The 57671-nt window shown below is 69.2% G+C and carries 46 protein-coding genes (2 of these 46 cut by a window edge); 25 read left to right on the top strand and 21 right to left on the bottom strand.

Annotated elements, in window-relative coordinates; translation table 11 throughout:
• The 5 genes from ASD21_RS18205 to ASD21_RS18185 all read left to right on the top strand — a co-directional run.
• Positions 1 to 226 carry the final stretch of an MFS transporter gene (locus ASD21_RS18205; protein ID WP_200941453.1) on the top strand. Its footprint begins 1139 nt before the window's first position, so the window shows 226 of its 1365 coding nt (coding positions 1140–1365); the start codon falls outside the window, past its left edge; its stop codon occupies positions 224 to 226.
• A 215-nt stretch (positions 227 to 441) separates the two neighbouring features.
• Positions 442 to 954, top strand: coding sequence for a MarR family winged helix-turn-helix transcriptional regulator (locus ASD21_RS18200; protein WP_235524912.1), 513 nt, complete (start codon positions 442 to 444; stop codon positions 952 to 954).
• A 2-nt stretch (positions 955 to 956) separates the two neighbouring features.
• On the top strand, positions 957 to 2384 hold the full coding sequence (locus ASD21_RS18195) for an aldehyde dehydrogenase (protein ID WP_056444602.1): 1428 nt from the start codon (positions 957 to 959) through the stop codon (positions 2382 to 2384).
• A gap of 43 nt (positions 2385 to 2427) precedes the next feature.
• On the top strand, positions 2428 to 3255 hold the full coding sequence (locus tag ASD21_RS18190) for a p-hydroxycinnamoyl CoA hydratase/lyase (RefSeq protein ID WP_056444599.1): 828 nt from the start codon (positions 2428 to 2430) through the stop codon (positions 3253 to 3255).
• Positions 3256 to 3292: 37 nt separating this feature from the next.
• On the top strand, positions 3293 to 4783 hold the full coding sequence (locus ASD21_RS18185) for an AMP-binding protein (RefSeq protein WP_056444596.1): 1491 nt from the start codon (positions 3293 to 3295) through the stop codon (positions 4781 to 4783).
• Here the strand turns inward: ASD21_RS18185 and ASD21_RS18180 are convergent.
• From ASD21_RS18180 to ASD21_RS18165, 4 genes are all read right to left on the bottom strand, one after another.
• On the bottom strand, positions 4780 to 5850 hold the full coding sequence (locus ASD21_RS18180; protein ID WP_056444593.1) for an aromatic ring-hydroxylating dioxygenase subunit alpha: 1071 nt from the start codon (positions 5848 to 5850) through the stop codon (positions 4780 to 4782). The genes ASD21_RS18185 and ASD21_RS18180 overlap by 4 nt on opposite strands.
• Positions 5851 to 5923: 73 nt before the next feature.
• A complete protein-coding gene (locus tag ASD21_RS18175) occupies positions 5924 to 7324 on the bottom strand; it encodes an MmgE/PrpD family protein (protein WP_056444590.1) in 1401 nt (466 codons plus the stop codon).
• On the bottom strand, positions 7321 to 8358 hold the full coding sequence (locus ASD21_RS18170; protein ID WP_056444587.1) for a hypothetical protein: 1038 nt from the start codon (positions 8356 to 8358) through the stop codon (positions 7321 to 7323). Before ASD21_RS18170 ends, ASD21_RS18175 begins: the two co-directional genes overlap by 4 nt.
• On the bottom strand, positions 8355 to 9482 hold the full coding sequence (locus ASD21_RS18165; RefSeq protein WP_056444584.1) for a CapA family protein: 1128 nt from the start codon (positions 9480 to 9482) through the stop codon (positions 8355 to 8357). Before ASD21_RS18165 ends, ASD21_RS18170 begins: the two co-directional genes overlap by 4 nt.
• Positions 9483 to 9702: 220 nt before the next feature.
• On the opposite strand from ASD21_RS18165, the gene ASD21_RS18160 reads away from it, so the two are divergent.
• Together ASD21_RS18160 and ASD21_RS18155 are read left to right on the top strand one after the other, a co-directional pair.
• Entirely contained in the window at positions 9703 to 10173 is a 471-nt protein-coding gene (locus ASD21_RS18160; protein WP_056444581.1) for a MarR family winged helix-turn-helix transcriptional regulator, read from the top strand.
• Positions 10174 to 10298: 125 nt separating this feature from the next.
• Positions 10299 to 11693: a spinster family MFS transporter gene (locus ASD21_RS18155; RefSeq protein WP_056444578.1), complete on the top strand. Its 1395-nt coding sequence runs from the start codon at positions 10299 to 10301 to the stop codon at positions 11691 to 11693.
• Here ASD21_RS18155 and ASD21_RS18150 read toward each other — a convergent pair.
• The 4 genes from ASD21_RS18150 to ASD21_RS18135 form a co-directional block, all read right to left on the bottom strand.
• Positions 11690 to 12184, bottom strand: a complete 495-nt coding sequence (locus ASD21_RS18150) for a MarR family winged helix-turn-helix transcriptional regulator (RefSeq protein ID WP_056446162.1) — start codon at positions 12182 to 12184, stop codon at positions 11690 to 11692. The two genes, ASD21_RS18155 and ASD21_RS18150, sit on opposite strands and share 4 nt — an antisense overlap.
• Positions 12185 to 12255: 71 nt before the next feature.
• Positions 12256 to 13395: a CapA family protein gene (locus tag ASD21_RS18145; protein ID WP_056444575.1), complete on the bottom strand. Its 1140-nt coding sequence runs from the start codon at positions 13393 to 13395 to the stop codon at positions 12256 to 12258.
• Entirely contained in the window at positions 13392 to 15140 is a 1749-nt protein-coding gene (locus ASD21_RS18140) for a CocE/NonD family hydrolase (protein WP_056444572.1), read from the bottom strand. The genes ASD21_RS18145 and ASD21_RS18140 overlap by 4 nt, the downstream gene beginning before the upstream one ends.
• Positions 15141 to 15219: 79 nt before the next feature.
• A complete protein-coding gene (locus ASD21_RS18135) occupies positions 15220 to 17922 on the bottom strand; it encodes a TonB-dependent receptor plug domain-containing protein (protein WP_056444570.1) in 2703 nt (900 codons plus the stop codon).
• A gap of 447 nt (positions 17923 to 18369) precedes the next feature.
• Here ASD21_RS18135 and ASD21_RS18130 point away from each other — a divergent pair, with 447 nt between their 5' ends.
• The 10 genes from ASD21_RS18130 (at position 18370) to ASD21_RS18085 (ending at position 35988) form a co-directional block, all read left to right on the top strand.
• Positions 18370 to 19626: a CaiB/BaiF CoA transferase family protein gene (locus ASD21_RS18130; RefSeq protein WP_056446159.1), complete on the top strand. Its 1257-nt coding sequence runs from the start codon at positions 18370 to 18372 to the stop codon at positions 19624 to 19626.
• The gene (locus ASD21_RS23580) at positions 19626 to 21998 is read left to right on the top strand and encodes a 2-hydroxyacyl-CoA dehydratase family protein (protein ID WP_082554842.1); all 2373 of its coding nucleotides are present in this window, start codon (positions 19626 to 19628) and stop codon (positions 21996 to 21998) included. Before ASD21_RS18130 ends, ASD21_RS23580 begins: the two co-directional genes overlap by 1 nt.
• A 207-nt stretch (positions 21999 to 22205) precedes the next feature.
• On the top strand, positions 22206 to 22571 hold the full coding sequence (locus ASD21_RS18120; RefSeq protein WP_056444567.1) for a DUF3237 family protein: 366 nt from the start codon (positions 22206 to 22208) through the stop codon (positions 22569 to 22571).
• A gap of 162 nt (positions 22572 to 22733) precedes the next feature.
• Positions 22734 to 25370 (top strand): TonB-dependent receptor plug domain-containing protein, encoded by a 2637-nt coding sequence (locus ASD21_RS18115; protein WP_056444565.1) that lies wholly within the window; start codon positions 22734 to 22736, stop codon positions 25368 to 25370.
• Positions 25364 to 26944 carry a tannase/feruloyl esterase family alpha/beta hydrolase gene (locus ASD21_RS18110; RefSeq protein ID WP_082554840.1) on the top strand — a complete coding sequence of 527 codons (1581 nt, stop codon included), beginning with the start codon at positions 25364 to 25366 and terminating at the stop codon, positions 26942 to 26944. The genes ASD21_RS18115 and ASD21_RS18110 overlap by 7 nt, the downstream gene beginning before the upstream one ends.
• Positions 26941 to 28293, top strand: a complete 1353-nt coding sequence (locus tag ASD21_RS18105; RefSeq protein WP_156398426.1) for a DUF6351 family protein — start codon at positions 26941 to 26943, stop codon at positions 28291 to 28293. The genes ASD21_RS18110 and ASD21_RS18105 overlap by 4 nt, the downstream gene beginning before the upstream one ends.
• Positions 28294 to 28301: 8 nt before the next feature.
• The gene (locus tag ASD21_RS18100) at positions 28302 to 29501 is read left to right on the top strand and encodes a cytochrome P450 (RefSeq protein ID WP_056444553.1); all 1200 of its coding nucleotides are present in this window, start codon (positions 28302 to 28304) and stop codon (positions 29499 to 29501) included.
• A complete protein-coding gene (locus tag ASD21_RS18095; RefSeq protein WP_056444550.1) occupies positions 29498 to 30394 on the top strand; it encodes an alpha/beta hydrolase family protein in 897 nt (298 codons plus the stop codon). Before ASD21_RS18100 ends, ASD21_RS18095 begins: the two co-directional genes overlap by 4 nt.
• A gap of 334 nt (positions 30395 to 30728) precedes the next feature.
• The gene (locus tag ASD21_RS18090; RefSeq protein WP_056444547.1) at positions 30729 to 32495 is read left to right on the top strand and encodes a hypothetical protein; all 1767 of its coding nucleotides are present in this window, start codon (positions 30729 to 30731) and stop codon (positions 32493 to 32495) included.
• Positions 32496 to 32526: 31 nt separating this feature from the next.
• On the top strand, positions 32527 to 35988 hold the full coding sequence (locus tag ASD21_RS18085; RefSeq protein ID WP_056444544.1) for a hypothetical protein: 3462 nt from the start codon (positions 32527 to 32529) through the stop codon (positions 35986 to 35988).
• Between the two features lie 107 nt (positions 35989 to 36095).
• On the opposite strand, the gene pcaDC is transcribed toward ASD21_RS18085, so the two are convergent.
• The 8 genes from pcaDC to pobA are packed head-to-tail and all read right to left on the bottom strand — an operon-like array spanning position 36096 to position 43635.
• On the bottom strand, positions 36096 to 37286 hold the full coding sequence (gene pcaDC / locus ASD21_RS18080; RefSeq protein ID WP_056444541.1) for a bifunctional 3-oxoadipate enol-lactonase/4-carboxymuconolactone decarboxylase PcaDC: 1191 nt from the start codon (positions 37284 to 37286) through the stop codon (positions 36096 to 36098).
• Positions 37286 to 38446: a 3-carboxy-cis,cis-muconate cycloisomerase gene (gene pcaB, locus ASD21_RS18075; protein ID WP_056444538.1), complete on the bottom strand. Its 1161-nt coding sequence runs from the start codon at positions 38444 to 38446 to the stop codon at positions 37286 to 37288. Before pcaB ends, pcaDC begins: the two co-directional genes overlap by 1 nt.
• Before the next feature lie 24 nt (positions 38447 to 38470).
• Complete coding sequence (gene pcaG / locus ASD21_RS18070) at positions 38471 to 39154, bottom strand: protocatechuate 3,4-dioxygenase subunit alpha (protein WP_056444535.1); 684 nt, start codon at positions 39152 to 39154, stop codon at positions 38471 to 38473.
• Positions 39147 to 39860 carry a protocatechuate 3,4-dioxygenase subunit beta gene (gene pcaH / locus ASD21_RS18065; protein WP_056444532.1) on the bottom strand — a complete coding sequence of 238 codons (714 nt, stop codon included), beginning with the start codon at positions 39858 to 39860 and terminating at the stop codon, positions 39147 to 39149. Before pcaH ends, pcaG begins: the two co-directional genes overlap by 8 nt.
• Positions 39861 to 39872: 12 nt before the next feature.
• Entirely contained in the window at positions 39873 to 41072 is a 1200-nt protein-coding gene (gene pcaF / locus ASD21_RS18060) for a 3-oxoadipyl-CoA thiolase (RefSeq protein ID WP_056444529.1), read from the bottom strand.
• Complete coding sequence (locus tag ASD21_RS18055) at positions 41069 to 41716, bottom strand: CoA transferase subunit B (protein WP_056444526.1); 648 nt, start codon at positions 41714 to 41716, stop codon at positions 41069 to 41071. The genes pcaF and ASD21_RS18055 overlap by 4 nt, the downstream gene beginning before the upstream one ends.
• Positions 41716 to 42441, bottom strand: a complete 726-nt coding sequence (locus ASD21_RS18050) for a CoA transferase subunit A (RefSeq protein ID WP_056444523.1) — start codon at positions 42439 to 42441, stop codon at positions 41716 to 41718. The genes ASD21_RS18055 and ASD21_RS18050 overlap by 1 nt, the downstream gene beginning before the upstream one ends.
• A gap of 18 nt (positions 42442 to 42459) precedes the next feature.
• Entirely contained in the window at positions 42460 to 43635 is a 1176-nt protein-coding gene (pobA, locus tag ASD21_RS18045) for a 4-hydroxybenzoate 3-monooxygenase (protein ID WP_056444520.1), read from the bottom strand.
• 151 nt (positions 43636 to 43786) lie between these two features.
• Here pobA and ASD21_RS18040 point away from each other — a divergent pair, with 151 nt between their 5' ends.
• Positions 43787 to 44686, top strand: coding sequence for a helix-turn-helix domain-containing protein (locus ASD21_RS18040; RefSeq protein WP_056444517.1), 900 nt, complete (start codon positions 43787 to 43789; stop codon positions 44684 to 44686).
• A 116-nt stretch (positions 44687 to 44802) separates the two neighbouring features.
• On the opposite strand, the gene adhP is transcribed toward ASD21_RS18040, so the two are convergent.
• Positions 44803 to 45834 carry an alcohol dehydrogenase AdhP gene (gene adhP / locus ASD21_RS18035; protein ID WP_056444514.1) on the bottom strand — a complete coding sequence of 344 codons (1032 nt, stop codon included), beginning with the start codon at positions 45832 to 45834 and terminating at the stop codon, positions 44803 to 44805.
• Positions 45835 to 46134: 300 nt separating this feature from the next.
• Here adhP and ASD21_RS18030 point away from each other — a divergent pair, with 300 nt between their 5' ends.
• The 3 genes from ASD21_RS18030 to ASD21_RS18020 all read left to right on the top strand — a co-directional run bounded on the left by ASD21_RS18030 (position 46135) and on the right by ASD21_RS18020 (position 48038).
• Positions 46135 to 46518, top strand: coding sequence for a c-type cytochrome (locus tag ASD21_RS18030; RefSeq protein ID WP_056444511.1), 384 nt, complete (start codon positions 46135 to 46137; stop codon positions 46516 to 46518).
• A 2-nt stretch (positions 46519 to 46520) separates the two neighbouring features.
• The gene (locus tag ASD21_RS18025) at positions 46521 to 47531 is read left to right on the top strand and encodes a zinc-binding alcohol dehydrogenase family protein (RefSeq protein ID WP_056444507.1); all 1011 of its coding nucleotides are present in this window, start codon (positions 46521 to 46523) and stop codon (positions 47529 to 47531) included.
• An 84-nt stretch (positions 47532 to 47615) separates the two neighbouring features.
• A complete protein-coding gene (locus ASD21_RS18020) occupies positions 47616 to 48038 on the top strand; it encodes a host attachment protein (protein WP_056444504.1) in 423 nt (140 codons plus the stop codon).
• Between the two features lie 112 nt (positions 48039 to 48150).
• Here the strand turns inward: ASD21_RS18020 and ASD21_RS18015 are convergent, their stop codons facing one another.
• Both ASD21_RS18015 and ASD21_RS18010 read right to left on the bottom strand, forming a co-directional pair.
• Positions 48151 to 48813, bottom strand: a complete 663-nt coding sequence (locus tag ASD21_RS18015) for a helix-turn-helix domain-containing protein (RefSeq protein WP_056444501.1) — start codon at positions 48811 to 48813, stop codon at positions 48151 to 48153.
• Between the two features lie 62 nt (positions 48814 to 48875).
• Positions 48876 to 49481 carry an NAD(P)H-dependent oxidoreductase gene (locus ASD21_RS18010; protein WP_056446153.1) on the bottom strand — a complete coding sequence of 202 codons (606 nt, stop codon included), beginning with the start codon at positions 49479 to 49481 and terminating at the stop codon, positions 48876 to 48878.
• Positions 49482 to 49673: 192 nt separating this feature from the next.
• Here ASD21_RS18010 and ASD21_RS18005 point away from each other — a divergent pair, with 192 nt between their 5' ends.
• Positions 49674 to 50474 (top strand): universal stress protein, encoded by an 801-nt coding sequence (locus ASD21_RS18005; RefSeq protein WP_056446151.1) that lies wholly within the window; start codon positions 49674 to 49676, stop codon positions 50472 to 50474.
• Positions 50475 to 50582: 108 nt separating this feature from the next.
• Complete coding sequence (locus ASD21_RS18000) at positions 50583 to 52754, top strand: copper-transporting P-type ATPase (protein ID WP_082554839.1); 2172 nt, start codon at positions 50583 to 50585, stop codon at positions 52752 to 52754.
• 22 nt (positions 52755 to 52776) lie between these two features.
• On the opposite strand, the gene mgtA is transcribed toward ASD21_RS18000, so the two are convergent.
• Both mgtA and ASD21_RS17990 read right to left on the bottom strand, forming a co-directional pair.
• On the bottom strand, positions 52777 to 55326 hold the full coding sequence (gene mgtA, locus ASD21_RS17995) for a magnesium-translocating P-type ATPase (RefSeq protein WP_056444498.1): 2550 nt from the start codon (positions 55324 to 55326) through the stop codon (positions 52777 to 52779).
• The gene (locus tag ASD21_RS17990; protein ID WP_056444495.1) at positions 55323 to 56039 is read right to left on the bottom strand and encodes a Bax inhibitor-1/YccA family protein; all 717 of its coding nucleotides are present in this window, start codon (positions 56037 to 56039) and stop codon (positions 55323 to 55325) included. Before ASD21_RS17990 ends, mgtA begins: the two co-directional genes overlap by 4 nt.
• Before the next feature lie 194 nt (positions 56040 to 56233).
• Between ASD21_RS17990 and ASD21_RS17985 the strand changes: the two genes are divergently transcribed.
• Both ASD21_RS17985 and ASD21_RS17980 read left to right on the top strand, forming a co-directional pair.
• On the top strand, positions 56234 to 57274 hold the full coding sequence (locus ASD21_RS17985) for a lysylphosphatidylglycerol synthase transmembrane domain-containing protein (RefSeq protein ID WP_056444492.1): 1041 nt from the start codon (positions 56234 to 56236) through the stop codon (positions 57272 to 57274).
• An 83-nt stretch (positions 57275 to 57357) separates the two neighbouring features.
• Positions 57358 to 57671: the start of a PAS domain S-box protein gene (locus tag ASD21_RS17980; protein ID WP_056444485.1), read on the top strand. It continues 1582 nt past the right edge of the window; only the first 314 of its 1896 coding nucleotides appear in the window; its start codon is at positions 57358 to 57360; the stop codon falls past the right edge of the window.

The following is a 57671-nucleotide window of genomic DNA, read 5'->3' as shown; positions in this document are numbered from 1 at the left end:
CTACGCCCTTCTCGCCCAGGCTTTCCCGACCCCTGTCCGAGCCGGAGGCACCGGCTTTGCGATCGGCGTCGGACGTGGCGGGGCGGCGCTGGGGCCGGTCGTGGCCGGCCTGATGTTCGCGCAAGGATTCGGCCTCTTCGTGGTCGCCTGCTGCATGGCGGCCGGTTCACTGCTGGCCGCGCTGGCGGTCCTCGCCCTGCCAAGCCGGCCGGTCGAGGCCCGTTAGGCCGAGAATCGAGAGTTGTTGGAGAGACGGTCGGATGAGGCCGGGGTTTCGGTCCCGGCCCGCTATTCGCCCGCCCGTCCTGCCTTTGCGGCCGTCACCACACCGGGTCGCCGTCACGGAGAAAAAGGCGCGGCGCAAATTGTAATTGACTATACTGTTTCATAGACATACTAATTTCCCCAACAACACAACAAGATGGGGAGGCGGTGCGCGACATGGAGGAGATCACGTCCTTTGGCGTGCTTGGCGAGCGGCTCGGCTTCCTCCTGCACCATGCCGACATGGGCGCGATGGCCGCGCTTTGCGAACGCCTGTCGCCGCTGGGCGTCACCCCCGGCCGGGCCACGGCCGTGGTCTATATCGGGCTGCACGAGGGGTGCGACCAGATCACCTTGGGCCGCGCCCTCGGCGTCAATCGCGCCAGCACGATGAAGGCGATCGACGAGCTTGAGCTGCTCGGCGCGATCCAGCGTCGACCCGGCCGCGACCGCCGCACCAACGCCCTGCACCTGACCGCCGCCGGCCGCGCGCTGCGCGGCGCGATCGAGCGGACGACCCAGGAACACGACCACTCGGCCTTCGCGGCGCTTTCGGCCGATGAACGGGCCGAACTGCGCCGCCTGCTGACCAAGCTGCGGAACCGGACGGGGACCGGCTTTGCGTCCGTCTCGGTCGCCGCCACCATGATGAGCGGGGCCAAGGCTCCCGCAGCGCCGCGAAAGGACTGATCATGAGCACCACCGACACCCTGGACAAGCCGGTCAGCTTCGAGCGTCTCGACCCGATGACGGGGGCGGTCGCCACAACCGCCGCGGCGATGACCGTCGCCCAGGCGGGGGCGGCGGTCGATGCGGCCCAGGCCGCCTTCGCGGGCTGGAGCGCGCTGGGGCCCAATGCGCGCCGCGCCTTCCTGAATAAGGCCGCCGACGCCCTGAACGCCCGGGCGGACGCCTTCGTCCAGGCGATGATGGGCGAGATCGGGGCCACCGAAGGCTGGGCGCGTTTCAATCTGATGCTGGCGGTCGGCATCGTCCGCGAGGCGGCCGCCCTGACCACCCAGATCACCGGCGAGGTAATCCCGTCGGACAAGCCCGGCTGCATCGCCATGGCCGTGCGCGAACCGGCCGGCGTGGTGCTGGGCATCGCGCCGTGGAACGCGCCGATCATCCTGGGCGTCCGCGCCATCGCCACGCCGCTGGCCTGCGGCAACACCGTCGTGCTGAAGGCGTCCGAGACCTGTCCGCGCACCCATGAGCTGATCATCGAGGCCTTCTCCGAGGCGGGTCTGCCCGAAGGCGTCGTCAATGTGGTGACCAACGCCCCGGCCGACGCGCCGGCCATCGTCGGCGCCCTGATCGACCACCCCGCGGTGCGCCGCGTGAACTTCACCGGCTCGACGGCGGTGGGCAAGATCGTCGCCAAGCGCTGCGCCGAGCACCTCAAGCCCGTCCTGCTGGAACTGGGCGGCAAGGCCCCGCTGATCGTGCTGGACGACGCCGACCTGGACGAGGCCGTCAAGGCCGCCGCCTTCGGCGCCTTCATGAACCAGGGCCAGATCTGCATGTCGACCGAGCGGATCATCGTGGTCGACGCCGTGGCCGACGCTTTCGTCGAGAAGTTCAAGGCCAAGGTCGGCGGCATGGCCGTCGGCGATCCGCGCGAGGGCAAGACGCCGCTGGGCGCGGTCGTCGACCTGAAGACGGTCGCTCACGTCGAGGGACTGGTCGCCGACGCGCTCGCGGCCGGCGCCGTGCAGGTCAACGGCGGCGCCTCGAACGGCGTGCTGATGCCGGCGACCGTCGTCGACAAGGTCACGCCCGAAATGAAGCTGTTCCGCGACGAGAGCTTCGGTCCCGTGGTCGCCGTGATCCGGGCTCGTGACGAAGCCCACGCCGTCGAGCTGGCCAACGACACCGAGTACGGCCTGTCGGCGGCCGTCTTCACCCGCGACACCGCGCGGGGCCTGCGGGTGGCGCGCCAGATCAAGTCGGGCATCTGCCACGTCAACGGCCCGACCGTGCATGACGAGGCCCAGATGCCGTTCGGCGGCGTCAAGGCCTCCGGCTACGGCCGCTTCGGCGGCAGGGCGGGCATCGACGCCTTCACCGAGCTGCGCTGGATCACCATCGAGACCCAGCCCGGTCACTATCCCATTTGACGCCCTTCGACGTCTTCCTCCCCTGATTGCTCAAGGATCGGTCATGACCGAGATCAACGACACCGCCACCTTCACGGTCGAGGACCGCATCGCCTGGGTGAAGTTCAATCGCCCCGAGAAGCGCAACTGCATGAGCCCCCGGCTCAACCAGCGCATGGGCGAAATCCTCGACGAGCTCGAATTCCGCGACGATGTCGGCGTCCTGGTGCTGACCGGGGAAGGCCAGGCCTGGTCGGCGGGCATGGACCTGAAGGAATACTTCCGCGAGACCGAAGCCAAGGGGCTGGGCGCGGTGCGTAAGGCGCAACGCGAATCCTACGGCTGGTGGCGGCGTCTGCGCTGGTACCAGAAGCCGACGATCGCCATGGTCAACGGCTGGTGCTTCGGCGGCGGCTACGGACCGCTCTATTCGTGCGATCTGGCGATCGCCGCCGACGAGGCGCAGTTCGCCCTGTCGGAGATCAATTGGGGCATCCTGCCAGGCGGCGGCGCCACCAAGGTGGTGTCCGACCTGATGCCGATGCGCGACGCCATGTATCACGCGATGACCGGCGAGCTGATCGACGGCAAGAAGGCCGCCGCCTGGCGCCTGGTGAACGAGAGCGTGCCGTTGGACCAGCTGAAGTCGCGCGTGGTCGAGCTGGCCAAGGTCCTGCTGAAGAAGAACCCGGTGGCGCTGAAGGCCGCCAAGGACGCGATCCGCCGGGTCCGGGAGATGACCTACGACAACGCAGAGGACTATCTGGTCCGGGCCCAGGAGGCCGCAAACTCGTACGATGACGATGGCCGCAAGGAGGGCATCAAACAGTTCATCGACGACAAGACCTACAAGCCCGGCCTGGGCGCCTACGATCTGGCCAAGCAAGGCTGACGCGGGCGAGGGGGGAGCTGAAAGAGGAGGGGCTCCAATGGGCGGCGCGATCGATCACGTTGGCCTGCAGGCCCGCCTCGGCCCTCGAAGGCTCGCGGCCGTCGACCTAGCCAGCGGGCGGCGCTGGACCTACGCCGAGCTCGACGCGGCGCTCGCCCGCTGCGCGCGGGTGCTGGTCGATCGCGGCGTGGGCCTGGGCGACCGCGTGGTCAGCCTGGCCCGCAATCGCGTGGTGCTGGCGATCCTGCACCTGGCCTGCGCGCGTGTCGGAGCCATCTACACGCCGCTGAACTGGCGTCTGAGCGCGGCCGAGATCCTGGCCCTGGTCGAGGACGCCGAGCCCCGGCTGGTGGTCGGCGATCACGAACTTGCGCGTGTCGGCCTGGACGGACTGTCGCTGGACGGGCTGGCCGGCGAGATCGAGGCCGCCGCGCCCTTGGATGTCGGCCCGTTCGATCGCGACCGGCCGTCGCTGATCCTCTACACCTCGGGCACCTCCGGGCGGCCCAAAGGCGTGCTGCTGAGCGAGCGCAACCTCGACCAGACGGCGCTGAACTTCGGTCGACTGGGCCAGGTGACGCACCAGAGCGTGTTCTTGAACGACGCGCCGATGTTCCATGTCATCGGCCTGGTGACCTGCGTCCGGCCGCCGCTGCTGCACGGCGGCGCGATCCTGGTCTCCGACGGTTTCGAACCGGCGCGGACCCTGGCCCGGCTCGGCGATCCGGAGCTGGGCGTGACCCACTATTTCTGCGTGCCGCAGATGGCCCACGCCCTGCGCGGTCATCCCGCGTTCGCGCCCGATCGGCTGCGCCGCCTGACGGCCGTGTTCACGGGCGGCGCTCCGCACCCGGCCGCCGACATCCGCGCCTGGCTGGCCGACGGCGTCCCGATCGTCGACGGCTTCGGCATGAGCGAGGCCGGGACCGTGTTTGGCATGCCGATCGATATCCCCGGGATCGACGCGCGCGCAGGGTCGGCGGGCGTCGCCATGCCCGGGGTCCTCAGTCGGATCGTCGACGCCGACGGGCGCGACTGCCCGCCTGACAGGGCGGGCGAGCTGCTGCTCAAGGGGGAGAACCTGTTTTCCGCCTATTGGCGGCGGCCCGAGGAAACGGCCGAGGCCTTCGACGACGACGGTTGGTTCCATACGGGCGATATGGTCCGCGCCGACGCCGATGGCTTCCACTGGCTGGTTGACCGCAAGAAGGACATGTTCATCTCGGGCGGTGAGAACGTCTACCCGGCCGAGATCGAGGCGGCGCTCGCCGGCCACCCCGCGATCGCCGAATGCGCCGTCGTGGGCCTGCCGGACGCGCGCTGGGGCGAGATCGGTTGCCTGGTCGTCGTGGCCCGGCCGGGGCTGACGCTCACGCACGACGAGGTCTTGGCGCACCTGCAGCCTCGCCTTGCGCGCTACAAGCTGCCCAAGCTGACCACGCTGATGGACGCCCTTCCCAGAACCGGGACGGGAAAGGTCCAGAAGAACCTGCTCCGGGACCTTCTGCTTGAGCGGTCGCCGGCCTAGACCGCTTCCGAGGCCATCATCCGGTCGATCAGGCGGCGCGCATGCACCCCGCCGGCGTCGATGTTCAAGGTCAGAAGACGGCGTTCCGGCAGCCGCGAAAGGTTGGCCTGCTGCCGCTCGAGCACGGCCAGGTCCTCGCTGAAGATCTTGCCCTGGCCCTCACGGATGGTGTCCGTCAGCGCGGCGTCGTCCACCGCGAAGGCGCGCGCCATGCCCCAGAAGTACCAGTGCGAGGTCGGGGTCTCGGGCGTGATGAAGTCGACGACGATGCTCGACGCCTTGACCTCGCGAGGCGCGTCGTAACCACCATGGCCGGCGAGGGCGACGCCGACCTCGATCATCACCTGGCTGGGCAGGGAGAACCGGCAGATCTGCCAGCGATCGACCAAGGCGGTCTCGTCCAGACCGGCGCCGCTCAGGGCCATCCGCCAGAAGGGCGGGGCGTTCACGCCCGGCATGTGACGGCTGGTGACGACCTGATCGCCCTCCAGCGCGGTGCGGACCGGCGCCTCGTCGATCTCGCGCTGACCGATGCTGGTGGCGTGGACATAGGTCTCGTGGGTGAGGTCCATCAGATTGTCGACCATCAGCCGGTAGTCGCAGTGGATGTGATAGAGGCCGCCGCCGTACGCCCAGCCCGGATGGTCGGCCCAGGGCATCGGCGGCAGCTTCGCCGGATCGGCCTGCCCGGCGTCTCCAGGCCAGACCCAGAGGAAGCCGTTGCGCTCGATCACCGGGAAAGCCCGCGCCGCCGGGAGGGCCTCCGTGCGCTGACCTGGCATGCCGGCCGCCCGGCCGTCGCAACCGATCGTCAGGCCGTGATAACCGCAGACCAACTGGCCATCGCGCACGACCCCCAGGGACAGCGGAGCGCCGCGGTGCGGGCAGAAGTCCTCGACGGCGGCGACTTGGCCGGCGGGGCCGCGAAAGAACACCATCGGCTCCCCGCAGATCATGCGGCCCAGCGGTTTGGTCGTCAGCTCCTCGGCTGTCGCGGCGACGTACCAGGCGTTGGACGGCCAGGTCCGGGCGGAAGAGGGCGGCGCCGGCGCGCGTTGGCTGGACATGGATTCCTCCGCGAAACTGATTGTATGGGATTAAACAGTTTGTAGGCCGGGTTACGCAAGAGCGTTGACCCCCTCAAGCCACGACCACGCCGGTCGATCGCGCCAGGATCGCGGCGGGCGCGGCCACCCGGTCCAAGGCGAGCAGCGTGGCGGCCAACAGGTCGATGTCGGCGTCCGACGGCGGGCAGCGCGCCCGGCGCGCGCAGTCGCGGAACTTGGCGGTGATCCCAGATTCATCGATCGGGTTCTCGGGCGCCCCCTTCGGATGGAGCACGCCGTGCGTTAGGGTCTCGCCCGAGGTCAGCACCAGGGTCAGGGCGCCCGAGGCGGCGTCGCGCATCGTGGCCTTCGGATCGACGACGAAGCGGCTGCGCGCGGCGAGGGCCAGAACGACCGGGTCGGCCAGCCGGTCGGGCGCGTAGCTGTCCAGCGTCACCGCGCCGTGCGCCAGGGCCAGGGCGGTGGTGAAGGGCAGGCTGAACTTCGCGTCAATCGCCGTGCGCGGCGTCTGCTTCTGCGCCGGCGGCTCGGCCAGCATCCGCTGCACGCCGCCGCCGGTCATGATGATCTGCGCGATCCGGTCCGGCTCCAGCCCATGAGCCTGGCGCAGCGACAGCGCCGCCTCGACGAAGGCGTGGGTTCCGCGGCAGCTGGGCCAGGGCTTGAAGCTCAGGCGCTCGCCGTGGAAGTAGGCTCCCAGGCCGGCGGTCAGCACATCCTCGTCGTACTGTCCCTTGGCGAACAGGGCGAACAACCCCGCCGGCCCCTCGAAGACGCCGTCGAAGCCCCTGACGCCACGCTGGGCCAGCAGGGCCGAGACCAGGCCCGCATGGGCCGGGAAGGCGTCGCGGACGCCGCGGAGCGTTGAGGTCGGATCGGTCTTGAACTGGGCCGTGGCGGTGGCCTGGTTCAGGGTCAGGGCGAGCGCGGCTTGGGTCTGTTCGGTGCTCAGGCGCAGCAGCCGGGCGGCGGTCGCGGCCGCGCCGAACGCGCCCAGGATCGGCGGCGGGTACCAGCCCGCTTCGTCGGGATTGACCTTCAGCGCCAGGCCCAGGCGGCAGACCAGGTCGCAGCCGACCGCCAGGGCGGTCAGGAGGTCCTGGCCCGAAGCATCGAGCTGTTCGGCGAGCGCCAGCGCCACCGGAACGCAAGCGGCGTTGGGATGGATCGGCGCGCCGTCATAGGCGTCCTCGAAGTCCAGGGCATGGGCGCCCGCGCCGTTGGCCAGGGCCGCGCCGAGGCGCGAGGTCCGGAAACCAAAGCCGATCACGCTGGCCTCTGGGCGGCCGCCGGTGTCGCGCGCCACCTCGGCGAACGCCGGGACGCCTTCACCCAGACCGCTGGCGGCCAGGGTGACGCCCAGGGCGTCCAGCAGCGACAGGCGGGTCATCTCGACCGCGCGGGCCGAGAGTTGCTGGAAGCGCGCGCCGGCGACATGGGCCGCCAGGCGCGCGGTGAGCCCCTGGGCGGTCACGAGGGATCTTCGACCGCGGCCAGCACGGCCTGGCGGCGCGCGCCCCAGGACGGAGCCACCGACAGCAGGACGACGGCGGCGATCATCAGGAGGGCGCCCACCAGCTCCGTTCCCGTCGGCATGGGAAGGCCCCAGACCAGGGCCAGGATGAAGGACGCGGCGATGCCGGCCAGGATGCTGGCCGAGCGTTCCAGAGGTACGCAGAAGGTGTTCTCGCGCGGATCCAGCAGGATGACGGCGGAGAAGATCGAGACCACGAACAGCAGCACGGCCAGCACCAGGATCGGCGCGATCTGCGGCGTGCCCCACACCTCGATGAAGCCCCAGGCCAGTTGCGAGCCTTGCGCCCCCACGCCCAGCAGCGGCGTCAGGGCCAGCAGCAACACCGACAGGGGAACGGCGACGATCTTTTCCTCGACGAAGTATCGCCGCACGCTGTCGGGATCGCCGGACTTCGACACGTGGGTCATCACGGCCAGGCGGCCGAAATAGCCGATCGTGTAGAGGATGATGGTGGCGATCGCGAGCGGCGGGAGATGCAGGCCGCCGCGCTGGCGGATGGTCAGGAACAGGCCGACGGCCACCAGCGCCAGCGCGACCCAGCTGTACCAGCCCACCTTGCGTCGGAAGGCCAGATCGACCAGCGGCGCCAACAACAGCACGTCGCCGCGCATCAGCAGTTGAATGAATGGGATGCTGACGCCCTCGAAGGTCAGGGACATCGGCACGGTGAACAGCACCAGCGCCGTGCAGATGCCGGACAGGAAGGTCCAGCGCGTTGGGAAGGGCAGGGAGGCGCCCCCGAACCGAAGCCGGTGGGCCGCGCGCCACCAGCCCGACAGGCCGATGAACAGGAAGGTCAACAGGCCGCTGACGATCAGGGAGGCGGGCAGGATCTCCAGACCGCTCAGCGGGCGTCCCAGCACCGGGGCGGGCGTGCTGGCCAGCTGCTTGGTGATGACCATGTATGGGATGTAGGCCAGCACGTAGAGGGCGACGACCACCCCAAGCGGCACGCGGTTCAGCCACTTCATGCCGACGTCTCCGAAAGCTCGAGCAGGACGGCGTCGCCCCGGGCGTGGAAGCGGGCGTTGAGGCCGGCGGCTTGCGTCGCCCAGCGCAGGTAGTCGACCACCTGCCCGAACCGCGCGTCGTCGGCCTTGAGAATTTCGGGCTGGGCGTCGCGGTTGATGAAGGCGGGCAGGAAGCCGATATCGGTCAGGCCCCCGGTCGTCGCCCGCGCCGTGACCACCAGGGTCATCCGCGAGTCCGGCGGGAAGTTGTAGAGGCTGTCGAAGTCGGGAACCCAGCCGGGGCTGAGCGACTGAATCTCGCGAAAGCCCTTGCCCTGGGCGTGCTCGGGCGTCATCCGCAGGTCGATGGCGAAATTGCCCATCGAGTAGAAGATCGGCTTGCCGCGATAGACCTCGACCCCTTTGAGGATATGGGCGTGGTGGCCGAGGATCAGGTCGACCCCGGCGTCGATGGCCGCGTGGGCGACTTCGGCTTGATAGTCGGCCAGCACCGCGGGGACGAAGTGGATGCCCCAGTGGATCGACATCACCACGACGTCGGCGACCGCGCGCGCGGCCTTGACGTCGGCGACCATGGCCGCGAGATCGGCGCGGTTGGCGTGGGTGTGGACCCGGCAGGGCGTGCCCGGCTGGTCCGGCTCGATCTGCTCGTAGATCGTCCAGGCCCGCATGGGGGCGCAGCCGGGCCGATCCGCTTCCGCCCAGTAGTTGGCCGGCAGGATGGAGCAATAGGCCAGGAAGGCGACGCGGACGCCGTTCGCCGTCTGGATCACCGGGGCGCGCGCCTGGGTGATGTCGGCGCCGACCCCGACCACCGCCAGACCCGTGGCCTGGAGACTGTCGATGGTGTCGAAGAAGCCGTCGCGGCCCCAGTCCATGCAGTGGTTGCCGCTGAACGACACCACGGTGAAGCCGGCGTCCTTCAGGGCGGACGCCGTGGCGGTCGTGGCGCGGTGGGTGTGGCGCACTTGGGGCAGGCGGGCGCCGCGATCGGTCAAGTTCACCTCCAACTGGCAGAAGGCGATGTCGGCCTTGCGGATCTCGTCGCGAACCAGGGCGAAGCACTCGCGCGGGTCGTCTCGATCGGGGCCGATATCGGCCACCGCGTAGAGGCGAGCGCTCATCGCATCGGTTCTCGCCGGGTGGGGCGGGGCTTGGCCGTCACGGTTCCCTCCAGGCGGCGTTGATCGCCAGCGCAAGTTTGGAACCATACTGTTTACATCACAAACTGTTGTCAATCACGACGCGGAGTCGATTTCATGCCGGCAAGCTCTATGCTAGGCGATGAAGATCGTCAGGGTTCCAACCTTTGGAATCCCGCCAGCCCACACGGACCTGCCGCCCATGAAAGCTTCCGCAGAACTGCCGACCGCGGACGACGCCGCGGAGCCAGGCCTGGACTTCGACACGCTGGACCAGGTGTTGGGCTTTCATGTCCGCCAAGCCCAGGGGACCATGCACCGGAACATCATCGCGGTTCTGGCCAAGGCCGACCTGACCCAGAAGCAGTCGGCGACCCTGTGGCTGATCGGATCCAACCCGGGCGCTTCGCAGATCGCCATCGGCGGCGCCCTGCGCATGGACCGCGCCACCACCATGGCGGTGATCGACAAGCTGGAAGCGCGCAACCTGGTGGTCCGCCAACGTTCGGCGGTCGATCGTCGTCGCCACGAACTCTATCTCACGCCGGCGGGACAGAAGCTGCTGGTCGAGGTCAAGGCCATGGTGAAGGCGCACGAGCAGGCCTTCGCCGACCGTTTCACCGCCGCCGAGCTGGAAACCCTGATCGACCTGCTCAAGCGCCTGTATGTCTAGCGGGCGCCGGGCGGTCGAATTTATTCGGCTCCAAATGGTTTGCTAAATAAACGATCCGGTATACAAACAAATATAGACGCCTTCCCAGGGCGCGAAGGATCGGCTGCACGCCCGGAGGAAACGGAATGTCTGAGGCCCGGATCGAGGCTGATGCGCAGCCGCGCGCGCAGTCTCCCGCGACGCGCTGGCGTCCCTACCAGATCTACATCCTCGCCCTGCTGCTGCTGGTCACCGTCTGCAACTATCTCGACCGCATCATCCTGGGGGTGTTGCAGGAACCGATCAAGCGCGAGCTGAGCCTCAGCGACGCGCAGCTGGGCCTGCTGAGCGGGCCGGCCTTCGCGATCTTCTATTCCGTCGCGGGCATTCCGATCGCGCGTCTCGCCGAACGGATCAACCGCGCCAGCCTGCTGGCGTTCGTCGTGGCCTTCTGGTCGGCCATGACGGCCTTCTGCGGCCTGAGCCAAGGCTATGCGCAACTGCTGCTGTCGCGCGTGGGCGTCGGCATGGGCGAGGGCGGCTGCATCCCGATCAGCCACTCGCTGCTGGCCGACAACTTCAGCATGCGCCAGCGCGGCGTGGTGATGTCGGTGGTCAGCACAGCCCCCTCCCTGGCCACCATCCTGGCCCCGGTCATCGGCGGCCTGGTGGCCCAGCAGTACGGTTGGCGCGTGGCGTTCCTGGCCGTGGGCCTGCCTGGCCTGCTGCTGGCCGTGCTGGTCTGGCTGACCCTCAAGGAACCCCGCACCCAGGGACAGGCGGCGGTTAGGACCGAGCGCCAGAAGGGTTCGTTCTTCAGCGATTTCAAGTGGCTGGCGGGAAACCGCGCCTTCGTCTGGGTCTTTGTCGGCGGGGCCTTCATCGGCCTGGCCTACAACGCAACGACGGTGTTCACGGTCTCGTTCATGATCCGCAGCCACGGCCTCACCCTGGCCCAGGCGGGGGGCGTGCTGGGGCTCAGCGGCATGGTGGGCCTGATCGGCGCCTTCCTCGGCGGTTTCGCCGCCGACCGCTTCGCCGACGATCGCGGACGCTCCTATGTCCTGGTCCCGGCGGTTGGCGCGGTGCTGACCTGCGTCTTCTACGTCCTGGCCTTCACCCAACCGAACTGGGCGATCGGCATGCCGTTCCTGCTGGCCTCGTCGGTGGCCTACAACCTCAAGAACGGCCCGATGTACGCGGCCGTGCAGAACATCGTGCCCGGCACCATGCGCGCCACGGGGGCGGCGGTGTTCATGTTCGGCGCCACGGTCGTGGGCGCCATGGTGGGGCCGGTGCTGGCCGGCGGGATCAGCGACATGATCTCGAGCCAGCGGTTCCCGGCGACCCTGGGTCGGTTCGCGGCGACGTGTCCGGGCGGTCACGCGGCCAAGGGCGCGGCCGCCGACATCGGAGCCGCCTGCGCGACGGCGTCGGCCGCGGGCCTGCAGACGGCCCTGGTGACGGTGTCGTTCGGCTTCGTGCTGGCCGCGGTGTTCCTGGTCCTGGCCAGCCGCGCCCTCAAGGCCCGCTCGGACTAGTCCCGGTTCGGAGGCATCGAGGCGACCGCGCGGTAGAGCTTGTCGAGCAGGGCGCCCAGCGTCTTCTGCTCCTCGGCCGACAGGGTCGCGTGCGCCTCGGCCTCGTTGCTGCGGGCCAGCGCCGCCATCCGATCCAGCGCCTTCTGACCTTCGGGCGTGACGAACAGATGATGGCGGCGCCGGTCGGCGGTCGAGCGCTGACGGCGGGTCCAGCCCCGGGCTTCCATGTTGTCGAGGATCGCGACGATGCTCGCCTTGTCGAAGCCGACTTCGCGCGACAGGGTCTTTTGCGAAAGACCCGGATTGGCGGCGATCAAGGCCAGGGTCGAGAACACGCCGGGGCGCAGGTCGTCATCGCCGAGCAGGACGCTGAACGATCGCGACAGGTGGTTCTGGATGCGCCGGATGCGGAACCCGATAATATCGTTGAGGATGCCCAGATCGATCTCCCCCTTGGGCTCGTCCAGGGGATCGGGAACTTCTGGGGCCATGGTCGAGGTCATGATCTTGCGTGCGGTTCGGCGAGAGGAGGTGACCTCCTTGTCCGCTGGAGCCGCCCGGGTCAATGGCTGTCGGCGGCGGCGAACACCACGCGCTCCCCGTCCCAAGCGAATTCGGTCTTCAGGCCCGCCTGGCGGCTGATGTCGGCGACATAGTCGGCGACCGCCTGGCCACGCTCGTCCGGACCCAGCGGCTGGGGCTGGCCCGTGGGCGCCGTCCAGATCGGTCGGAAGCCGGGGCTCAACACGCCGTTCGTATCGAGATGGCAGGCCGCGACCATGCCGTTCTTGGCCTGCGGGTGGAACGGATAGAGCGGATAGTCGGGGTCGGGCTCGAAGCCGAACAGCACCTTGCGCTTTTCCGCCCAGGCCCGCCGTTCCGGGCTTTCGTTGCCCTCGGCCGTCAGGGCGCGCGTCACGGTCACGAAATTGCCCAGCCCGTGAAAGATCGGCTTGCCGCGCCAGACCTCGACGCCGCGCAGGATGTGCGAATGGTGGCCGATCACGATGTCGGCCCCCGCTTCGATCGCCGCCCGCGACACAGCCTTCTCGTACATGGCGATGTGGGCGGGTGTGTGGACCACGCCCTTGTGGAAGGCCACGACCAGCAGATCGACCTGGGCGCGGATCGCCGCGACGTCGGCCTGCATGGCCTCGACCGTGTCGGGGTCGGCGAAGGTGTAGACCTTGGGCGGCCCGCCGGGGTTGGCGTTCTCCAGTTCGTAGTGGGTGATGATCTTCAGATAGGCGCAGCCGGCCCGCTCGGGTCCGGCCCAGCCTTCCTTGGGGCCGACGCAGTTGTAGCTCAGCAGGCCCACGCGGACGCCGCGCCGGGTCATGAGGCCGGGACGGCGGGCCCGAGCCAGGTCGAGGCCCGCGCCCGCCGTGGCCACCCCCTGGTCGGCCAGGTTGGCGATCGTGTCCTCGATGCCCTCGGCGCCGCGATCGTGGACGTGGTTGCCCGCCAGGCTGACCATGTGGAAGCCGGCCCGGCCGACCGCGCGCAGGTTCTCCGGATCGCTGGCGGGGGCGGGGATGTCGCCGACCGATTCCTCCCCGCGCGTGGTGTGCGGCACCTCGACATGGCCGATCAGCAGGTCGGCCTCGGCCAGCATCGCCCGGACCGGGTCGAAGAAGAAATCGGCCTCGGGCTCGTCCAGCACCAGGTCGCCGGTCATGTAGAGCTTGAAAGGCGCGCTCATCGGGCGGCTCCGAACGGCAGGACGACGCTGGACGGGGTGTCGCCACCGGTATGCAGGGTGAGGGCGGCGGCGGGCGAGACCTCGGTGCGGGCCCGCTCCCGCGGATCGGCGCCCGAGACCGCGACGCGGATCCTGTGACCGGCCTTGAAGACATAGGACACCGCCAGCATGTCGAACGAGACCTTCACCGGTTCATCCGTCTTCAGCGGCTGATGGTCCTCGATGCGACTGCGCCGCCAGGGGATTCCGATGGTCTCCCAGGTCGCCGGAACGACCTTCCGCAGCGAGGCGCGTTGGCGGCCCTCGCTGACGACCGTCACCGTCCCGTCCGGCGCGACGTCCTCCAGATAGGCGAAGATCGGCTGCTCAGGCGCCGTCGACGAGATCCACAGATCCACCAGCGGCGTGCCGGTCATCTCCGTATCGGCGGCCAGGCGCGATCCGCTGTAGACGAACCTGGCCTTGGCCGGATGGCAGGGCTGGGCGAACGGGCCCCAGTTGGGCTTCACCGCATCGGGCGGGCAGACGGGGGCGTAGTCCACCGTCACGCTGCTGGCCCGACTCTTGGCCGGAGCCTTGGGCGCGAGGGCCTCGGCGCTCAGGAAGAGCCTGTTGGCGGCGTCGGGGCGCGGCCACGCTCGGGCCGAGCGCCATTCCTGCCCCCGCGGCGCGCCGACGGTGAAGTAGTGGATCGGCGCGTCGGTCTCGACGCCGGTGGTCTTACCCTTCAGATAATGGTCGAAGAACCGCAGTTGCTCGGCGCGCAGATCGAAGCCGTCGTTGAGGCAGTGGCGCCATGGGCCGATCACGATCCGCGCCTGGTCCGGCAGGTTGGCCTGGGCGATCAGGACTTCGGTGCGGAAATCGTCGTACCAGCCGCCCTGGATGTAGAGCGGGACCTTCGAGGCCTTCGCCTGGTCCAGGTAGGCCCCGATGCTGACCTCGCCCCAGAACTTGGCCATGACCAGGGGCGACCAGCTGTCGCGATAGGGCATGGACTTCATCAGTTCGAGCAGGTTGGTCGACTTCTGGTGTTCCTCGGCGGCCTGGCGCAGCTGGACGCGATCCTCGTCGCCTTGCACGGGCGTGGCCTTCAGGTCGTCCTCGAGCGTGCGGACCGGGCCGGTGCCGTATTGGGAGATGATGCCGCCGCGCGTGTGGCCGTCATAACGGTCCCAGGCGAAACAGCCGGCGAAGGCGGCCTTCAGGTGCGGCGGCCGGGCGATCAGGGCGTGCATCACCGCCTCGCCTGTGTTGGAGCAGCCGTACATGCCGATCTGGCCGTTCGACCAAGGCTGAGCCGCCAGCCATTCGGTGATCTCGTAGGCGTCGAAGCCCTCGGTGAAGTCCTCGTAGCCGCGACGGGTCCCGAACGAGGCGCCGTTGCCGCGTCGCGCCACGACGGCCACGACGTAACCGGCGCGGGTCAAGTCCGACAGGGTGTGGCGGTCGGGGGCGGCGGTCGCGTCGGCGACGCGGACGCCGGCCTTCTCGATGTCCAGGGTATGGTGCCAGATCACCGGCAGCGGCGTGTCGACCGGCTTGCCGTCCACCGCGGGCCGGTGCAGCGACACGGCGATCTTCGTGCCGTCGCGCAGGGGCAGGTAGAACGAGGTGACCACCTGCTGGGCGTAGTCGTCCCTGGGCTTGTAGGCGCCGAAGGCGGCGGGGGCTTGGGCCAGGACGGGGCCGGCAAGCGCCGAGGCGGAAAGCAGGGCGGCGAGGGCGACGACGGCGGATTTCATGCGCGGCTCACTCGAAAAGAAGCGGCGGACCAGGGCTGGCCCCGATCCGCCGTAGTTACCGGGGAAGAAACGGGGCGGCCTACCAGGCCTTGGTGATTTCCAGGGATACGAACCGGCCCATCGCCGAGGCGTTCTGGCTGTCCCACGAGGACGTGCCATTGAGGACGATCGGCGGATCCTTGTCGAACAGGTTGATGACGTTGGCCGAGACGCGGACGCCCTTGCCCCAGCCGGCCTCGTCGCCGAACGCGTAGGACGTCGTGACGTCGTAGGTCGTCTGGCTCTTGGCCTTCACGTTCGGGGTGACGGCCGTGTTGAGATAGCTGTCGGTGTAGTTGGCGAAGAGGTTCGCCGACCAGCCGTTCTGACGCCAGCTCAGCGTGCCGCGCACCCCCAGGTCGACCGGGTTGCCGAAGGTGTCGAGCACGTCGATCCAGGGCGAGGCCGCGGCGGTCTTGCGCTCGAGCTTCAGGATCTTGGCCACCTCGGTCCCGACCGCCCAATCGCCGATCGGCGTGCTGAAATCGTAGCGGATCGAGACGTCCAGGCCGCGTTGATCCAACTGGCCGAGGTTCTGCCGGCGGCCGTCGAGCAGGACGTCGATATTGCTCACCGGCTCGACCGGGTTCTGCAGGTCCGGACTGGCCAGGGCCTGGGCGACCAGGGCGTTGAAGGCCGCCGTGGCCGTCGCGTCCGACACAGCGGGGCGGCGGACGATGTAGGCGGCGTAGACCGAGCCGCTGGTCAGGGCGGTGGTCGGCGCCACGTCGATGCGATTGTCGTAGAGGATCTTGTACCAGGTCGCCGACACGCTCAGTCCTTCAAGCGCCTTGGGTTTCCAGTCCAGGCCCGCGGACCAGGTCTTGGCCGTCTCCGGGCCGAGCTGACCGTTGCCGCCGTTGGTGAAGATGCCGCGCCGCACGCCGCTCGGCGAGGTCGGGTCCGTCAGGTTCTGGATGAAGATGTTCTTGATCTGGTCGGCGCTGTCGACCAGCGACGGCGCGCGGAACGAGGTGCCGTAGGTGGCGCGCAGGCTGAGGTCCGGAACCGGCGCGTAGATCAACCCCACCTTTGGATTGGTGGTCTCGCCGAAGTCGGAATAGTCCTCGCGGCGACCCGCGAGCGACAGCTCCAGCCGGTTCACCCCGGGGATGGCGTTCGCCGGGCTCACCAGGGGCACGAACAGCTCGCCGAAGATCGTGTGGATGTTGCGGCTGTTGTTGACGATCTTGTAGGTCGCCGCGCCGCTGGCCAGGACGTTGTTGGCTTCCAGGGTCTGCTTGAAGCCGTTGTCGTGGTACTCGGCGCCGATCGCCACGCGGACCGAGCCGGCGGGCAGTTCGAACAGCGGACCGTCGGCCTTGATCGAAAAGTCCTTGGCGATGTTCGTGCCCCAGGTGGCGCGGTTGGCGTCGATGATGTCCAACAGGGCGGCGTTGTTGGCCCGGTTGAACGTGCCGTCGCCGAACGGATTGAAGGCGGTCGCCGGGTTGCTGCTGGCCAAGGCCGCGGTCAGGGCGCCGTTGTTGAGCACGTTCTTCCGATCCTGGAAGCCGCGGCTGACGCTGTGGTCGACATAGGCGGCGATGCGCCACTGCTTGGGCAGATCGAAGTTGAAGCCGATCGCGTTCTGTTGGGCGTTCTCGAAGCCGGTCGAGTTTGGGTCGAGGTCGTCGTTCAGGCGGTACTCGACGGTCTCCGACGTCTGGCCGGCGGGCGAGACATACCAGGGATTGGTGTTGCGGACGGCCAGGCTGAACAGGGCCGGGGGCGCGGCGAGGTCGTATTTGCGCCGGGTGTAGAAGCCTTCGTACCAGAGCTCCAGGTTCTCATCGACGTGCTGGTGGATGTTGAACAGCACGGTGTCGCGGTTCTGCTTGGGCAGCAGGTCCGCGGCCGCGGCCTCGTCGTAGCGGTTGGCCGTGTTGGCGACCAACGCGCTCGAGGGGACGCCGACGCCGTTGCCGGGGGGCAGGGCGTAGCGGACGCCGCCGATCACGATGTTGCCGGGCGCGGCGGTGAACGGTCGCGCGTCGCTGCCGCCGCGGGCGGTGCGGTTCTGGCTGGCGAAGTCGCGGTCGGCCCCCGAAAGGTGGCCGCGCTCGTTGTGTTCGTATGAGAAGAAGAAGCCGCCCTTGTCCCAGGTCTTGCCGAAGGTCTGGCTGAACTGCTTCTGGGAGACGTCGTCGGCGAAGCCGTAGCGGAGGGTGGTCTCGGCGCCGTCGAAATCCTTGCGGGTGATCAGGTTGACGACGCCGGCCACGGCGTCCGAGCCGTAGATCGCCGAGGCGCCGTCGGTCACCACCTCGATGCGGGCGATCGACGAAGTGGGGATCTGGTCGAGGTCGCTCAGGGCCTTGATCACGCCGTTGGGGGCCAGGCGGCGACCGTTCAGCAGCAGCAGGGTGGCTTCCGGACCGATGCCCCGGAGGTTGGCGGCGCGCACGGCCGTGGAATTCGCGGCGGCGTCCTGGGCTCCGCCGCTGAAGCTGTTGCGGCTTTCGTCCGCGCCGAGGTTCACCACCTGCGGCAGCAGGCGAACGGCGTCGCTGGCGGTGCTGGCGCCGCTGGCCTTCAGTTCCTCGATGCCGATGCCGATGGTCGGCGAGCCGGCGCTGGCGACGCCGCGAATGCTGGTGCCGGTCACGACGATCTCGGACACCGCCGTATCGGGTTCGGCCGCGGGCGCGGTCTGGGCCTGAACCGCCGTGCCTGTGGACCAGACGGCGGCGATGATGGCCAGATGCGAGACGCAAGCTTGGCGTGAAATGGTGGTCTTCATGGCGGCCCTCCCGTGAGCCGTCCGGCTGGGCGCCGTCGGCCGTTCTTATCTCGGTTCATGTCCGGTTCTTCGATTTAGATCGTCGATAAAACCGTTCGAATAAAAACAGTATGTTTTACGAACGAAATGGTTGCAAGGGGGTAAGGCGAAGTTTGAGACCGGTGTTATCGGAGAGGCGCCGTCCGCGCGGAGGCCTGGTTCGGCGGCGCCGCTCACACGGCGTCGAGACGGCGGCCTTGGCCCGTGGAGGCGGTCGCCGGCGCCGCCCGGTCCCCGCGGGAAGGGAGCCAGTTGTTAGTCACCATATAGTTTATTTTGCAAACTATTCATTGACACGGGCCGCCCCGGCTCGCTGAATGTCGCGGTTGGGGAACGCGCGTCGCCGTGGTCGATGCCGCGAAAAACCTTTCAGCGCCAATATCTTATTCCCTGTAGTAGGTGATTTTCGTGACCGACGCCGCCGCCGATGCCCGCGCCCGCCCCTTGGAGGGTCTGACCGTCATCGATCTGACGCGCGCGCTGGCTGGGCCCTATGCGACCCTTCTTCTGGCCGGCCTGGGCGCGACGGTGATCAAGGTCGAGGATCCGCGCGGCGGCGACCTGGCGCGCGACAATAGTCCCTATGTGGGGCGCGACGGGGTCAGCGTCGAAAAGCGCCACGCCGACGACCTGTCGATCTCCCACCTGACCCGGGCGCGCGGCAAGCACGGGGTCAGCCTGAACCTCAAGCACCCCCAGGCCCGCGATGTCTTCGCGGATCTGGTTCGCAACGCGGACATCGTCGTCGAGAACTTCACCAGCGGCACGGCCGACCGCCTGGGCGTCGGCTATGCGGCCGCCAAGGCCGCCAATCCGGCGATCATCTATTGTTCGTTGAGCGGCTTCGGCGCGGGCGTGGCCGAAGGCAGCAAGGCCATGGACGTGCTGATCCAGGCCCTCAGCGGTGCGATGTACACCAGCGGCGGCGCCGGCGATCCACCCGTCCGCATCGGCATCCCGATGGCCGACATGTTGGCGCCCATGTTCGGCGTGATCGGCATTCTCGCCGCCCTGAACCACCGACAGCGGACCGGCGAGGGACAGCAGGTCGACGTCTCGATGCTGGGCGCCCTGACGTCGTTCGTGGCCATCGAAAACTGGCAAGCCATGGCCCTGGCCGGCATGGAGGCCCGGACCGGTCTCACGGTCCAGCGCCTGTCTCCGTTCGGCGTGTTCCGCTGCCTGGACGGCTATGTCTCGATCGTCGCGGTGCACGAGGGCCTCGCGCGCGGTCTGTTCAGGGCCATGGGCGACGAGGCCTTAGGCGAAGATCCGCGCTACGCCACCCGAGACCGCCGAGTCGCCAACGCCGTTAATCTGGAAGCCCTGATCGAAGCCTGGTCCAGCCGGCTGCCGACCGCCGAGGTCGTCCGCCGGCTGGAGGAGCAGGGCGTTCCGGCGGCGCCCGTGCGCCATCCCGCCGAAGGCCTGAAGGATCCGCGCGTGGTCGCCCGAGGTGAAACGACGCCGATCGTCCACCCGGCCTATCCGGATAAGGACGGTCTGATGACCGCCGGCGTGCCGATCCAGTTCTCGCAGGGGCGCACGGGGTTCGACGCGGTGCTGCCCGTGGCGATCGGCGAGCACAACCTGTCGATCTATCGCGACCTCCTGGGCTATTCGGACGAAAAGGTCCGCGGCCTGACCGAAGCGGGCGCGATCTGATGTCCGGGGACCGCGGTCGGACGCTGGTCCAGATCGGCGTCGACGTCCCGCGCGAGCTGATCGCCGCGGCGGGCTTCACGCCGTATCGCCTGGCCGCGGATCGCGCCGGCGCGCCGGCGGAGGCGTTCGAGGGCCAGCCGCCCCGGTCGCGTTCGCTGCTGGCCCAGATGCTGGGAAGGGATCCGGCGTTCGCCGGCGCCGCCATCGCCCATGACCGTGTCGAGGACGTCCAGCTGTTCTCGGTGCTGCGCGAGCTCTCGCGGACCGGGCGTGGCGGCGGGCTTTCGACGGCCCATGTCGACGTCCTGACCGGCGCCGATGAGTCCATTCGGCGCTACAATCGTGCGCGGCTGGCGGGGTTCAAGGCCTGGCTCGAAGGCCTGGCCGGGAGGCCGATCACCCCGGCCGATCTGGCCGAGGAGGTCGCCAAGGCCAACGCGCGGCGGCGGCGCCTCAAGCAGGTCCTAGACCTGCGGGCCGCGCCGACGCCGCTGATGAGCGGCGTCCAAGCCCTGGATCTCATTCGCGCCGTGGGCCAGGTCTCCGCGACCGAGAGCGGCGGCCTGATCTTGGCGGCCCAGGCCAGCGCCGGGCCGCGGACGGGCCGACGGGTGCTGGTCACCGGCGCGCCGCACGAGACCTCTGTCATCTATGCGATGATCGAGGCCGCCGGCTGCGTGATTGTCGGCGAGGACCACGACTGGGGCGACCCCTGGGCGGACATGATGCTGGACGAGAGCCTGGACCCTTTTGAGGCCCTGCTTCGGCGTTGGGAAACGCCGCTGCCCGGCGCCGTGGGCGGATCCAGTGTCGCTCGCGCCCAGGCCCTGACCGCCCGGGCCAAGGCGATGGATGTCGAGGCGGTGGTTCATGTTCGCCTGCCGGGAGACGAGTCTTCGCCCTGGGATGTCGCGCGGACCCGTGAGGCCCTGGCGGCGGTCGAAAAGCCGCTGCTCTGCTTGAAGCTCGATCTCGAGCCCGACCCGGTGAGGCTCGCCGAGGCGCTGGACGCATTCTTCGCCGATCCGTTCGCGCCCCGACAGGCTCCGCCCGCCCGGTCGCGACCGGAGGCCAAGGCGCCTGAGAAGTCCGCGCGACCGGCCTCGGCCGACGGCGCGGGTCGCCGCAGCCGCAAGGCGCTGGTCTCGACCGCCGACTTCGGGGTCTGGCAGCGCGACTGGTTCGCCGATGTCCGGCGTCGCGCCGCGGAGGGACCCTTCGCGGTCGTCAACGCCGACGCGCCCCAGGAAATCCTCCGGGCCATGGACATCCCCTATGTGGTGAACCAGTGGTGGGCCTCGATCGTCGCCGCAAAACAGCGCGGAGGGGACTACGCGGCGCTGCTGAAAGGGGCGGACTACCCCGCGGACGTCGAGAGCTACAGCGCCCAGGGACTGGCCGCGGCCCTGGACGCCCACCACGACGACGCGCCCTGGGGCGGGCTGCCCAAGCCGGATATCCTGGCCCTGACGAAGGGCTCCGACGCCGGGGCCAAGCTGTTCGAGGCTTGGGCGCATGAAACCGGCGCCGAGCTCTTCGTCTATGAGCGGTCGGTCGACAGCCGCTGGGACTTGCCTGTCGCCTGGTGGTCCGACCTGCCCGAGCGCTGGGACGAGACGCTGGAAGCCGAACGGCTGGACCTGCTTACCGCCCAGCTGGAGGCCAGCATCCCGCGTCTGGAGGCCGTCACCGGCCGCAAGTTCGATCCGGCGCGCTTCGTCGAGGTGATGACCCTCGTCAATGAACAGGAAGACTATTATCGCCGCGCGCGCGACCTGATCGCCGCCACCCGGCCCGCGCCGGCCGGGATCGTCGACACCATGCCCGCGACCATGGTGCCGCAATGGCATCGCGGCACGATCTGGGGGCGCGACGCGGCCAAGCGGCTCTACGAGGAGATCGCCGCGCGCGCCCGGGCGGGCGAGGGGGCCTGTCCGGACGAGCGGGTGCGGCTGATGTGGGTCGGGCGCGGCCTGTGGAGCGACATGGGCTTCTACCAGCGCTGGGAGGACAGCCACGGCGCGGTCTTCGTCTGGTCGATGTATCTGGGCTTGGCCGCCGACGGCTATATCCGCGCCTTCGAGGGCGACCGAGACTCCCTGCGCGCCCTGGCCGCGCGCTTCGTGACCATGGGCGACGAGCTGCGGATGCCCACCTGGGCCGGCGCATGGCACGTCAAGGAAGCCCAGCTTCACGGCGTGCACGGGGCGGTCGCCATCGACGACGCCGACCCCTTCGTGCTTGAGGCCCTGGAGCGAGCGGGCGTTCCGGTGCTGCGCCTGCCGATGAGCAACATGAGCGCCGACGGCGACACGCTGGAGGCCGCCGTCACGGCTTTCATCGAAGGGCCCGTGGCGGCGCGGGTCCGATAGTCCGGCGAGCGACGACAAATGTTTGTTTTCTAGACTGTTTGCCGCGCCCACGACTATTTGATCTGATCGCGCCATCCAGACGGCGAGGATCGGAGCGACCATGGGCGATTCCAGCAGACTCACCCGACGTCAGATGAGCGTGGCGTTGACGGCGACGTCGGGCGGCTGGGCCGTGTCCGGCGCGGTGCGCGCGGCGTCTCCAGCCGCGTGATCCCGATCACGGGCGGCCGCGTGAACGGCCCGGGCCTCGGCGGGGTCATCCTGCCCGGCGGGGCGGACTTGCAGACGATCCGGCCAGACGGCGTGACCCTCCTGCAGGCCCGCTACACGATCCGCTTCGCCGACGGCCAGACGGCGGGCGTCATCAACACGGGCGTGCGCGGGGCCTCGTCCGACGTCGTGCGGCGCCTGACCGCCGGCGAAGTGGTCGATCCGGCGCTCTGCTATTTCCGCGCCACGCCGGTGTTCGAGGTCGGGCCAGGGCCGCACGGCTGGCTGACTGAAAGCGTCTTCCTCAGCCTGGGCGAACGCCTGCCCGATCGGGTGCGGCTCAAGGTCTTCCGCGTCGATTGAGTTGGACGAGCCAGACTGATCAGCGCCGCGCGAAGGCGCCCACTTTCGCTTGAACTCATATAGTTCGTATAACATACTATTGTTATGCGAACCATTTGGGGGTCGCGATAAACCAAGACGGCCCGACGGCGACTTGCCGTACGCGCCGCGAGGGAGGGCGCCATGAAGAGTACCCGAGTCCCGTCACGCCACATCTGCGTCTCAAGTCTGGCGCTGGCGATCGCCATCGGAGCCGCCGCGTCGGCCGCCCAGGCGCAGACCGCTTCCGAAGACGCCGTCGCCGAGGTGGTCGTCACCGGCACGCGCATCCGCGGTGTGGCGGCCGTCGGCGCCACCCCCATCGGGCTCGATCGCGAGCAGATCGTGGACAGCGGCGCGACCAGCGTCTCGGACCTGCTGCGCAAGGTGCCGCAGATCATCGGATTGGGTCCGTCCGCCGTCGCCACCTCGGCCCAGAACGGCGCGGCCAACGCCACGCGCGGCGCGGGCGTCAATCTGCGCGGCGTGGGCGTCAACGCCACCTTGCTGCTGCTGGACGGCAACCGCTTCCCCGCCGCCGGCACCCAGGGCCAGTTCATCGATCCGTCGGTGCTGCCGTTCATCGCGCTGGAGCGAGTCGAGGTCGTGCCGGACGGCGCTTCGGCCATCTATGGCTCCGACGCCGTGGCCGGGGTGGTCAACCTGATCCCACGCGCCCGTTTCCAGGGAGCCGAGACCACCGTCCGGGCCGGTTTCGCCGACGGCTACAGCACCCAACAGATCAGCCAGATCCTCGGCCATCGGTGGGACACCGGGTCGGTGGTCCTGGCCCTGGAGCACACCCGCAACTCCGCCCTCGAAGGTCAGGATCGCGATTTCTATACGTCCGATCTGCGATCCCGGGGCGGTCGCGACTATCGCAGCACCCAGTGCAGCCCGGGCAACATCGTCATCGGCGGGGTCAGCTACGCCATTCCGGTCGGCGGCGTGACGCCGGCCAACGCGAGCCGCCTGACGCCGAACACGAGCAGCGCCTGCGACAACCTGCGGCTCAACTATATCATTCCCAAGCAGACCAAGAACAACCTGCTGCTCAGCGCCCGCCAGGAAGCCACGCCGAGCATCGACCTCTTCGCGCTCGGCTACTATTCGCGGCGCGAAGTGACGAACCGCAACGTGGTCACCGCGTCGCTCAGCGTGCCCAACACCAACGCCTTCTACGTCCGTCCCCCGGGCGCGCCGGCCGGGACCTCGGAGACGGTCAACTACTCGTTCGCCGACGTCTTCGGCTACAACCACGTGCCCAGCGTCTCGTCATCCTACGCGATGAACCTCGGCTTCGACGCCCGCCTGCCGGCCAACTGGAGAGCCAAGGTGACGGCCACCTACGGCCGGTCCGACGACGTCAACAAGCAGCGCACCAACTATTACACGGCCGGTGGGACGGCGGCCTTGGCCAGCAACGATCCGACCAAGGCGCTCAACGTGTTCGGCGGGCCGACCAATCCCGACGTGATCGCCTTGTTGAAGACGGGCTCCTTCGTCATCCAGGCCCGAACCGGGCTGGAGGCGGTCACCGCCCAAGCCGACGGTCCGCTGTTCGCCCTTCCCGGCGGGACCGTCCGTCTGGCCGTCGGGGCCGAGGCCCGCAACGAGCTCCTGGTGACCAACCTGTTCACCGGAACGACCCGCGCGCCGGTCTCGGCCTACAGCCACGCCGACCGCGACATCCGGGCGGTCTATGGCGAGCTCTTCGTGCCGCTTGTCGGCGATGGAAACGCGTTGCCGCTGGTCCAGAAGCTGAACGTGTCGCTGGCCGGCCGCTACGAGGACTACAGCGACTTCGGATCGACCTCGAACCCCAAGCTCGGCCTGGACTGGAAGCTGGTCGACGGACTCACCGTCAAGGGCAGCTACGGCAAGTCGTTCCGGGCGCCCAGCCTGGCGGAGAACAGCCCGATCGGGGGCGGGGCGGGCCTCTATGGCGACACCCTGCCTTGCGCCACCGGCAGCTGCTACGGGATCGGCATCGCCGGCGGAAATGTCGACCTCAAGCCCGAGAAGGCGACGACCTGGTCGACGGGCGTGGACTGGACGCCGCCCGCGGCGCCGGGTCTGCACGCCAACCTCACCTACTTCTCGATCGACTACCGCAACCAGATCGTGGCCCTGCGCGGCACGTCGGGCCTTCTGACGCTGCCCTATTACGCGCCCTATGTGATCTTCAATCCGACCCCCGCCCAGATCGCGGCGCTGCAGGCCAAGTACGTCACCAACACCACGATCAACGTCGGCGCGGTCACCTACATCCAGGACGGTCGCCGCCAGAACCTGGGCGCCAGTCAGATCGAAGGCTTCGACTTCGCGGTCGACTACGCCTGGGAGACCGGCCTCGGCGCGTTCGAACTCAGCGCCATGGGCGAGTACTTCTCCAAGTTCACGTTCTCGCCCGCGCCGGGCGTCGCGCCGATCGACGTGGTCGACAAGATCAACTACCCCCAGAGCCTGCGCGCGCGCCTGGGGCTGACCTGGCGACGGGGCGGCTGGAACGCCCTTGCCGCTCTCAACACCGTCAGCGGCTACGATAACAACACCGTCACCCCGGTGCAGACGGTCGACGCCTACCGGACCGTCGATCTGCGCCTAGCCTACGAGGTCCAATCGGCGGGCGGCTGGCTGAAGGGCGTCACGGTGGCCCTGGAGGCTCAGAACCTGTTCGACGAGGATCCGCCGTTCGTCAATGTGAGCGGCGGCTACGACCCTCAGTCGGCCAGTCCCATCGGACGCCTGGTCGGCCTCAATGTGAGCAAGTCATGGTGAGGCGCGATCCGCGCGGCGCGGCGGCGGCGGGGCTGGCCCTGCTGATCGTCGGGTGCGCGGACGCGCCCGCCGTCCCGCCATCCGCGCGTCCCGTCGCGCTGGGCGCCGACGCCTGCGCGGCGTTGCGTGGCTTTACCGGGCGAGGCGTACGGGTGGTCGCCGCGACGGCGGTGACCCCGAGCCCGGTCTGGTCGTCGCCGACCCAGGCCGCCTACAACGGCGTCGCCTCCAAGCCCTTCTGCCGCGTCGAGGGCGTGATCCAGGGGCGGGTCGGCTTCGAGCTCTGGCTGCCCGCCGCCCAGGCTTGGAGCGGTCGGCTGCTGGGCGCCGGCGTCGGCGGCGACGCGGGGATCTACAACTACGCCGACCTCGGACGTGGGGTGGACGCCGGCTTCGCGGCCGTCACCACCGACAGCGGGCACAAGGCGGCCGACGCCCACTGGATGCTGGATCGCGCGGCGGTCGACGATTACACCCACCGCGCTCAGCATTTGACCAACCAGGCCGCCCGCGCCTTGGTCGAGGCCTATTACGGCCGTCCCGCGGCCCATGCCTATTTCCTCGGCTGCTCCGGCGGCGGGCGTCAGGGGCTGAAGGAGGTCCAGGACTATCCCGGCGACTATGACGGGGTGGTGGTCGGGGCGCCGGGACCGAACATGCCGCCGCTGTCGGCGAGGATGATGTGGCTTGGGCTGCGCGACCAGCGCGACCCGGCGGGGGCCTTGAACGACGCCGACTGGAGCCTGGTGGCCAAGGCGGCCGTGGCCGCCTGCGACCGGGACGACGGCCTGGCTGACGGCCTGGTCGCCAATCCCCCGACCTGCCGGTTCGACCCCGCCGTGTTGGCCTGTTCGACTGGAACGGTCGGAGCCTGCCTGACGCCGGCCAAGCTGGCCACGGTGCGGATCACGTACGCCCCGCTGCGCGACGAGGCCGGAAAGCCCATCGACAGCGGCGTCTTTCCAGGCGTGCGGACGCGGCCGGGACCGCCGTCGCCGTTGCTCCGGGCGATGTTCGCCGACGGCGCGCACCGCGATTCGAGCTGGGACGCCGGGACCTTCACGATCGCCGGCGACCTGGCCCTGGCGCAGCGAAGACTGGCGAAGCTCTGGACCAACAAGACGGACCTCTCGGCCTTCAGGGCCCGGGGCGGCAAGCTGCTGATCTATCAGGGCTGGCTCGACCCGTCGGTCATCGCCCAGCAGAGCCTGGAGTACTATGCCGGCCTTGAAGCCAGGACGGGCGGGGGCCGAGAGACGCGATCGTTCGCTCGGCTGATGATGGCGCCCGGCCTGTATCACTGCCTCGGCGGGACGGGACCTGACCGGTTCGGCGGTTCGGCCACGCCCGAACCGATCGGAGATGGCGACCACGATGCATTGAGCGCCATGGTGGCCTGGGTCGAGCAGGGCAGGGCGCCCGAGCGCATCGTCGCCAGCCAGGTGGAGGACGGCCAGGTCACGCGTCAGCGTCCGCTCTGTGTCTGGCCTAGCCAGGCCGTCCATATCGGCGGCGATCCGAACAAGGCCGAAAGCTTCCGGTGCGCCGCGCCGGGGGAAGGGAAGGCATCGTGATCGCGCGCGCCTCCCTTCTGCCGATGATGACCGCGGCGCTGGTCGCGATGCCCGCCGCGGCGCAGACCCCGAGGGCGTCTGGCGAGACGCGTGGGCCGCTGCCTGGCGGCGGAGATTGGGTGGTCGAGGCCCCGGCGAACTGGAACGGCACGGTGCTGCTCTACGGCCACGGCTATTCGCAGACCCTGCGACCGGCCGAGAGCGCGCCCATCGGTGAACGCGAGCTCTATCTGGCCCAGGGCTACGGCCTGGCGGCCTCGTCCTACTCCCAGGCCGGCTGGGCGCTGGAGCAGGCGCAGGTCGATCAGTGGACGGCGCTGGACGCGTTCGTCGCACGCTACGGCAAACCCAAACGCGTCATCGCCTGGGGCGACTCCATGGGCGGCCTGACCAGCGTCGCCCTGGCCGAGCGTCATCCCGAACGGCTCGACGGCGCGTTGGCCCTGTGCGGCTCCATATCGGGCGTGCTCGGCATGATGAACACGGCCCTGGACGGCGCCTTCGCGTTCAAGACCCTGCTGGCGCCGGACTCGGACCTGCGGTTGGTCGCCACCGGCGATGATCGCGCCAACGGCGCCGCCGCTCAGGCGATCCTGGGCGAGGCGATGCGGACGCCGCGAGGTCGGGCCCGGATCGCCCTGGCGTCCGCCCTGGCGCAGTTGCCCGGCTGGACGGATCCGGCCTCGCCCGAGCCCCAGGTCGACGCCTACGACGAGCAGTTGGAACAACAGGCCGAGGCCTTTGTCATGGGCGTCTTCCTGCCGCGCGCGGACCAGGAGCGCCGAGCCGGCGGGGTGTTCTCGTGGAATATGGGCGTCGACTACGCCGCCCAGCTTCGCGCCGGCGGCCGCCGTCCGGCGGTCCAGGCGCTGTACGCCAAGGCGGGCCTGGATCTCGACGCCGACCTGGCGACCTTGGCCAAGGCGCCGCGCATCGCCGCCGAACCCGCCGCCGTCGCCTACATGTCCGCCAACTACACGATCAGCGGAGACATCAAGCGTCCGTTGCTGACGGTCCACAATGTCGGTGACGGCATGACCGTGGTCAGCACCAACGCGGCCTACGCCTCGGCCGTGAAATCCCGCCGGCGCGGCGCCAACCTCGCCCAGGCCTTCGTCGGCGCCGCCGGGCACTGCCGGTTCGGCGCGGGCGAGCGGCTGGCGGCGATCCGCACGCTGGAAGCCCGCATCGACACGGGCCGCTGGGACGCCGCGCCGGCCGCCCTCAATCGCCGCGCCCGGGATGCGGGCGAGGCCCAGGGCCGCTTCGTGCCCTTCACGCCGCCGCCGTTCGCCCGGCCCTGCATCAGAGGCGGCGCCTGTCGGGGCGCGCCCATCAAGCCCGAGTAGGAGCGTCCATGTCCAAGCCCGCAGACCAGGATTTCGATCCGTTGGAACCGGAGACGTTCGACAGTCCGTACGCCGTCTACGCCGACCTGCGCGCCCGGTGCCCGGTCGCCCACAGCCGGGCTTGGGGCGGCTTCTGGGCGCTGATGACCTATGACGACGTGCGCGAGGCGGCGGGGGACGCCGCGCGTTTCATCACTTCGGTGCAGAACGTGGTGCCCAAGGTGGCGTTCACCGGCCGCCGGCCGCCGCTGCACCTGGATCCGCCCGAGCACACGCCCTATCGCGCCGCGCTCAATCCGCTGTTCAACGCCCAGCGGATGGCCGCGATGGAGGCGCCGACGCGGCGCATCGCCATCGACCTTCTGGAGCCTTTGCTGGCGCGAGGCGCGGGCGACATTTGCGCGGACTTCTCCAGCCACCTGCCGATCCGGGTCTTCGCCCACTGGATGAACATCGCCGACGATCAGGCCAAGGTGCTCAGCGACGTGGGCCGCGACTACAACATCGCCGTCCAGGCCAATATCGACGACGTGGTCAAGGCGGCCAGCCTCAAGCTCTATGACATGGCCAAGGCGGTGGTCGAGGACCGTCGGTCCCAGCCGCTGGACCCGGCTGTCGACGCCGCCAGCGCGCTGCTGGCCGCGCGATACCTGGGCGAGCCGCTGCCCGAGACGATGATCATCGGCACGATCCGCCAGGTTCTGGTGGTCGGCATCATCGCGCCGACGGTGATGATCGGCAGCATCGCGGTGCATCTGTCGCGCGACCAGGCCTTGCAGGCCCAGCTCCGCGCCGATCCCAGCCTGATCCCGGCGGCGGTCGAGGAGTTCCTGCGGCTGTACACGCCCTATCGGGGCTTCGCGCGCACGGCCGTGGAGGACGTCGTGATCGGGGGGCGGGCGATCCCGTCGGGCGAGCCTATCGCCCTAGTCTACGCGTCCGCCAACCGCGACGAGCGCAAGTTCGAGAACGCCGACCGGTTCGTGCTGAACCGTCCCAATATCGGCGAGCATCTGGCCTTCGGTCGCGGCGCCCATAACTGCCCGGGCGCGTCCCTTGCCCGGCTGCAACTGCGCATCGCCCTGGAGGAGCTGCTGGCCCGCACCGCCAGCTTCGATCTGAACGGCGAGATCCGCCCGACCCGCTTCCCCGAGATTGGCGCGCTGTCCGCGCCTTTGAGCTTCACCCTGCCGAGAGAGTCCCGATGAAGATTTCGACGTTGGCCGCGACGCTGGGCCTGTTCCTGACCGGTCCCGCCCTGGCGGCCGAGGCCCCGCCGCCGCCGTACAAGGCCGTGATGGAGAGTGATCCGGGCCTTCCGACCCACACCGTCTATCGGCCGGTCGACCTGGGCGCCGTGGCCAAGGGTTCGCTGCCGATCGTCGCCTGGGCCAACGGCGCCTGCGCCAACGAGGGCGACGCCTTCGCCAAGTTCCTGACCGAGATCGCCGGCCACGGCTATCTGGTGGTGGCCATCGGGCCGATCGTCGGCCCGAAGCCGCCGCCTCCGGCCAACGCGCCGCGACCGGCGCCGGACCTTACCGGACCGCCCAAGACCACCGCCTCGCAACTGATCGACGCCATCGACTGGGCGGTCGCCGAGAACGCCCGGCCGGCCAGCCGCTACCGGGGGCTTCTCGACGTCAAGAAGATCGCGGTGATGGGCATGTCCTGCGGCGGCCTGCAGGCGATCGAGGCGTCCGCGGATCCGCGCGTGTCCACCACCGGGGTGTGGAACAGCGGCGTGCTCGGCACGGGCACGGGCGGCCTGCCCGGCGCCAATGTGACCAAGGAGAGCCTGAAGGCCCTGCATGGTTCGGCGATCTATGTCAGCGGCGACGCCACCGACATCGCTTTCGCCAACGCCAATGACGACTTCGCCCGCATCACGCACATCCCCGCCGTTCGCGCCTACCAGGACGGCGTGGGTCACGGCGGCGTCTACGGCCAGCCGCGCGGCGGGGCATTCGGCGAAGTCGCCGTGGCCTGGCTGAACTGGCGGCTGAAGGGCGACCAGGCCGGGCGGGCGATGTTCGTGGGGGCGGACTGCGGGCTCTGCGCCAAGCCGGGCTGGCACGTCGAGCGCAAGGGCGTGAACTAGGACGGCAGCGGGAGAGGCGTCGACGTCAGCGCGCCTCGCCCCGTTCGGCCAGGATTTCCGAGGCTTCGGTGAAGGCGGTGTTGGCCGCCGGCCCGCCGGCATGGAGCGCCGTCTGCATCGACGCTCCTTCAGCTCGTCGACCGTGAAGCCGCCTTGCTCAAGGCCGGCGGGGCCGCCCGCCGGCAAGCGTCAGCAAACTCGGCCAATACTCGTAAAAAACGATTCGAAAACAATAACAACTTATAGGATGTTATGTCCGGCTTTGCGTGGAGCGGGGCGGCTGGCCGCCGACGGGCGCGCGCCGAGGGCTTGTGGCCAAGCAGGGATATGATCGATGAGCGTTTCGCAATCGAACTTGTCGGATCCGCACTATGGTTTCGACCTCGTGGTCGCCGTGACGCAGACCAGCGTCAACGCAACGCTCAAGCAGCTGCTGGCGGGGCTCTCCGCGCCGGAGGTCATTGTCTGCTACGTCTTTGACGACAGCGACAATCTCGTCCCCATCGCCTATGAAACGCTCGTCGCCAACGCCAAGGGATCGGACCCGTTCGCGGTCCCCGACGGCGCGAATCCTTCGACCAATCAGGACCTGATCAACCTGGCGGCGGCCAGCTTCGCCGGTGCGGTCAAGGCGCGGCTGGGCCTGCCGGACGTGCCGTTGGCCAGTCTTCCGCCGATCGCGACCCTGGGCGATGGAACCAGCGCCCCGGTGTTGTTCAACCTGCTCTGCGCCGAGTTCCAGATCGTTGGCTTCGAGTACGGACCGCACACCAAGTGGATCAACCAGTCGCAACCCAGCGGGTCGGGGGCGCCTTGGTACTTCTCGGCCAACGTGTTTCTCAACATCACCACGATCAATCCCAATTCCCCCGTGCCGCCGGCCGTCCAGCAACGCATCATCCAGCTGCAGCACCAGGCGCCGAACGCCTTCACCATCCAAAAGCTGTTTCTCGACCTGGACACCGCCATCCTGGAGGCGTCGCCGACGATCCAAAACATTCCGCCGGGCTGGCCGGTCTGGAACCTGATCTCGTCGGTCTTCCTGAACGCCTATTTCACCCAGCTGCGCCAGAACGGGGACCCGGTGCTCAGCTACAGCTTCACGGTGACGGCCCCGCGGCCCACCACGCTGGAACTCGGCGCGGTGTCGCGCGAAGCCTCGCCGCTGAAGCAGAACGGCCAGCCGATCAAAAATCCAACGGCCGCCCAGGCGGACGCGGCGACCCTGGTCTATATCGGCACGCAATCGACCACCGTGCCGGTCCCCGTGCCCTTCCCTTGGAACTGGGTCGAGTTGAACGAGGTGAGCCAATTTTCCGGCGTGCAGGCGGTCCGTCGCGACGTCTTCTTCACCTACCTGGCCAAGCTGATCAACGCGGAGGTGGGCAATCTGTGCATCGCAACGAACGTGCACATGACCCACTCGGGCGAGGACTTCAAGATCCACTACTCCAGCGGCCGCTCCACCTCGCCGCAATCGTTCAGGCCGGTCTCGCCGATCGGTCCGCCCGACGGCGACGGCTTCACCGACGTGCTGTCGCTCAGCTTCGTGAATAATTCCCACGACAATTCCGAATCCGCGAGCCACGCCGTGGAGATCTGGGGCGACTACAACTTCACCCTGACCGGACACGTCGCCGTCAAAGGCAACCAGATCCGGGTCCAGGTGCGGGCCGTCGTTTACATGGAATTCAAGCATCGCGAAGTATTCGTCAACTACACAGATCTGTCTGGGAAGAGCTACTACGACAAGACGCTGACCGTGCTGTATACGCTGGGCGTCGAGCAGAACGGCGCCCTGCAGGTCACGCAAACAAACAGCGTTGCCAATCAATCGGCGCGGTGGGATTTCGATCCGCAAGGCATCCTTGGAAAGTTCGGCTTTGAGGACAAGGTCAAGAATGGACTGACCAGCGTCTCCACCGACCTCTCAGCCTATATCGACACCGCTTTCACCCGCTACGTCGATGAATTGACCAATACCATCAACGGTTACCGGGCCTGGGTTTTCCCTGGAAACGACGCCTTCACGTTCAAGAACCTGTCCTTCTCGGCGAGCCAGGACCTCACGGCGCAATTGACCTACGTCAACCCAAACTAAACAGGGGCCAGGCCTGCGGAAGGGGCAAATCATGAGCGGCTATACGATCACGACCTCTTCGGAGCTGATGGAGAACTACATCCAGGCCGACTTTCTGCTGCCTCAGGAGAAGTTCATCGCGCTGCAGACCGACGCCGGGGCGTCGCTGCTGTTTTCGATCGGCACGGGCGGGGTGTTCAACCTGACGATCGAGGCCCCCGGCCAGACCCATGGCTGGCGGCAGGTCGATCTGGGCGCGGTCCGGATCCAGAGCGACTTCGGCGGCAAGGCGACGGTCAAGTCGTTCGGCGCGGCCCAGGTCGTGGCGGCGCCGGGCGGATCGGGCGCCCAGATCCATCTGGCGATGATCGTCAACGACGGGATCCGCGACCATCTCTATCTGAGCCTGGGCAATTCGGATTCCGATTTGGGCTGGACCGCCAAGCCGGCCTGGACGGCGGCGCCGTTCAACGCGATCGGCGGCGACGGCCTGCCGATCACGCCGCCGAGCCCGTTGCTGATCGCCAACGTCTTTCTGAGCGAGGCGACCGACAAGGAGTATGTCGTCGTCGACACCCTCCGCAATCCAACCCAACCGGTCGGCGTGCTGGCGCGCTACTATATCGACGCCGCCCCCGGAGCCTCGCCCACCTGGCGGCCGCACGACCTGGCGATCGACGTCCAGGCCTCGGGCTATGCTTCCTGTCTCGGCCGCGCGGCGCACGCCTACGAAGTCGACGGGCTCTACACGAAGGGCGCGGCCGGCGCGTCGGCCCAGCTGGTCTACACGCCGCTCTACAACGTCTTCAATCCGGCCCTGCCGGCGCCGCCGTCGCGGCTGAACCTACCGGGGGGGCTGCTCGCCGACGCGATCGCCGCGGTGCGCGACGCCGACAACACCTCCGACCTCTACGCGGCGGCGAACGGTGGTCTCTACTGGTTCGCCAGCGGCAACCAGAAGGACGGAGCGACCGGGGTGCTGGTCGCCTCCCATCCGTTGCTGGCCGCCGTGCGCGCGCTTTACGCCTACGCCGCCGACGGCGCGGTGACGGTCTGGGGATTGAACGGCGACGATCAGGTTTTCTACCTGACCTGCCCGGCGGGACGGCAGGGGCAGCCCGCCGCCTGGAACAGGCCGCTGCCGATCCTGGCCGGGGTCGATGCGATCGCGCCGTTCATCGATCGCGGCTACAGCGCCAACACCTTCTTCGCCCATACCGGGACCGGGCTGATCAAGCTGATCAAGTCGCCGACCACCGCGCTGTGGACTCAGCGCCGCATCACCCTGCCGCCGAGCGCGACGACCCAGCCGTCACTGCCAATCCACTCCTACACCACCCACATCCGGGTCGCCGACGCCGACGGCCGGACGGCCCCGAACGTCAGCGTGAAGCTCACCGCGACCAACGTCACCTCGGTCTCTATCAATCACCTCTATTACATCATCGGTCCCTCGCCGATCGAGGTGCTCACCGACGCCCTGGGAACGGTGACGATCGTGGAGACGGCCACCAGCCTGACCGGCACGCGGTTCCAGGTCTCGGTCGCCTCCCAGCCGGAGATCCCCGTCAACACCATGGACGCGGCCTGGGCGCGCAACGCCCGGTACACCACCACCGAGAGCTTGCGGTCGGCTCAGATCGTCGATCGCAAAGGCAATCGGCGCGACTTCGTTCCGGCGGGAACCTCCAAGGACGACCTGGACCGGGTGGCCTATTCCAACCGGTGTCTGGCCAAGGCCTATGACAAGGTCGCCGCCGCCCCGCCGCCCGGCAAGGCCCGGCCGGCCCTGTTCGCCCTGCCGCCGCCGCGCACCGTCGCCCTGTCCGCCGCGGGGATCGCCGACGGGATCGCCGTCGACATCGGTGACCTGTTCAACTGGCTGGCGACGGGCGTCGAGGCGGCGATCCAACTCGTCGAGGACACCGCCAACGATGTCTGGCTCTTCGTCGCCACGATCGGCGAGGCGGTCTATCACGGCGTGCTCGACGCCGTGGAAGCGGTCGTGGCGGCGGCGACCTGGGTCTACAACGCCATCAAGGTGATCGTCGACGACATCATCCTGTTCCTGCAATTCCTGTTCGAGTGGCCGGACATCCTGGTCACCCACAAGGTGCTGAAGACCCTGATCCTGCGTCTCAGCCAGTCGGCGATCGCCGGCATCGAGACCGTCAAGGCCGACCTGGCGCCGCTGTTCCAGCAGCTTCAGACCGCGATCAACGGCTGGGCCGACATTCCCGACTTCAACCAGACCGCCGCCGCCACCCTGGCGTCGAACCCCCCGGTCGCGGGGCAGAACAGCGCGCCCGCCAATCTGGGCGTCCACCACTTCCAGAACGGTTGCGCGTCCAGTTCGAGCAACCTCTCGTCCGACAGTCCGGCCACGGCGATCCTGCAGGACCTGGTCGATCTGTTCGAGGCCGAGGGGCAGACCCTGGCCGCGGCGGCCACCGCCATCAAGACCGACATCATCGACCAGTTCGGCGGCCTCGGCCTCACCGAGATCATCAAACGCTTGGTGACGATCCTCGCCGACACGGTCTTGCAGTCGGCGCAGAACGTGCTGGTCACCGTGCTGGACATCCTGGCCCAGCTGATGGAAGGCGCGATCGAGATCCTGACCGCCAAGCTGGATATCCCGGTGCTGTCCTGGCTCTACAATGAGCTGACCGACGAGGACCTGTCGTTCCTGGACCTGATCTGCCTGATCGCGGCCATCCCGGTCACCATCATCTACAAGGCCGTCGCCCACAGGGCGCCGTTCCCCAAGAACGACGCCTTCACCAAAGACCTGATCGGGGCCAAGTCCTTCGCTGACATCCAGGCGCTGTTCGTGACCTCGCCCCGTCCCGTCGCGGCCGCGCCGAGGACGCCGCTGGCGACCGCCGCGCCGGCGCCGGTGCTGGACGAGACCAAGCTCAAGACCTTCGGTTTCGTGACCGGCGTCGTCTCTCTGTACGGCGCGTTGGTGCTCATCGTGACCAGCAACGTCCAGCGCGTGCTCGATGTCGCCGAGATAAAGAACCCGCTCGCCAAGACCTACGCGACGATCGCTTGCCTGGGCAACATCGCCTACGTCTCGCCCAACATCGCCACGCTGATCAACGCCAGAACCGACAACTGGTACGCCGAGATGAACAACGCCCTGACCGCGATCAGCATCCTCAAGGGCATAGCCGCCATTCCGGCCGCCGCTTCCAGCAATCCGTGGGTCGGCAAGAGCTTCGCCCTGGTCGAGACCTGCATCAACATCGTCTGGAACGTGCCGGTCGTCGCCAACGTCATCGTCAACCACGCCGCCTGGGACACCACCTACAAGTCCCTGATCCCCGAAACGATCGGCAACCTGGCGTTCAATGGCGGCGGCATCCTGGACTTTTTCATCGCCATCGACACGGACCTTAAATCGAAAGCCATCCTGGCGGGGACGCAGGGCAATCTCATGCTCGACTACGGTCTCTGCATGATCATCGCCGGAGGCATCTATGAGTTCGCGTCCGACCAAAAACACTAGCGCGGCGGCGAGGGTGTTGTCGGCCTAACCTAGGCACCAGGGAGACCGCCAGGTTGGACATGGCGCCTGCCGCGCGAAAAGCGCCGCGCCCAGGCGAGGCGCGCGGATCAATCGGCTCCGCCCAGCTCCGCGATGATCTCGGCGGCCTCGGTGAAGGCGGTGTTGGCGGCGGGCACGCCGGCGTAGATCGCCGTCTGCATCAGGACTTCCTTCAGCTCGTCGAGGGTGAAGCCGCCCCGCTCGAGGCCCGCTCGCACGTGCAGGCGGAACTCCTCCCAGCGCGCCAAGCTCGCGCAGATGGCCACGACCAGCAGGCGGCGGGTGCGATGGTCCAGGCCCGGCCGGCCCCAGATCTCGTTCCAGGCGTAGCGCGTGATCATCGCCTGGTAATCGGCGGTGAAGGCGGTGCGCCTGGCCAGGGACTTGTCGACCCAGGCGTCGCCCAGCACCTGGCGGCGGATCGTGAGGCCCGCCTCGAACAGGACGTCCTGTGCGTCGCCGATCGCGGTTCCGCCCAGCGCCTCGCGGACGAAGGCGCGCAGCGCGCCGGCGAAGGCCGTCGGAGCTTCCAGGCTGGGCAGATGCGCGCCGTCGATTTCGACGTGGCGGGCGCCGGGAACGGCGGCGACGATCCGCTCGGCGTGCCCCTCGAAGGGCGAGGCGATGTCCTTGGCGCCGGTGAGCACCAGGGTCGGCGCGGTGATGTCCGACAGGCGTTCCAGCAGGGCCATGTCGCGGATCGCCGCGCCGCAGCCGCAATAGCCGTCGGGGTTCTGGGCGACCATGCCGGCGCGCACCGTCTCGACGACCTCGGGGTGTCGAGCGCGGAAATCGTCGGAGAAGAAGCGGCCCAGCACCATGTCGACGATCGCGCCGAGCCCCTCGGCGCGGATCAAGGCCAGGCGCTGGTCCCAGACCCCCGGGTCCAGGGCCGGAGAGGTGCAGGCCAGGACCAAGGTCTCGATGCGTTCGGGCGCCTTGGAGGCCAGGGCCATGGCGACCATGCCGCCCAGCGAGGTGCCGCAGATCGTGGCCTTGGCGATCCCCGCCGCGTCCATCACCGCCAGCACGTCGTCGGCCAGGAGGTCGAGGCTGTAGTCGCCGGCCGGGGCGTCCGAAGCCCCGTGGCCGCGGGTGTCGATCCGTAAGACGCGGAGGTCGGGCGTCAACAAGGGGACGACGGGATCGTAGAGGGAAAGGTCCGTGCCGATCGAGGGCAGCAACACCACCGCGGGCTTGTCGGCCGCGCCGTCCAGCCGCCAGTAGATGCGGGCGCCGTTGGAAAGGGCGAAGGGCATCAGCGATCCTTTCGGTAAGCGTCGAGCGCGCGGGCGACCAGCGCCTCGGATTCGCCGGTGTCGTTCCCGAGCCCGGCGGCGGCCAGGTTGGCGGCCATGCGTTCGACATCGATCTCCAGGCCTTCGATCACCGGGGCCATGACCGCCAGGGCGCCGTGGGCCAGTCGGAAGAGATCGGCCAGCACCGGGCCTTCGATCTGCCAGCCGCCCAGCCCGCGCTCATGCTCCTGGGGCAGGGCGGACAACAGGGTGGCGGCCAGGTGCGGCGCGCGCAGGGCGGCGGACAAGGCGACCTGACAGCCGGTGGGGTTTCGCTTGTGGCCCATGGTCGAGGAGCCGCCGCGTCCGGCGACCTTCGGTTCGAACGCCTCGGCGACTTCTGTCTGGGCCAGGAGGGCGATGTCCGTGGCGATCTTGCCAACCGCCCCGATCAGGATGGCCAAGGCGCTGGCCAGGCCGGCGATCGCGCCGCGCTGGGCGTGCCAGGGCTTGGCGGGGAGGGCCAGGTCCAGCCGCGCGGCCAGGCGTTCGGCGATGGCCAGGGCCTTGCCGTCCAGTCCGGCCAGAGACCCGGTCGCTCCACCGAACTGCAGGCGTAGGGCGGTGGCGGCCTCGATGTCGAAACGCATCAGGGCTTCGTCGACGCCCTGCAGCCAGCCCGCGACCTTCAGGCCGAAAGTGATCGGCAGGGCGGCCTGCAGCAAGGTTCGGCCCAGCATCGGCGTGGCGGCGTGCGTCTCGGCCAGGGCCGCCAGGGCCTGGGCCAGGCGCGCGGCCTCGTCGCGGATCAGGGCGGCGCCGGCCTTGGCCTGCAGCATCAGGGCGGTGTCGGCCAGGTCCTGGCTGGTCGCGCCCCTGTGCACCAGGGCGGCGACGGCGTCGCCGTGCCGGGCGGCCACCCGCTGGCGGAGGATCTGCACCAGGGGAATGGCCAGCGTCCCCGCGTGGGCGGCGGCCTCGGCCAGGTCCTCGACGTCGGGAAGCTCGACGCAGGCGGCGACGATGGCTTCGCCAACCTCCAAAGGGATCAGCCCCTCGGTCACCTGGGCCTCGGCCAGAACCGCCTCGAACAGCAGGGCCGCGCGCAGCAGGGCCGCGTCGCCGAACACCGCCAGCATGGCCGGAGTGGAGGCGGGACGGTCGTGGAGAAGTGAGGACAAGGGCGAGCTCCGGAGGCTTTACCGTCAGATATCGAAGAAGACGGTTTCGCGCTCGCCTTGCAAGACGATGTCGAAGCGCCACGCGTCGCCGACCTTCCGGGCGATCAGGGTGTCTCGACGCTCGGCCGGCGCCAGGGCCAGGATCGGATCGGTCTGATTGGCCGCCTGGTCCTCGAAATAGACCCGCGTGACCAGGCGCTTGATCAGGCCGCGCCCAAACACGCCCACGGCGATGTGCGGCGCTTGCAGGCCGTTTCCGGGACCGGGCACGACGCCCGGCAAAACGGTCCTGAAGCGATAGAGTCCCTCGTCGCTGGTGGAGGCGCGGCCAAAACCGATGAAGCTTTCATCGAGCGGGATGTCGGTCCGAGGATCGTCGGGGCTGGCGTAGCGGCCGGCGGCGTTAGCCTGCCAGATCTCGATCATCGCGTCGGACACGGGCTTGCCGTCGGCGTCGTAGACCACGCCCTCGAGCGTGATCGTTTCGCCGCCGACCGCGCCCTTGGGCGGCGCCAGGTTCAGTACGTAGTGGTCCTCGGGGAACAGCTCAGGCCGCGCGCCCATGTCCGACTGGCCGACCAGGTCGGCGCCGCCCTTCCAGGGCAGGCCGTAGTGGAAGAACGGACCGACGGTCTGGGACGGGGTCTGGCCGAACAGGGCTGGATCCTGGTTGTCTTGGCGCGGGGCGGGGTTGATCTGGTCAGTCATGATGATCGTCCTCGAACGGCGTGGCCTCACGGCCGCGCAGCACCACGTCGAACAGATAGCCCAGGGCCCAGTTGGGCTGGGTGGTCTCGATGTCGAACCGCGAGACCATCCGCTGGCGATAGGGCAGGGGCACGGCGTTGGCGATCGGGTCGATCTCGATCAGCGGATCGTCGGGGAAGTACATCTGGGTGACCAGGCGCGTGGCGAAGGCCGGCCCCAGCAGCGACAGGTGGATGTGGGCAGGACGCCAGGCGTTCTTGTGGTTGCCCCACGGATAGGCGCCGGGCCGCACCGTGACGAACTGGTAGCGGCCTTCGGCGTCGGTGATCACCCGGCCGGCGCCGGTGAAGTTAGGATCGTGCGGGGCGTCCCACTGATCCTTCCCATGGATGTAGCGGCCCGCGGCGTTGGCCTGCCAGATCTCCATCACGGTGTTGGGAACGGGGCGGCCCTGCTCGTCGAGCACGCGGCCGGCGACGATGATCCGCTGGCCTTGAGGCATGGCCTTGTGCTGGGTGGTCAGGTCGGCCAGGGCAGCGCCCATCAGGTTGCCCCAGCAGCCGGCGGGGCCGGTCAGCTCGGTCAGGGTCTGGGGGATGCGCACCAGCGGCTGGCGCGGCGAGCGCGACACGGTCGAGCCGTAGGCCGGCGCCAGGGACGGCGGCTGGCCGGCGTCCTCGCGGGAAAAGCCGATGAGGTCGGTCATGAACGGTTGCTCCTAGACGCGTTCGAAGGCCAGGGCCGCGCCCTGGCCGACGCCGATGCAGAGGGTGGCCAGGGCCCGCTGGCCGCCGGTGGCTTCCAGTTGCCGCAGAGCGGTGAGCACCAGGCGGGCGCCGGACGCGCCCAGGGGATGGCCCAGGGCGATGGCCCCGCCGTTGGGGTTCACGTGGGCGCCCTCGTCGGGCAGTCCCAGTTGGCGCAGGACGGCCAGGCCTTGGGCGGCGAAGGCTTCGTTCAGCTCGACCACGTCGAAGTCGCCGATCGACAGGCCCGCGCGGGTCATCAGGCGCTGGGTGGCCGGGACCGGGCCGATGCCCATCACGCGTGGCGCGACGCCGGCCGTGGCGTAGCCGAGGATGCGGGCGCGCGGCGTTAGGCCGTGCTTCCGGACGGCGGCCTCCGAGGCGATCAGCAGCGCCGCCGAGCCGTCATTGACCCCCGAGGCGTTGCCGGCCGTCACCGTGCCGCCCTCGCGGACGACGGGTTTGAGTTTGGAAAGCGCTTCCAGGGTGGTCTCGCGGGGATGCTCGTCGCGGTCGACGATCACCGGGCCGGCCTTGCCGGGGATTTCGACCGGAGTGATCTCGCCGTCGAAGAAGCCAGCTTGGATCGCGGTCGCGGCGCGCTGCTGGCTGCGCAGCGCGAAGGCGTCCTGGTCGGCGCGGCTGATCCCGAAGTCGGCGGCGACGTTCTCGGCGGTCTCGGGCATCGAGTCGACGCCATAGGCCTTCTGCATGGCCGGATTGACGAAGCGCCAGCCGATGGTGGTGTCTTCGATCTTGGCGGCGCGCGAGAAGGCGCTGTCGGCCTTGCCCATGACGAACGGGGCGCGGCTCATGCTCTCGACGCCGCCGGCGATCACCAGATCGGCATGGCCGGCGGCGACAGCACGGGCGGCGTAGCCCACGGCTTCCAGGCCCGAGGCGCACAGGCGGTTGACGGTGGCGCCCGGGACGCTGTCGGGGAGGCCGGCCAGCAGGGCGGCCATGCGCGCGACATTGCGATTGTCCTCGCCCGCCTGATTGGCGCAGCCCAGTACGACCTCGTCGACGGCGCTCCAGTCGAGGCCGGGATGGCGGGCCACCAGGGCCTTGATGGGGATAGCGGCCAGGTCGTCGGCGCGAACCCTGGCCAAGGCGCCGCCATAGCGGCCGAACGGCGTGCGGACGCCGTCGCAGAGATAGGCGGCGGTCACGCGAAGGCTCCGGCGTCGAAGTCGGCCTCGGTCTTGGCCTGGATCTCATCCAGTGTGACGCCGGGGGCCATTTCGATCAGGGTCAGGCCGCCGCCTTTCCGATCGAGATCGAACACGCAGAGGTCGGTGATCACCATGTCGACGCAGGCCGCGCCGGTCAGGGGCAGGGCGCAGCGTTTGAGAACCTTGCTGTCGCCGGCCTTGTTGGCGTGGTCCATGACCACGATCACGCGCTTGACGCCGGCGACGAGGTCCATGGCCCCGCCCATGCCCTTCACCATCTTGCCGGGGATGGTCCAGTTGGCGATGTCGCCGTTCTGGGCCACCTCCATGGCGCCCAGCACCGTCAGGTCGATGTGGCCGCCGCGGATCATCGCGAAGCTCTGGGCGCTGTCGAAGAAGCTGGAGGTCGGCAGCTTGGTGATCGTCTGCTTGCCGGCGTTGATCAGGTCGGGATCGGCCTCACCCTCGTACGGGAAGGGACCCATGCCCAGCATGCCGTTCTCGCTCTGCAGGGTGACGTGGACTCCGTCCGGAATGTGGTTGGCCACCAGGGTCGGGATGCCGATGCCCAGGTTGACATAGAAGCCGTCCTTGAGTTCGCGGGCGGCGCGGGCCGCCATCTCGTCGCGGGTCCAGGCCATTACGCGGTCTCTCCCATCTGGGCTTCCCGAGGACGGGTGGTCAGCTTCTCGATACGCTTCTCGTTGATCGTCGACTTGATGATGCGGTCGACATAGATGCCCGGCGTGTGGATGGCGTTGGCGTCCAATTCGCCGGCCTCGACGATCTCCTCGACCTCGACGATCGTGACCTTGCCGGCCGTGGCCATCACCGGGTTGAAGTTGCGGGCCGTCATCCGGAACATCAGGTTGCCCTCGGGATCGGCCTTCCAGGCCTTGACGATGGCGAGGTCGGCGCGGAGCCAGGTCTCGCGGACATAGTCCTCGCCCTCGAACGTCTCGACCGGCTTGCCTTCCGCCACCACCGTGCCGACGCCGGTCTTGGTGTAGAAGGCCGGGATGCCCGCGCCGCCGGCCCGGATGCGTTCGGCCAGGGTGCCCTGCGGGTTCAGCTCCAACGCCAGCTCGCCCGACAGATAGAGCTGCTCGAACAGCCTGTTTTCACCGACATAGCTGGAGATCATCTTCCTGATCTGGCCGTTGTTCAGCAACTGCCACAGGCCAAACCCGTCGGCCCCGCAGTTGTTGCTGATCACGGTCAGGTCCTTGACGCCTGTCTCCTTGATCGCCGGGATCAGGCTCTCGGGATTGCCCGACAGGCCAAAGCCGCCCGACATCAGGGTCATGCCGTCGAAGACGACGCCCTCGAGCGCGGCGGCGGCGCTGTCGTAGATCTTGCTCTTCATCGCTTGCTCCTGATCCGCCTAGACGAGCGGCAGACCGACATAGTTTTCGGCGAGGGTGATCTGGGCGGCGCGCGATCCCTTGATGTAGGCCAGCTCGGCCACCTGCATCTTGCGGTCGAAGCCGTCGCGGTCGGGGAACCTGTGGGTCAGGCTGGTGAACCACCAGGAAAAGCGCTCGGCCTTCCAGACCCGGGCCAAGGCGCGGGCCGAATAGTGGTCGACGCCGGCGTCCGAACCGTCCTGGAAGTGCTCGACCAACGCCTCGGACAGCATGACGACGTCGGAGACCGCCAGGTTCATGCCCTTGGCCCCAGTGGGCGGCACGATGTGGGCCGCGTCGCCGGCCAGGAACAGGCGGCCGTGGCGCATCGGCTCGGTGACGAAGCTGCGCAGGGGCGCGATGGATTTCTCGAAGGACGGGCCACGGATGACCTTGGCGCCGGCTTCTGGACCCAGGCGCAGGCAGAGCTCGTCCCAGAACCGCTCATCGCTCCAGTCCTCGATCTTCTCGTCAAGGCCGCACTGAATGTAGTAGCGGCTGCGGGTGGGCGAGCGCATCGAGGCCAGGGCGAACCCGCGCTCGTGGTTGGAATAGATCAGCTCGTGGTCGCAGGGCGGCACCTCGGCCAGTATGCCCAGCCAGCCGAACGGATAGACCCGCTCGAAGGTCCTGAGCACGTCACTTGGGATCGCGGCGCGGCTGACGCCGTGATAGCCGTCGCAGCCGGCGATGAAGTCGCAGTCCAGACGCTTGTCGACGCCGTTCTCGCGCCAGGTGACGCTCGGGCGGTCGCTTTCGATGTCCTGAGGATGGACGTCCTCGGCGTCGAAGACGATCTGGACGCCGCGCGCCTCGGCGGCGTCGAACAGGTCCTTCATCACCTCCTGCTGGCCATAGACCATGACGGTCGAGCCGCCCGTCAATTCGGCCATGTCGATGCGGAAGACGTCGCCGTCGCTAGCCAGGTTGGTGCCGCCGTGGACCAGGCCTTCGCGGCGCATGCGCTGGCCAAGGTCCAGCCGCTCCATGAGGTCGACGGTGACCTGCTCCAGCACGCCCGCGCGCACGCGGCCTTCGACATAGGCGCGATCGCGGCGTTCGAGGATCACGGCGTCAACGCCGGCGCGCTTCAGCAGGTGTCCGAGGAACAGGCCGGCGGGGCCGGCGCCAATGATGGCGACCTGGGTGCGCAACGACGTCTCCTCCGGCGGTTGGGCGTCGCTTGTCGCGACTTGCGTGAACCCTAGGGCCGCGGCGTCCGAATGGGATGGACAGAGCGTCCATAAAGTTGGACTTTTTATCGCTTGGCGATTTTGGCGGGCGCCTAGATCGAGAGACTTTCAGATGACGCAGAAGGCCGAAATTCCGAGCTTTTTCCTGTTTGGAGAACCGCTCCGAACTGTCGAGGGCAAGTTCTTGCACTTGGAGGACTTGGACGATCGCTCGCGGCCGAATGATTGGAATATCCGGGCGCACGCCCATGCCGACCTCAATCACGTCTTCCACATCACTTCCGGCGGCGGCGTGATGCATGCGGAGGACCAGGCGGCCGTCTTCGCCGCGCCCTGCCTGTTGCTCGTGCCCTCGCGCGTCGTTCATGGTTTTGCCTGGGAGGCCGAGACGACGGGGACGGTCTTGACCCTGGCCGACAGCTATCTGCGCGATCTCGTCGCGCGGGAGCCGGATTTTTCGAACCTGTTCAAGGCCCCGTGCCATCTGCCCCTGTCCGCGACGTCGAGCGTTGGGCCGGCGCTGGGAAACCTGTCGCGCGAACTGGTCTGGGCCGCGCCCGGCAGCGGGGCCGCGGTCGAGGCGCACCTGCTGGCCGTCATGGTCGAGGCCCTGCGCCTGTCGATCCACGCCAAGGCGACCGGCCGCGCGATCCACGGAGCCCAGGCCCGGCTGGTGGCGCGCTTTCGCGAACTGGTCGAGGCCCACTACCGCGAGCCCCTGACCATCAAGGACCATGCGGATCGGCTGGGGGTGACGGTCGGGCGGTTGAGGGCGGCTTGCCGGAAGATCGCGGCCGTTTCCCCGCTGCGGCTGATGCAGGATCGCGCGATCCTCGAGGCGAAGCGGGCGCTGCTCTATTCGAACATGACCGTGGCCGAGGTCGGCTACCATCTGGGCTTCGAGGACCCCGCCTACTTCTCGCGTTTCTTCGCCAAAGCCGAGGGCATGTCGCCGCGACGCTATCGGGCGGAGCGCTCGGCGGATGTGCCTGGCGCGGCGAGGGTCAACTAACCGGCGCGACGATGTCGGGGGCGCCGAGCAGGCGAGCTCTTAGCCCGCCCTCGGAGCCATGGCGCGCCAGATCCGCCGACGGGACCCTGGCCTCGCGGCCGAGGGGTTCGCTTGGATCAGGAGGCGGCGAGATCCAGCACGAGCCGGCCCTCGATCTCGCCGCGACGCATGCGGTCGAAAACATCGTTGATGTTCTCCAGCCGCTCCGTGCCGACGGTCGCGCGGACCTTGCCGGCGGCGGCGAAGTCGAGCGCCTCCTGCAGGTCCAGGCGCGTGCCGACGATCGAGCCGCGCACCGTGAGGCCGTTGAGCACGGTGTCGAAGATCGATAGCGGAAAATCGCCCGGCGGCAGGCCGTTCAGGGAAATCGTGCCTCCGCGGCGGGCCATGCCCATGGCCTGCTGAAAGGCCTTGGTCGAGACCGCGGTGACCAGGACGCCATGAGCCCCGCCGATCTCCTTCTGGATGAAGGCGGCCGGATCGACGTCGCGCGCGTTCACCGTCAGGGCCGCGCCCAGGCTTTCGGCGAGCTTGAGCTTCTTGTCGTCGATGTCCACCGCCACGACGTTCAGCCCCATCGCCTTGGCGTACTGCACCGCCATGTGACCCAGGCCGCCGATCCCGGAGATCGCCACCCAGTCGCCTGGCTTGGTGTCGGTGACCTTCAGGCCCTTATAGACGGTGACGCCGGCGCACAGGATGGGCGCGATCTCGATGAAGCCGATATTGTCCGGCAGGTGGCCGACATAGTTCGGATCGGCGATCACGTACTCGGCGAAGCCGCCGTTCACCGAATAGCCGGTGTTCTGCTGTTCGCCGCAAAGGGTCTCCCAGCCGCCCAGGCAGTGGGCGCAGTGGCCGCAGGCCGAATAGAGCCACGGCACGCCGACCCGGTCGCCTTCGCGCACATGGGTGACGCCGGCGCCGACCGCGGCGACATGGCCCACGCCCTCGTGGCCGGGGATGAAGGGCGGCTTGGGCTTGACCGGCCAGTCGCCCTGGGCGGCGTGCAGGTCGGTGTGGCAGACGCCGCTGGCGGCGATCTTGACCAGGATCTGACCGGGGCCGGGCGTGGGCACGGCGACCTCCTCGATCACCAGCGGCTGGCCGAACGCGCGGACGACGGCGGCTTTCATGGTCTTATGCATGGCGGGACTCCTGGCTTGTCGGGGGCGGCCCATTGGGCGCCTTCATCGCGCGGCCGCTTTGAGCGCGATCAATCAGCCGCCGCGGTTTCCGAGGCGTCCGACCGCCGTGGGCGACGGGGGTCATGACAGGCTCCGTGAAGGGGGCGTCGACGGTCGGAGGACTTGCGCCGGACCAACCGGACGGCGGTTGACGCCGATCAAGGGCGAGAGCGGAGGGCGCGGCGCACAATGGCCGCAACAGTCGCCGAACGGGTCGTGGGGAGCGCCCTTGACCGCGGTCGCCGCGCGGGAGTCTTGGCCATGGCCTATCGGAATATCGTCATTCGGATCGGCGCGGGACTGGCCCTGGCGGTCCAATGCGCCGCGCTCGCCCAGGCCGCGCCGGCGACGGCCAGAATGGGCGACGCCGCGGTCCGCGGCCAGGCCATCGTTCAGCGCGACTGCGCCGGCTGTCACGCGGTCGGACGGACGGGGGACAGCCCCAATCCTCAGGCGCCGCGGTTTCGCCAGCTGCACGAACGCTACGACACCGACCAGCTCGGCGAAGCCCTGGCCGAGGGACTCTCGGTCGGCCACGGCCCGATGCCCGAATGGTCGTTCGGCCCCGAGGACAACGCCGCGATCCTGGCCTACCTCAAGAGTCTGGCGCCGGTCGCCGTCGCCGCGCCGAGGAAGGAGCCCTGAGCATGCTGGCCATGGTGCTCAAGGACGGACACCTGGCGGCGGCCCTGCGGCCGGCGCCCCGGCCCGGGCGGGGGGAGCTTCTGATCCGGGTCAAGGCCTGCGGCGTCTGCCGGACCGACCTTCACCTGCTGGACGGCGACCTGCCCGTCGAGGGCGAGATCATCCCGGGCCACGAGATCGTCGGCGTCGTCGAGGCGCTGGGCGAAGGGGTCGAAGGGTTCGCGCTCGGCGCGCGGGTCGGCGTGACCTGGCTGGGGCGAACCTGCGGCCGCTGCCCCTATTGCCGCGAGGACGCCGAGAATCTCTGTGATCGCCCGCTGTTCACAGGATGGACGCGCGACGGCGGCTACGCTCAACTGACCGTGGCCGACGCCGACTGCTGTGTCGCCATCCCGGAGGCTTATGGCGACGTCGAGGCCGCGCCCTTGCTGTGCGCCGGGCTGATCGGCTTCCGGGCCTGGCGGATGGCGATGGAGGCGCGGCCGGTCGAACGCCTGGGCCTGTTCGGCTTCGGGGCGGCGGCGCACCTGCTGGCGCAGCTGGCCATCAGCGAGGGGCAGTACGTCTACGCCTTCACTCGCGACGGCGACATCGCCGCCCAGGACCTGGCCCGCGGCCTGGGCTGTGTCTGGGCCGGCGGCTCGCTGCAGGCCCCGCCCGAGCCGCTCGACGCGGCGATCATCTTCGCGGCCGTCGGCGCGCTGGTTCCCGTGGCGCTGCGGGCCGTGCGCAAGGGCGGAACCGTCGTCTGCGGCGGCATCCACATGAGCGACCTGCCGGCCATGGCCTATGCCGATCTCTGGGGCGAGCGACGCCTGGTCTCGGTGGCCAACCTCACGCGCGCCGACGCCCGGGACTATCTGCCCCGCGCGGCCGCCGCCGGCGTGCGGCCCCACGTCAAGGCTTACCCGCTGCGCCAGGCCGGCCAGGCCCTGTCGGACCTGCGCGCCGGCGCCTTCACCGGCGCGGCGGTCCTGACCGTCGACGAGGGGGCGGGCGCCGAGGCCGCCTGATCGGGCCTCGAACGCCGAACTTGATTTCGATCAGCGTCGACCCGCGCGGCGGGCGGCATCTTGGCGCTTTTCAGGAGAACGGTCATGCGGCAAGACGAACGAACCCTGGTGGTCACCGCCGACGGCGTGCAGGCCCGCGTCTTCGAAGAGGCCCGGCGCGGCGGACATCTCATCGAACACACCGATTGGCTCGAAGATCTTCATTCCAAGAGCGGACACGACTCCGCGGTTCGCGGAACCCATGGGCGCCATGGGGAGTCGGGCGCTGACAAGGCCGAAGCCGCCTTTCTGGGCAAGCTCTGCGACCGGCTGGACGCGTTGATGACCGCCGAAAGCTTCGACGCCCTGATCCTGATCGCGCCGCCCCGCGCCCTGGGCGTGCTGCGCGAGAAGATGGCCAAGGGGCTTCATCAGCGATTGGCGCTGGACGAGGCGCATGATCGCGTCGACGCCACGGCCGAGGCGCTGACCAAGATCATCCGGGATCTGCGGCAAGCCAAGGCCTAGAGCCTGTTTATCGCTTCTGATGGAACCATCAAAAACAGATAAACAGGCTATAATTCAAATCGTTATCGCGTGAAGAGCTCCGAAGCCGGCGCCTGCGTCCGGCCGCCGCGTTCTAGGCCGCGACACGCTCGGAGAGGCGCGCGCGGTGGGCGATGCGGAAGCGGCGGCAGCCGTCGAACTCCACCAGGCCCTCCTGTTGAAGCTGGGTGACCATCCGCGAAACGGTTTCGATGGTCAGGCCCAGATAGTCGGCGATGTCCTGGCGGCTCATCGGCAGGACCGCCCACGGGGCCGCGCAACGGTCGGAAATATCGGACAGGAAGCAGGCGACCTTCTCGCAGGCGCTCTTGCGGCCCAGGAGCAGCATGTGATCGTGCGCGCGTTCCAGATGCTCGCCGGTCGCCTGCCAGATCATGCGCTCAAGTTGGACGCCGTCCTCACCCAACAGCTTGAGGGCGCGGCGCTTGACGACCAGGACCTCGACGTCGCCGAGCGCCTCGGCGGCCGCCCGATGGACCAGCCCGATCTCCAGGCCGAACAGATCGCCCGGAAAGTAGAAGTCGCTGATCTGGCGGCGGCCGTCGCTGAGCAGGCGGGTGGCGCGAACCGCGCCGCTGACCACCCGATAGATCAGGTCGGCTTCTTCTTCCTGGGCGTAGATCTCCTCGCCGACGGCAAATCGCAGCACCCCGCCCAGACGCTGGAAGGGATCGGCCAGATTTGCGGTCAGCGGCACGATGCGGCCGCGATCGGAAAAGTTCGCCTGCGGGGTCATCGCCTGTCTCCTCGGTTGAGACCAGGGATATTGGGATGCGCCCGCGCCGCCCATTGGGAAGATTACGTAGCTTGCGAGGGCGGGACCAAGGTCGCTCCGATCACCCTGGTCACGCGATCGAGCACGTCCTGGGCGGCTTCCTCGGCCATGGGCCCGGTGACGCCGCCCAGGTGCTCGTGACCCGCCACCCGTAGACCGGTGACCGCCGCCAGGTGCAGGTCGAAAACGCTCATCAAGGCGGTCAGGGCGCCTGTCGCATCGACCCAGTGTTCGGGGGCGCCCGAGGTGGAGATGCTCATCAGGGTCTTGCCGACCAGCAGGGGGTCGGCGCCGTGAGGGCCGGGCTGATAGCCAAAGCCCATGCTGAGCACCCGATCGACATAGCCCTTGAGGATCGCGGGCGGCGCGTTGAACCAGAAGGGATAGACGAACACGAAGCCGTCGACGTCCGACAACAGGGCCCGTTCGGCGACGACGTCGGGGGCCGGAGCCCAGCCCCGGCCGACCGGCAGCTCCTCGGCCTTCAGGCGCGGATCGAAATCGAGCGCGTAGAGGTCGCGCAGCACAGCCTGGGCGCCGCCCTGCTCAAGGGCGGCGACGCAGGTCCTGGCGACCGCGGCGCAGAAGCTGGTCGGCTTGGGATGGGCGAGAATGACGGCGTATTTCATGGCGGGCTCCAGGCGGGAGGAGCCTCGATCAAAGGTCCGGCCGACGCGGCGCGCCTTGATCGGCGTCATTTCCGTCCCCGATCGCCGAGCCTGGCCGGCCGTCGCGGCGCGCCTGCGTAGATTCCCCAATACCGGACCCCGCGCCGCCGAGGCAGATACGCTTACCCACACTTCAAGCCCATGGAGGCGACCATGAAGACCGTGCTGTTGTTCGTGCACGAGGATCCCGGTCAGGAAGCCCGGCTGCAGGCCGCGCTCGACCTCGTCCGATCGCTCGGCGGCCATCTCAAATGCGTCGACGTCACGCCGATCCCGGCCTTCGCCGGCGATTACGACGGCGGGGCCGCCGGTCTGATCCTGGTCGAGGAGCGCAAGATCGAGGCGGCCAACCGCGCTGCCCTGCAGCTGCGCCTGGCCAACGAAGACGCGCCGTGGGACTGGATCGACAGCATGGGCTACATGGCCGACTGCGTCGTGCACGAGGCGGGCCTGGCCGACTTGGTGGTGGTCAACTGCAAGCGCGACACCTTCCTGGACCTCGACCCGCGCGGCATCGTCACCGCCACGGTCCTGTCGGCGCGATGCCCGGTGGTGGCCGTGCCCGATGACGCGCGCGGCTTCGACGCCGGCGGCCACGCCCTGGTGGCCTGGGACGGCTCCGAACCTGTGATGGCCACCTTGCGGGCGGCCGTTCCCCTGCTGCGGCTGGCCGGTTCGGTGACGCTGTTCACCGTCGACGACGGCGGCAAGGGCGTGCCGGCGGAAGCGGCGGCGGCCTATCTGTCGCGCCACGGTGTCCACGCCGCCATCGAGCGCGTCCCGGCGCGCGACACGCGCGCCGACAAGGTGATCCTCGAAGCCTGCGCCAACCAGGGCGCCAGCTACTGCCTGATGGGCGCCTACAGCCACGGGCGGGCGCGCGAGGATCTGTTCGGCGGCGTCACGCGGGGCATGCTCGACGCCGCCCGGCTGCCGCTGGTGCTCGGCAGCTGAAGCCTTCGCGCCGTCGAACCGTTTATCAGCAGGGGCCGGCCGCGCCACGCGGCTGGCCCTTTCGACGTCAGGCGTACGGATTGAGCGCCAAGCCAGGATAGGACACAGATGAGCGCCCATCGGCCAAGCGCCTCCACCGCCTTGCCTCCGCCGGCCTTTCCGCCGGGGACCAAGCTGTTCACCTGTCCGATGCATTCGCAGATCCGGCAGGCTGGCCCGGGTCTCTGTCCGATCTGCGGCATGGCGCTGGAACCGGTGACGGTCGACGTCGACGACGGGCCAAGTCCCGAACTGCGCGACATGACGGTGCGGTTCTGGCTGGGGCTGGCTCTGACCCTGCCGGTGTTCATCCTGGAGATGGGCGCCCATGTCCTGGGCCATCACCGGTGGGTTCAGCCCTCGGTCTCCGCGTGGATCCAGTTCGCGCTGTCGACCCCGGTGGTGCTGTGGGCCGGCTGGCCGTTCTGGGCCCGCGGCTGGACCTCCGTGGCGACCGGCCGCTTCAACATGTTCACCCTGATCGCGATGGGCGTGGGCGCGGCCTACGCCTACAGCCTGGTCGGCCTGTTCGCGCCGGGCGCGCTGCCGACCAACGCCCGCGACGCGATGGGGACGGCGCCGGTCTATTTCGAGGCGGCGGCGGTGATCACCGTCCTGGCCTTGCTGGGCCAGGTGCTGGAGCTGAGGGCCCGCGAGCGCACGTCCGGCGCGATCAGGGCGCTGCTCGACCTGGCGCCCAAGACCGCGCGACGGGTCAAGGCCGACGGCTCCGACGAGACCGTGACCCTGGACCTGGTCAGCGTCGGCGATCGGCTGCGCGTGCGCCCGGGCGAAAAGGTCCCGGTCGACGGCGAGATCGTCGAGGGCCGGGTGTCGATCGACGAGTCCCTGGTCACCGGCGAGTCGATGCCCGTCACCAGGTCGGCGGGCGACAGGGTCATCGCGGGTTCGATCAACCGGACCGGCGCGTTCGTGATGCGCGCCCAGCAGGTCGGCGCCGAGACCCTGCTGGCCCGCATCGTCCAGATGATCGCGCAGGCCCAGCGCAGCCGCGCCCCGGTCCAACGCCTGGCTGACCAGGTGTCGGCCTGGTTCGTGCCGGCGGTCATCGCGGCCGCGATCCTGGCGGCGGCGGTCTGGGCGATGGTCGGTCCCGCGCCGCGGGTGAGCTTCGCCCTGATGGCGGCGGTGTCGGTGATGATCATCGCCTGCCCCTGCGCCCTGGGCCTGGCGACGCCGATGTCGATCATGGTCGGGGTCGGCCGCGGCGCCCAGCTGGGCGTCCTGATCAAGAACGCCGAGGCGCTCGAGCGCCTGGAGAAGATCGACACCCTGGTCGTTGACAAGACCGGCACCCTGACCGAAGGCCGCCCGGCGGTGACGGCGATCGAGGTCGTTCCCAGAGGCGATGCGACGCGGCTGTTGCGCCTGGCCGCCAGCCTGGAGCGGAGCAGCGAGCATCCCCTGGCCGACGCGATCGTGCGGGCCGCCAAGGATCGCGGCCTTGCGCTGTCGCCGGCGACGCAGTTCGACTCCCCCATCGGCCTGGGCGTCATCGGCGTGGTCGAGGGGCAGCGCGTGGTGCTCGGCGGGGCCCGCCTGATGGCCGACCAGGGGATCGACGTCTCCGCGCTGGAGGCCAAGTCCCAAGCCCTGCGCCAGGACGGCGCGACCACGATCTTCGCGGCCGTCGAGGGCCGTCTGGTCGGCGTCCTGGCGATCGCCGACCCCATCAAGGCCACCACGGTCGAGGCCATCCGCGCCTTGAAGGCTCAGGGCGTGCGGGTGGTCATGCTCACCGGCGACAATCGCAGCACCGCCCTGGCGGTGGCCGGCCGGCTGGGCATCGACGAGGTGCTGGCCGACGTTCTGCCCCAGGACAAGGCCAAGATGGTCGAAGACTTGCGCGCCGAGGGCCGTTCCGTGGCCATGGCCGGGGACGGCGTCAACGACGCCCCGGCCCTGGCCGCCGCCGAGGTCGGGATCGCCATGGGCGCGGGCGCCGACGTGGCCATCGAGAGCGCGGGCGTGACGCTGCTGCAAGGCGACCTGCAGGGCATCGTCAGGGCCCGCCGGCTGTCGCGCGCGGTGATGCGCAACATCCGCCAGAACCTGGTCTTCGCCTTCGCGTACAATGTCGCCGGCGTGCCGATCGCCGCGGGGGCGCTCTATCCGGCCTTCGGCCTGACGCTGTCGCCGGCCGTCGCGGCCCTGGCCATGGCGCTGTCCTCGGTCAGCGTGATCGGCAACGCCCTGCGTCTGCGCCGCGCGCGCCTCTAGTCGAAGCGGCCCTCTCTCGGCGTCAGATCGGCGTCGGGCTGCGGCGCGCCAGGCCCAGGGCCCGGCTCTTCAAGGCCTCGGCGGCGATCAGATAGGCGGCCACCAAGCCGAAGATCGCCGCAAGCGTCGCGGCGCTGGGCGGAGCGAAGCCCAGCACATGGGCCCAGGGCAGGAAGGGCAGGGCCAGGGCCAGCGAAAGGCCGCAGAGCGCGCTGACGATCAGGGCCGGATGCGGCCGGCTGGCCAGCGCCGGTCCGGCCGAGCGGACGATGAAGATCACCAGGACCTGGGTGGCCATGGATTCGATGAACCAGGCGGCGCGAAACTGGGCGACGTCCGTGTGAAACACCTTCAGCAGCAGCGCGAACGTGGCGATGTCGAACACCGACGACAGCGGGCCCATCAGGGCGGTGAACCGCAGCAAGCCGCGCATGTCCCAGGCCCTGGGCCGCGCGAGATCCGGGGCGTCGGCGCCGTCGAACGGAATGCCGATCTGCGACAGGTCGTAGATCAGGTTGTTGAGCAGCACCTGGACGGCGGTCAGCGGCAGGAACGGCAGGACCAGGGAGGCCAGGGCCATGGTCAGCATGTTGCCGAAGTTGGAGCTGGTGCCCATGCGGACGTATTTCATGATGTTGGCGTAGGTGCGCCGGCCTTCGGCCACTCCGTCGGCCAGCACGCCCAGGTCCGGGGCCAGCAGGATCATGTCGGCGGCCTCGCGCGCGACGTCGGTGGCGCCCTCGACCGACAGGCCGACATCGGCGGCCCTGATCGCCGGGGCGTCGTTGATGCCGTCGCCGATGAATCCGACCGTGTGGCCCCTGGCGCGCAAGGCGCGGACGATCCGCGTCTTCTGGTCGGGCGTGACGCGCGCGAACAGGTCGACGTGTTCGACCTGGACAGCCAGGGCCTGGTCGTCGAGCCTGTCGATCATCTCGCCGGTCAGCAGGCCTTCGACCGGCAGGTCCAGGGCGGCCACCAGATGTTGCACCACGGCGGCGGCGTCGCCCGAGATCACCTTGACCCGCACGCCGGCCGCTTCCAGTCGGCCGATGGCCGCGGTCGCGCTGACCTTGGGCGGGTCGACGAAGACGCAGAAGCCGAGGAACACCAGGCCTTGATCGCCGTGGTCGCCGATCGTTTCCTGGCCCGGCGCGGCCTTGAACGCCACGCCCAAGAGACGCAGGCCCTTGGCGGCGCGATCGGCTTGCAGGTCGGCCAGGCGCCGGCGAAGCGCCGGATCGAGCGGGACGCGCGCGCCCGAACGGTCCTGCGCTTCGCCGCAGAGGGCCAGCAGGGTCTCGGGCGCGCCCTTGACGATCTCCAGGCGTTCGCCGTCCGACAGCCGCTCGACCAGGACCGACACCCGCCGCCGCTCGAAGTCGAACGGCCGCTCGTCGAGCTTGCGCCAGCCCTCCAGGCTGCGGCCGGTCATGTGCAGGATCAGGGCTTCGTCCAGCGGGCTCTTCAGGCCGGTCTCGAACCTGGCGTTGACCGCCGCCCACTCGGCCACCTGGTCGTCGTCCTCGCCGTCGAGGCCCGGATGGCCGACCAGGGCGATGCGGGCCTCCGTCAGGGTCCCGGTCTTGTCAGTGCACAGGATGTCCATCTGGCCAAGGTCGTGGATCGCCGACAGCCGCTTGACCACCACCTTGGCCGCGGCCATGCGCTGGGCGCCGCGCGACAGGGCCACGGTCATGATCATCGGCAGGAGTTCGGGCGTCAGGCCGACCGCCAGGGCCATGGCGAACAGGAACGACTGCAGGGCCGGCCGCCCGAGGGCCAGATGGGCCAGGAGGACGAACAGCACCAGGAACAGGGTCAGCCGAACGATCAGCACGCCCAGCTGATGGACTCCCCGCTCGAACGCGGTGGGGGGCTGCGCGGCCGACAAGGCTCCGGCGATCGCCCCGATCCGGGTGCGCGCGCCGGTGGCGACGACCAGCATGCGGGCCGCGCCGGCGACGACGGAGGCGCCCTCGAACAGCGCATTGCGCGCGTCGGCCAGGACGGTTTCGGTGGCGGCCGGCTCGCTCGCCTTCTCCACGGGATAGGGCTCGCCGGTCAGCAGGGCCTGATTGACCTGCACGCCGTTGGCCTCCAGGACCACGCCGTCGGCAGGGACCAGATCGCCGGCGGCCAGCTCGACGACATCGCCGGCCACCAGCTGCGCGACCGGCTGTTGCGTCACCTTGCCGTCCCGCCACACCGCCGCGCGCAGGGCGATCGTCTGGCGCAGGGCGGCGGCGACGGCCTGGGCGCGATGCTCCTGAACCATGTCCAGGCCCGTCGAGGCCAGGATGACGAAGACGATGATCACGAAGCTCGGAAGATCGCCGGTGGCGCCGGCGATGGCCGCGGCCACCAGCAGTATGGCGACCAACGGATTGGTCAGGCGGCGCAAGAGATCGGCCCAGGCGTGACGGCGGGCGGCCGGGGCGATGGTGTTGGGTCCGTCGCGCGCCAGGCGCGAGCGGGCCTGCGATGCCGAAAGGCCCTGGCGATCGCTCGCCAAGGCCTTGATCAACGCGCCGGCGCCCTGACGCCAGAATTCCGGAGGCCTGGCGCTCATCGGCGCCGTCCGGCCAGGCGCAGGGCGAACAGGAAGGGGTTCAGCAGGTCCAGATAGAGCGTCAGCGCCCCGACCACGGGCGCGCGCGCGTCGCCGCTCCAGCGTTGCGCGTACAGGCGGCCGATGTGCTGGACGTCGAGCGCGGTCAGGCCGGCGAACACCAGCACGCCGATGGCGCAGATCGCCAGGTCCACTGTCGAGGGGCCGAACAGCAGATTGGCCAGCATGGCCACGATCAGCGCCATCAGGCTCATCAGGCCAAAGGCGCCCAGGCCGCTCAGATCGGCCCGCGTCGCGGCGCTCAGCAGGGCCAGGCCGGCGAATCCGGCCGCCACGGACACGAAGGCGAGCGCCAGATCGTGATCCGAATAGGCCGCCACCAGATCTCCGAGCGAGAGGCCCACCAGCAGGGCGTAGGTGAGAAAGACCAGCGCCGCCGCGGCGGGCGCCAGCTGCCTGGCGGCGCCGCTCAGCATCAGCAACAGAGGAAGGGGCGCGAGCGTCACCGCCCAGCCGGCGGGGGTCAGGCCACGGCCCGTGACCAGCACCTGCGCCAGCGCCGGCAGGTTGGCGCAAGCCCAGGCGCCGGCGGCCGAGACCAGCATCCCGCCCGCCATCCACAGCCAGACCCGCACCATGAAGTCCAGGTGGTCGGTGTCGTCTCCAGACGTCGAGAACCCTAGTTCGAGCTTGTCGTCGCTGCGCTGCGTCATGACGTGTCCTCGATCTTGGGCCGCGCGTGATGCCCGCGAAGGTTCAAGGATCGTCGCTGACGGGCGTGGGCCCAATTGGGGAACCTACGTAGGTTTGCGAAGTTCGCGGAAGACGGGAGACGACTAGGCAAGGCTCCCCATCGGTGAGGCGCGGAAAAAGGTCATGTCCGCCTGGATTCGAAAGTGCTCCAGCCATGGCCGCCCGAGCTGAACGGCGGGCGCCCGGGCGCGCCCCTGTTTTCGGCGCGTGGCGGCGCTGGCTGCTGGGCGGGCTGACCGCCGCGGCCCTGGTCTGGGCGATCCTCCATTTCGGCGAGCTGGCGGCCTTTGGCCGACTGTTGGCTCGCGCCCAGCCCCTGTGGCTGGCGGCGGCCCTGGTGCTCCAGGTCCTGACCTATGTCAGCGTCGCGAGCGGCTGGAGCCTGGTTCTGGCCCGGGCCGGCGCGCCGCGGAAACTGCGCCGGCTCGTGCCGATCGCCCTGACCAAGCTGTTCGCCGACCAGGCCATGCCCACCGCCGGCCTGGGCGGCAATCTCGTGCTGATCGACCAGCTTTCGCGTCTGGGCGTCGAGCGCGGAACCGCCGTGGCGGCGCTGATCGTGTCCCTGATCGGCTACTACGCCGCCTATGCGGTGTTCGCCGTGGTCATGCTGCTGTTGCTCTGGTCGCACGATCACGCCACGCCGCTGATGGCGGGCCTGGTGACCGTCTTTCTTCTGGTCGCCCTGGCCATGCCCGCCCTGGCGCTGTGGCTGAGGCGTCGCGGGGGCCGGCCGCTGCCGGCCTTCCTGGAGCGCCTGGGCCCGATCCGGATCCTGCTGGAGACCCTGGCCCAGGCGCCAAGCGATCTGCTGGCGGACCGCAAACTGCTGGCGCGCGTCGCGTTGTGCAACGGCCTGGTGTTCCTGCTCGACGCGACCACTCTGCAGGCCTGCCTGCTGGCGCTCGGCGGCGGCGTGGCCTTCTCCACCGCCTTCATCGCCCTGATCATGGCCTCGATCGTCGCGACCCTGGGGCCCATTCCACTGGGCCTGGGCACGTTCGAAGCCACCTGCACCGCGACCCTGCACATGCTGGGCGCGCCGTTGGAGCAGGCCTTCGCCGCGACGATTCTCTTGCGGCTGCTGACCCTTTGGGCGCCGATGGCGCCGGGCATGGCGCTGCTTCAGCTCAACGGCCGCCGCCGCCGCCGCCGCGCCGCGTCGGCCGAAGACCGTCCCGCCAAGTCCAGGTGACCCGGCGCCGAAGACGCATCCGCGCCTTGCCTAAGTCCGCGGTTGGCGCGCATCATCACGACCGGGGACGGCGAGAGACTCTGATGATGGTGCGCGATCGACCGGAAGACGCGCGAGCCTTCAACATGGCGATGCGCTACGGCGGGGCGGTCGCCGCCGTGGCGGTGGCGGCCATGGCGCGCCTCGCCCTGGGGCCCTGGCTGGAGCATCGCTCGCCCTATCTGCTGTTCACCGCGCCGGTGGTGACGGCCGCCGCATTCGGCGGTCTGGGCCCGGCCCTGGTCGCCGCCAGCCTGGGCCTGGCCGCCGGCCTGTGGTTCAGCGGACACGGCGGGGTCGACTCGACCGAGCCCCTGGTGTTCATCCTGGTCTCGATCGCCCTGATCCTGGTTGGCGG

The organism is Caulobacter sp. Root1455, from assembly GCF_001426905.1.
Lineage (GTDB): Bacteria > Pseudomonadota > Alphaproteobacteria > Caulobacterales > Caulobacteraceae > Caulobacter.
Note: the sequence above shows the minus strand (reverse complement) of the source record. Positions and strands in the feature narration are given on the sequence as shown.

Coding starts and splice junctions, on each gene's coding strand:
- pcaDC (WP_056444541.1), bottom strand. CDS start 37,286: ATGCCCTTCGCCCTTTCCAACGGCGCCCGCATCTACTGGCGGCTGGAC.
- ASD21_RS18030 (WP_056444511.1), top strand. CDS start 46,135: ATGGCCTATCGGAATATCGTCATTCGGATCGGCGCGGGACTGGCCCTG.
- ASD21_RS18135 (WP_056444570.1), bottom strand. CDS start 17,922: ATGAAGACCACCATTTCACGCCAAGCTTGCGTCTCGCATCTGGCCATC.
- ASD21_RS17990 (WP_056444495.1), bottom strand. CDS start 56,039: ATGACGCAGCGCAGCGACGACAAGCTCGAACTAGGGTTCTCGACGTCT.
- ASD21_RS18095 (WP_056444550.1), top strand. CDS start 29,498: ATGAAGATTTCGACGTTGGCCGCGACGCTGGGCCTGTTCCTGACCGGT.
- ASD21_RS18005 (WP_056446151.1), top strand. CDS start 49,674: ATGAAGACCGTGCTGTTGTTCGTGCACGAGGATCCCGGTCAGGAAGCC.
- ASD21_RS18165 (WP_056444584.1), bottom strand. CDS start 9,482: ATGAGCGCTCGCCTCTACGCGGTGGCCGATATCGGCCCCGATCGAGAC.
- ASD21_RS18145 (WP_056444575.1), bottom strand. CDS start 13,395: ATGAGCGCGCCTTTCAAGCTCTACATGACCGGCGACCTGGTGCTGGAC.
- ASD21_RS18160 (WP_056444581.1), top strand. CDS start 9,703: ATGAAAGCTTCCGCAGAACTGCCGACCGCGGACGACGCCGCGGAGCCA.
- ASD21_RS18115 (WP_056444565.1), top strand. CDS start 22,734: ATGAAGAGTACCCGAGTCCCGTCACGCCACATCTGCGTCTCAAGTCTG.
- ASD21_RS18085 (WP_056444544.1), top strand. CDS start 32,527: ATGAGCGGCTATACGATCACGACCTCTTCGGAGCTGATGGAGAACTAC.
- ASD21_RS18155 (WP_056444578.1), top strand. CDS start 10,299: ATGTCTGAGGCCCGGATCGAGGCTGATGCGCAGCCGCGCGCGCAGTCT.
- mgtA (WP_056444498.1), bottom strand. CDS start 55,326: ATGAGCGCCAGGCCTCCGGAATTCTGGCGTCAGGGCGCCGGCGCGTTG.
- ASD21_RS18195 (WP_056444602.1), top strand. CDS start 957: ATGAGCACCACCGACACCCTGGACAAGCCGGTCAGCTTCGAGCGTCTC.
- ASD21_RS18055 (WP_056444526.1), bottom strand. CDS start 41,716: ATGGCCTGGACCCGCGACGAGATGGCGGCCCGCGCCGCCCGCGAACTC.
- ASD21_RS18010 (WP_056446153.1), bottom strand. CDS start 49,481: ATGAAATACGCCGTCATTCTCGCCCATCCCAAGCCGACCAGCTTCTGC.
- pcaG (WP_056444535.1), bottom strand. CDS start 39,154: ATGACTGACCAGATCAACCCCGCCCCGCGCCAAGACAACCAGGATCCA.
- ASD21_RS23580 (WP_082554842.1), top strand. CDS start 19,626: ATGTCCGGGGACCGCGGTCGGACGCTGGTCCAGATCGGCGTCGACGTC.
- ASD21_RS18180 (WP_056444593.1), bottom strand. CDS start 5,850: ATGTCCAGCCAACGCGCGCCGGCGCCGCCCTCTTCCGCCCGGACCTGG.
- ASD21_RS18040 (WP_056444517.1), top strand. CDS start 43,787: ATGACGCAGAAGGCCGAAATTCCGAGCTTTTTCCTGTTTGGAGAACCG.
- ASD21_RS18110 (WP_082554840.1), top strand. CDS start 25,364: ATGGTGAGGCGCGATCCGCGCGGCGCGGCGGCGGCGGGGCTGGCCCTG.
- ASD21_RS18200 (WP_235524912.1), top strand. CDS start 442: ATGGAGGAGATCACGTCCTTTGGCGTGCTTGGCGAGCGGCTCGGCTTC.
- ASD21_RS18170 (WP_056444587.1), bottom strand. CDS start 8,358: ATGAAGTGGCTGAACCGCGTGCCGCTTGGGGTGGTCGTCGCCCTCTAC.
- ASD21_RS18090 (WP_056444547.1), top strand. CDS start 30,729: ATGAGCGTTTCGCAATCGAACTTGTCGGATCCGCACTATGGTTTCGAC.
- ASD21_RS18015 (WP_056444501.1), bottom strand. CDS start 48,813: ATGACCCCGCAGGCGAACTTTTCCGATCGCGGCCGCATCGTGCCGCTG.
- ASD21_RS18100 (WP_056444553.1), top strand. CDS start 28,302: ATGTCCAAGCCCGCAGACCAGGATTTCGATCCGTTGGAACCGGAGACG.
- ASD21_RS18025 (WP_056444507.1), top strand. CDS start 46,521: ATGCTGGCCATGGTGCTCAAGGACGGACACCTGGCGGCGGCCCTGCGG.
- ASD21_RS18020 (WP_056444504.1), top strand. CDS start 47,616: ATGCGGCAAGACGAACGAACCCTGGTGGTCACCGCCGACGGCGTGCAG.
- ASD21_RS18185 (WP_056444596.1), top strand. CDS start 3,293: ATGGGCGGCGCGATCGATCACGTTGGCCTGCAGGCCCGCCTCGGCCCT.
- ASD21_RS18000 (WP_082554839.1), top strand. CDS start 50,583: ATGAGCGCCCATCGGCCAAGCGCCTCCACCGCCTTGCCTCCGCCGGCC.
- ASD21_RS18150 (WP_056446162.1), bottom strand. CDS start 12,184: ATGGCCCCAGAAGTTCCCGATCCCCTGGACGAGCCCAAGGGGGAGATC.
- adhP (WP_056444514.1), bottom strand. CDS start 45,834: ATGCATAAGACCATGAAAGCCGCCGTCGTCCGCGCGTTCGGCCAGCCG.
- ASD21_RS18190 (WP_056444599.1), top strand. CDS start 2,428: ATGACCGAGATCAACGACACCGCCACCTTCACGGTCGAGGACCGCATC.
- ASD21_RS18050 (WP_056444523.1), bottom strand. CDS start 42,441: ATGAAGAGCAAGATCTACGACAGCGCCGCCGCCGCGCTCGAGGGCGTC.
- ASD21_RS18140 (WP_056444572.1), bottom strand. CDS start 15,140: ATGAAATCCGCCGTCGTCGCCCTCGCCGCCCTGCTTTCCGCCTCGGCG.
- ASD21_RS17985 (WP_056444492.1), top strand. CDS start 56,234: ATGGCCGCCCGAGCTGAACGGCGGGCGCCCGGGCGCGCCCCTGTTTTC.
- pcaH (WP_056444532.1), bottom strand. CDS start 39,860: ATGACCGACCTCATCGGCTTTTCCCGCGAGGACGCCGGCCAGCCGCCG.